Genomic DNA, 44,516 nt, shown 5'->3' on the forward strand with positions numbered 1-44,516 from the left:
GTGTGATAACGGCCTCAATGCCCCACGCGCCTTCCATTATCCCCCTGTTAGCCGCGCGACAGCGCGCCGCCGCATGGCGGGGCGGAGACTTTCAACTTGCAACTCACTTCCTCACAGCGCCTCGCTGGCGTAATCCGCAAGCCGTGAACGCTCGCCGCGCTGCAGGGTCACGTGCCCGGCGTGGGCCCAGGGGCGGAAGCGGTCGGCGACGTAGGTGAGCCCGGAGGTGGTGCCGGTGAGGTAGGGGGTGTCTATCTGGGCGATGTTGCCCAGGCAGACCACCTTGGTGCCGGGGCCGGCGCGGGTGATGAGTGTCTTCATCTGCTTGGCGGTGAGGTTCTGGGCCTCGTCCAGGATCAGGAAGCGGTCCAGGAACGTGCGGCCGCGCATGAAGTTGAGCGAGCGGATGCGGATGCGGCTCTGGAGCACGTCCCGCGTTGCCGCCTGACCCCATCCGCCGGCTTCCGCCGGGGAGGCGAGCACTTCCAGATTATCCATTAGCGCCCCCATCCAGGGCGTCATCTTCTCTTCCTCGGTGCCGGGGAGGTGGCCGATGTCCTCGCCGATGGACACGGTCGCCCGGGTCATCACGATCTCGCGGTAGCGGGCGTCGTCGAAGGTCTGAACCAGGCCGGCGGCGAGGGCGAGGAGTGTCTTGCCGGTGCCGGCGGGGCCGAGGAGGCTGACGAAGTCCACCTCCGGGTCGAGTAGCAGGTTGAGGGCGAAGTTCTGCTCGCGGTTGCGTGCGTGAATGCCCCAGACTGCGTCGCCACCCGGGCGGAAGTCGCGCGCGGGCACGATATCCGCGCGGCCGAGCTCGTCCACGGCAGTGACGATGGCCTCGCGGTCGCCGTGGCAGACACACTCCCGCGGGGCGAGGGCCGGCTCGCCGTCGGGCGCGGTCATGGCCCGGCCCGCTTCCGGCCACTGCGGTAGCTCGCGGATGCCGCGGTAGAGCAGGTCCACGTCATCGAGGACCTGGTCGCTGTGGTAGTCCTCGGCGCGCAGGCCGGCGACGGTGGCCTGGATGCGCAGGTTGATGTCCTTGGTGACCAGAACGACGGTGCGGTCGTCGAGGTGCTCGCGCAGGTGGAGTGCGCCGGCGAGGATCGCCTTGTCGCCGCGGCCGTCACCGTCGCGGAGGAAGAACAGGCGGCCGCTCGGGGCTTCGGCAACCGCCACCGGCGCCAGTGGCAGACCCGCAGTGAGCTCTCCCGGACCCGCACGGGTGAGCAGGGCGTCGAGGAAACGGCTGACCTGGCGGACGTTGCGCGCCTCTTCCGATAGGCCCTGCTTGGCGGCGTCGAGCTCGCGGACCACGGCTACGGGCAGGTAGAGGTCGTGCTCCTGGAACCGGAACAACGCCGTCGGATCGTGCATCAACACCGACGTGTCGAGTACGTACGCGCGGGGCCGGGCGCTGTCAGTCACCGCTTTGCGCCCTGACCGCCTCGAGGGCTTCCTGGGCATGGCCTTTTACCTTGACCTTGCGCCACTCCCGGCGGAGTACGCCGTCGGCATCGATGAGGAACGTGCTGCGCTCCACCCCCATCACCCGGCGGCCGTACATGTTCTTCTCCTTGATGACGCCGAAGAGGTTGCAGACTTCCTCTTCCTTGTCGGAGAGCAGCGGAAAGGGGAAGTCGTACTTCTCCTTGAAGTTCTGCTGGGCACGCACGCCGTCCCGGGAGATGCCGATGACCGCGGTGCCGGCGTCGGAGAACTCGCCGTGGAGGTCGCGGAAGTCCTTGCCTTCCTGGGTGCATCCCGGTGTGTTGGCCTTGGGGTAGAAGAACAGCAGCACCTGCCGGCCGCGGTAATCGGCGAGGCGGAACGTTTCGCCGTCGGTGGCCGGGAGCTCGAAATCCGGTACTGGCTGGTCGATGGCGACCTGTGACATCGGGCTTCCTCCGTTGAATGCGGGTTGCACGCCGCGCTCACGCCTTGGCCGGCTCGATGACGGCGTCCAGGTTGAGCTCGTCGCAGAAATCCAGGAAATCCTCCCGCAGCCGCGCGATCTGCATGCGCGCGGGCACGTCCACGGTCATGTGCACCGAGAACATGGGCGTGCCGGTGTATGCCGCGGAATAGGTGGTGGTGGCGAGATCACGGATGGCGATCTCGCGCAGGCCGAAGAAGTTGGAAAGCTGGTGGACGACCCCGGGCTGGTCGAGACAGACCACCTCCACCGTGTACGGCAGCAGCTCCCCCTCCCGGCGGCTGCGCTCCGTGCGCCGGGTCTCCACCGTCAGCCCCAGGCGACGCTGCAGGCCGGGCAGGGTGGTCTCCAGCTTGGCGAGCTGGTTCCAGCGCCCGGCGACCAGCGCGATGGCGGCGAACTCACCGCCCAGCACGGTCATGCGACTCTCCTCGATGTTGCAGCCGGCCTCGGAGATCAACCGGGTCAGCTCGTCCACGAGCCCGGGGCGGTCTTCGCCGAGCGCGGATATAACGAGAAGATTATTGTGCATGGCCGCTCGTTTCGACTGGCGCTGAAAACCGCGAGTGTATCACGCGCCGTGGCGCCGCTGGCTCGCTTGTCACACCCCGGCACCGCAGCTACTATGCGGCTTTTCCTTGGCCCGGTGGGGAGGTCCTGCGATGTTCCACGGCAGCATGGTCGCGCTGGTCACGCCGATGCACGATGACGGCGCGGTGGACGAGGCCGCCCTGGAGCGGCTGGTGGAGTTCCATGTCGACAATGGAACCGATGCCATCGTTGCCGTGGGGACCACCGGCGAATCCGCGACGCTGGACTACGACGAGCACTGCTATGTGATGCGCCGCGTGGTGGAGATGGTGCGCGGGCGCACGGCGGTCATCGGCGGCACCGGGGCCAATTCCACGTGGGAGGCGATCAAGCTCACGCGGTGCGCGATGGAAGGCGGCTGCGACGCGGCACTGCTGGTCACCCCCTATTACAACAAGCCCACGCAGGAAGGGCTCTATCAGCATTTCAAGGCGGTTTCGGAAGCGGTGCCGATCCCGCAGATCCTCTACAACGTGCCCGGACGCACGGCCTGTGACATCCTGCCCGAGACCGTCGAACGGCTTGCGGGGATCTCCAACATCGTCGGCATCAAGGAGGCCTCCGGCAGCGTCGCCCGCGCCGAGGACATCCTGGAGCGCTGCGGCGATCGCCTGGACGTCTTCTGCGGCGAGGATGCCAAGAATCTTGCCCTGATGCTCGCCGGGGCGAAGGGCTGCATTTCCGTGACCGCGAACGTGGCGCCGTCGCAGATGCACCAGATGTGCACCGCTGCGCTCAGCGGCGATCGCGAAGAGGCCGAACGCATCGATGCGCGCCTCGCAGCGTTGCACAAGGCGTTGTTCGTGGAGACGAACCCCATTCCCGTGAAGTGGGCCGTGCACAAGATGGGGTTCTGCGGCGAGGGAATACGTCTGCCGCTGACGCGGCTTTCCGATCAGCACCATGAAACGGTGCTCCAGGCCATGAAACTTGCGGGTTGTCTCTGATTCGATGCGCTTTTCTCTTGCGTTGACCGTCACCGTGACCGCTGCGGCTCTGCTCGGCGGCTGTAGCTGGTTTACCGGCGAACCGAGCCCGGAGGAGGTGCGTGTCGAGCGGCTGAAGCTGCCACCGGACCTGGTGCGCGATAGCGGTGGTGGCGGCATGGCCATCCCCGGGGTAGCCAGCGCCCGCGAGAGTGCCGGGGGGCAAGGCGGTGGTGAGGCGGTGCTGCCGCAGCCCGATGATGTCCGGGTCTCGCGTGTCGGTGACGACCGCTGGCTGACCGTGAGCGAGTCGCCCGGCCAGGTATGGCGCTGGGTGGAGGATTTCATGGCCCGCCGCGGTCTGACCGTGGCCCGGAAGCGGCCGTCGCTGGGTGTCGCCGAGACCGAGTGGCTGTATACCGAGCATCCGGTGACGGGTGGACCGTTCGCGCCTGCGTTGCCGGGGCCGGAGGGCGCCGACGTCGCTGACCGTTACCTCGTTCGCGTGGAGCCCGGCCGTGACGAGCGAACTGCAGAGGTGTTCGTCGCGCATCGCCGCGCGGTGCGCGATGGCGGCGGCTGGCGTCCCGCGGCAAGCGATCCCTACCTCGAATCCGAGTTCCTCCGGAGCATGCTCGTGTTCCTGGGCTACGAGCGCACCGCGAGCCGCGCGGCGGTGGCACAGGCGAGTGGCAGCGAGCCGGCGGCGCGGCTGGAACGTAGCGACGGCGAGCCCGCGCTGGTGGTGGGGAATGCGTTTTTCGACGCCTGGCGCCGGATCGGCCTGGCACTCGACCGCGCCGGTTTCACCGTCGAGGACCGCAATCGTAGCGAGGGCGTCTACTTCGTGCGCTATGACCCGCAGGCGGACCAGGCGCCCGAGGACGAGGGCGGTCTGCTTTCGTCGCTGGCATTCTGGCGTGACGATTCGCCCTCGGACACCGTCCGCACCTATCGCATCGCGCTGGACGGCGGCGATGGCGTGACGCGCGTGCGTGTGCGCCCGGCCGAGGGCGAGAGTGCTCCGGAGCCTGCAGTAGCGCAGCAGATACTGGGGCTCCTCGCCGAACAACTGCGCTGAGGCGGGTCCAGCGCTCCGCCGCGCCGGCGGGGCGGGTGCCCGTGTCCGCGCGCTCGCCGCGGGCGCCTTGCGCTCCGTGGCGATGACCCTTCCGACCTGCTGACCACCAATGGCCCGAATCATGCTGCGTTTGATCGGTAACCCCGCCTGCTCCCGTTTTCGTCTCGACCGCCTGCTCGCGACGATTCGCGACACCGTGCCCGACGTGTCCGCGATCTCGGCGCGTTTCATCCATTTCGTCGATACCGAGACGACACTGGGTGATGCGCAGCGCGAGATACTGGAGGCGCTACTCGCTTACGGTGAGCCCGACGACACCGAAACCGGCGTCAATGGCGAGACCCTGGTCGTGGTGCCGCGCATCGGCACGATTTCGCCGTGGGCGAGCAAGGCCACCGATATCGCGCACAATTGCGGACTGACGGCCGTGCGCCGTATCGAGCGGGGCGTGATCTGGCAGGTGACGACGGACGATGGCCGCGAGCTCGACGGCCACGAGCGTCGTGCCGTGGCCGCAAAGCTTCACGACCGCATGACCGAATCGGTGCTCGGTGACGTCGAGGAGGCGGTGGCGCTGTTCGCCGCGCGCGAGCCGGCGCCTGTGGGCGTGGTGGATGTCATCGGCGGCGGCCGGGAGGCGCTGGAGCGCGCCGATGCCGAGCTCGGTCTGGCGCTTGCCGTCGACGAGATCGATTACCTGGAAGAGAACTACCGGAGCCTCGGGCGCAACCCGACGGACATGGAGCTCATGATGTTCGCTCAGGCGAACTCGGAGCACTGCCGTCACAAGATTTTCAACGCGGACTGGATCATCGATGGGCAGCGCCAGGAGCACTCCCTGTTCCGGATGATCCGTCACACCCACGAGTGCCGCCCGGCGGGCGTACTGTCGGCTTACAGCGACAACGCCGCCGTGGCCGAAGGCTACGCCGCGCGGCGTTTCTTCGCGGATGGTGATACCGGCGTCTACGCCGCTTGCCCCGAGCCGAGCCACCTGGTGATGAAGGTGGAAACGCACAATCACCCCACCGCGATTGCCCCGGCCGCGGGAGCGGCCACCGGCGTGGGTGGCGAGATCCGCGACGAAGGCGCCACCGGTCGAGGCGCTCATCCGAAGGCGGGGCTTGCCGGGTTTTCGGTCTCCAATCTGCACCTTCCGGGGGCCGCTCGCCCGTGGGAGGTGGATCACGGCCGTCCGGCGCGTATCGCCTCGGCACTCGAGATCATGCTCGACGGTCCCATCGGCGCGGCTTCCTACGCCAATGAGTTCGGTCGGCCACAGCTCGCGGGGTATTTCCGCAGCTTCGAGCTGGACGTGCCGGGGCCCGACGGCGAGGAAACCCGCGGTTTCCACAAGCCGATCATGATCGCCGGCGGCATGGGCAACGTGCGCGACGAGCACGTCGCCAAGGGGCGTGCGCCGGCAGGCGCGCCGGTGGTGGTGCTGGGCGGACCGGCGATGCTCATCGGTCTCGGTGGCGGAGCGGCGTCCTCCATGGCGAGCGGCGAGAGTGACGCCGAGCTGGATTTCGCCTCGGTGCAGCGCAGCAACCCGGAGATGGAGCGTCGCTGCCAGGAGGTGATCGATGCCTGCTGGCGCATGGGCCGGGACAACCCCATCGTCTCCATTCACGACGTGGGGGCGGGCGGATTGTCCAACGCGCTGCCCGAGTTGCTGGACGACTCCGGCCGTGGCGGGTGCATCGAGCTGCGCACGGTGCCCAACGACGAACCGGGCATGTCCCCCATGGAGCTGTGGTGCAACGAGGCCCAGGAGCGATACGTGCTCGCCATCGATCCGGCGCGGATCGATAGCTTCCGGAGGCTGTGCGAGCGTGAGCGCGCGCCTTTCGCCGTGGTGGGGGAGGCCACCGAGGACCAGCAGCTGGTGGTCAGCGACGGTCACTTCGACAATACACCGGTGGATCTGCCCATGGAGCTGCTCCTGGGCAAGCCGCCGAAGATGTTGCGCGATGTCCGCCACCGCCCGTTCCACAAGCCCGAGCTCGACCTCGATGGCGTGACCGTCGCGGCGGCCGCGCGACGCATTCTGCAGCTGCCCACGGTGGCGGCCAAGCATTTCCTCATCACCATCGGCGACCGCAGCGTCTCCGGGCTGGTCGCACGCGACCAGATGGTCGGCCCGTGGCAGGTGCCGGTGGCGGATGTCGCTGTGACGCTCGCCGACTACGACGGCTATACCGGCGAGGCCATGGCCATGGGGGAGCGTTCGCCGGTGGCCGTGCTCGACGCGCCGGCATCGGGAAGGCTCGCCGTGGGCGAGGCGCTGACCAATCTCGCCGCCGCACCGGTGGGCGCCCTGGAACGGGTGAACCTCTCGGCGAACTGGATGGCCGCCACCGGCCACCCCGGCGAGGATGCCCGGCTCTACGATACCGTCCGCGCCGTCGGCCGCGAGCTCTGTCCGGCGCTCGGCATCGCCATCCCCGTGGGCAAGGACTCGCTTTCCATGCGCACGGTCTGGGAGGAGGACGGCGAGGAACGCGCGGTGACCGCGCCGCTTTCGCTGGTGATCTCCGCATTCGCGCCGGTGGCGGACGTGCGAGGCACGCTCACGCCGGAGCTCCAGCGTGAGCATGACGAGACCGAGCTGCTGCTCGTCGACCTCGGCAAGGGCCACAATCGTCTCGGCGGTTCGGCGCTGGCGCAGGTCTACGGCCAGGTCGGCCACGATTGCCCGGATCTGGACGATCCGCGCGCGTTCGCGGCGTTCTTCGCGACCATCCAGCGCCTCGCCGGCGAAGGGGTGTTGCTCGCATACCATGACCGCTCTGACGGCGGTCTATTCGCCACGCTCTCGGAAATGGCGTTCGCCGGGCGTACCGGCATCGAGGTCAATGTCGCCGGGCTTGGGGATGCCCTCGCGGCACTCTACAGCGAGGAGCTCGGCGCCGTCGTTCAGGTCCGCGGAGAGGATGTCGCCGGTGTGGAGGCCGCCTTCCGCGAGGCCGGGCTCGCCCGCCACGTCCACCGTCTCGGCGGCCTGCGCGGCGACCAGCGTGTGGTGGTGCGCGACGGCGAGACCGTGCTTATCGACGAATCCCGCGCCGATCTCCAGCGCACCTGGCAGGAGACGTCCTGGCGTATTCAGCGCCTGCGGGACAACCCGGCCTGCGCCGACGAGGAATACGACGCCGTCGACGACGACGCCGACCCCGGCCTGCACGCGAGCCTGTCGTTCGACCCCGCGGACGACGTCGCCGCTCCGTACATCGGCGCCGGCGCCGGCGCCCGCCCGCGCGTTGCGGTGCTGCGCGAGCAGGGCGTCAACAGCCATGTCGAGATGGCGGCAGCGTTCGATCGCGCCGGCTTCGAGGCGGTGGACGTGCACATGAGCGACGTGATCGCCGGTCGCCAGAGTCTGGCGGCGTTCCGCGGGCTCGCGGTCTGTGGCGGTTTCTCCTACGGCGACGTGCTCGGCGCCGGCGGCGGTTGGGCCAAGTCCGTGCTCTACAATACCCGTGCCCGTGACGATTTCGCCGCTTTCTTCGACCGCCCGGACACGTTCACGCTGGGTGTGTGCAACGGCTGTCAGATGCTTGCGACCCTACGCGAGCTGATTCCGGGCAGCGAGCTGTGGCCGCGGTTCGTGCGCAATCGCTCCGAGCAGTACGAGGCGCGGTTGGCGCTGGTGGAGGTGCTGGAGTCGCCGTCACTGTTCCTCGCCGGCATGACCGGCTCGCGGCTGCCCATCGCCGTTGCACACGGTGAGGGTCGTGCCGTCTACGATGGGGCGTCCGGACCGCGCAAGGTGCTCACAGCCGGGTTGGCCGGTCTGCGCTACGTGGACAATCATGGTGCCGCCACCGAGCGCTATCCGTTCAACCCCAACGGTTCGGCGCTCGGGCTCACCGGCTTTACCACCCGCGACGGGCGCGTGACCATCATGATGCCCCACCCCGAGCGCGTCTTCCGCAGTGTCCAGCATTCCTGGCGGCCAAGTGTCTGGGGTGAGGACGGCCCGTGGATGCGCCTGTTCCGCAACGCGCGGCTTGCCTGCGAAACGTGAATCCGCGCGACGCCGACGCCCGGGTGTAGGGGATATCCCGTATCGCCTTCCGGTCGGTGCTGCTGGCTATACTGCAGGCTCTGATCGAACGTCATGGCGGGAGGCCGCATGTGGATCCGACAAACCCGGGGCTGGTCGCTGCCTGAGTCGCAGGTAACCGATGAGCGCATCTATCGCGGACGACGGCGCTTTCTGCAGGGCGGCGCGGCGCTTGCACTGGGCACCACGCTGGCGCCCCGGGCCGTGTTCGGCAAGCCCATGGCCAGGCTCGACCCCCTGGGGGAACTCGCCGAGAGCCGTTTCAGCACCGACGAGGACCTCAACAGCTACGAGCAGATCACTTCCTACAACAACTTCTACGAATTCGGTACCGGTAAGGAGGATCCCGCGGCCCGCGCACCGGCACTGTTGCAGACCGAGCCGTGGAGCGTGGAGATCTCCGGGGAAGTGGAGAAGCCCGGCAAGGTCGGATTCGAGGATCTGCTCGGCGCACATACCCTCGAGGAGCGCATTTACCGCCTGCGCTGCGTGGAGGCGTGGTCCATGGTGGTGCCCTGGGCCGGTATTCCACTCGCCGAGGTGATCAAGCGCTTTCAGCCCACCTCGCGGGCGAAGTACGTGCGCTTCGAAACGCTCCACGATCCCGAGCAGATGCCGGCGCAGCGCGACGACGGTGGTGGATTCTCCTGGCTCGCGAGCCTGGAGTGGCCGTACGTCGAGGGGCTGCGCATGGACGAGGCCATGAACCCGCTGGCGCTGCTCGCGGTGGGACTCTACGGCAAGGAAATGCCCGCCCAGAACGGTGCGCCGATACGGCTCGTGGTGCCGTGGAAGTACGGTTTCAAAAGCATCAAGTCGATCGTGCGCATTCACTTCCAGGAGGAACAGCCCGTCAACACCTGGAACAAGATCGCGCCCAACGAGTACGGCTTCTACGCCAACGTGAATCCGAAGGTGGATCATCCCCGCTGGAGTCAGGCGCGGGAGCGGCGCATCGGCGACTTCTTCAAGCGGGACACGCTGATGTTCAACGGCTACGGCGAGCAGATTGCCCATCTCTATAAGGGCATGGACCTGAAGAAGCACTTCTGATGGCGATATTGCCCGCGACACTCACGCCAAGGCGGCTCACCGCGGTGAAGGTCGGTGTCTTCACACTGTGCCTGGTGCCGGTGGTGTGGGTGGTGTACGCGCTGTTCACCGGAGGCCTCGGCGCCAATCCGGTGGAGGCGATGATCCGCCATCTCGGCGACTGGGGGCTGCGGCTGTTGCTGGTGACGCTCGCAATCACCCCGTTGCGGCTCGCCACCGGCGGCGCCTGGCTCATCCGTCTGCGCCGCATGCTCGGGCTTTTCGCATTCTTCTACGTGGCCCTGCACTTCAGTGCCTACGTGGTTTTCGAGCAGAGCGGCAGCATCGTGCGCATCGCCGAGGATATCGCCAAGCGGCCCTACATCCTGGTGGGTGCGATGGCGCTCGTGGCGTTGATCCCGCTCGCGGTGACCTCCACCCAGGCGTGGATGCGACGCCTGGGCAAGCGCTGGAAGCAGCTCCACCGCCTGGTTTATCCGGCGGCGGTGCTTGCCGTGTTCCACTTCTTCATGCTGATCAAGGCCGACGCCTGGACCGAACCGCTGCTCTACGCCGGTATCCTCACCGCGCTCCTCGCCTACCGCGCGCAGCACACCGCTCGGGGACGATGGCGGCGGCCGGCCAGGTCCGCGCAGAAGCCCGGCTGGCGAAGTGCGAGTACGTAGCGCCTACTGTCCGCGCTCTGCCGAATCGCGGTTACCGTCGGAGGAACAGGCCGTTGGCGGGCATTGTGGCGGGAGACGCTGTGAATCCTTCCCTGGACGCTCGAGTGCGGCCGTCCATGGCCGCATACGCTCCCGCCGCGATGCCCGCCAACGGCCTCGGCGTCCGTAATGGGCGTCTCCGCGGCGACCGTAAGCCTAACCTTCAAGTCTCTGCCTGCCTGCCCAGTCGCGGGCGAACTGCCACGCGACACGGCCGCTGCGGGAGCCGCGGGCCAGCGCGTACCGCAGGGCGGCGGCGCGGACAGTCTCCCCGTCACTGACATCGGCGCCGAGCTCGGCGAGCCAGGCGAAGCAGATGTCGAGATAGCGTTGCTGGTCGAACGGATAGAACGACAGCCACAGTCCGAAACGCTCCGACAGGGAGATTTTCTCCTCCACCGCCTCGCCGTGGTGAATCTCGCCGCCGACATTGCGCGCCTCCTCGTTCTCGGAGAAGTATTCCGGCAGCAGGTGCCGGCGGTTGGACGTCGCATAGATGAGCAGGTTCTCCGGCGCGGCGGCCAGCGAGCCGTCGAGCACGGCCTTGAGCGCTTTGTAGCTCGGGTCGTCCGCCTCGAAGGAGAGGTCGTCGCAGAAGATCACGAACCGCTCCGGCCGGTCGTGCACCAGGGCGACGATGTCCGGCAGGTCAATGAGGTCGTGGGCCTCCACCTCGATCACGCGCAGCCCCGCCTCGCCGTACTCGGTGAGCAATGCCTTCACCAGCGAGGATTTGCCGGTGCCCCGGGAGCCCCACAGCAGCGCGTTGTTCGCGGGCAGGCCGGCGACGAACTGCCGGGTGTTGCGCTCCAGCTCGTCGCGCTGGCGGTCGATGTTGCGAAGCTGCGCGAGCCGAAACCGCTGGGGATGGGCGATGGGCTCCAGCCAGCCGGAACCGCCACGCCGGCGCCAGCGAAAGGCGCGGGAAGCCTGCCAGTCGGGCTCGTGCCGCTGCGGCGGCAGCACGGTGTCGAGGCGCTCCAGCAGGCGTTCCATCTGGATGGCGAGGCGGTCGATGGGCTCCATGGTGTCTCCCTGTCTGGCTCGAACGTTGGCTGGCCGGCGGCCATGACGAATCTTCTCAGAGGAATTGTCATGCGTCAGCCGGTCCGTGCGCCGATGGGGCAAGGCGCGAGGCGCGCCGTGTAGCCGGGCGAGACAAGCGGCGAGCAACGCAGGACCTTCGGCGCACGGACCGGCCCGAAGGCAGCGCCGCAGCGGCCCGGTGGCGGCATTGCGCTCGCTTGACGTGAGCCCCGCCACGCCGGCGCGAACGCGCCTTGCCCCCGAACTGCCATGGCGCTCTGACACATGACAATACCTCTGCGACGATTAGTATCTGCCAAAATTGAGGTATCACGCACGTAACGCGACGGCGAGGAACGAGCATGAGCGAGCGCGGGACCCGGCTTTACTTCGCGTATGGTTCCAACCTGCATCCGCTGCGCCTGGGGTTGCGCACCCCGGCCTGCGAGCCGCTGGGCACCGCACGTCTCGACGGCTACCGGCTGTGTTTTCACAAGCGCAGCGACGGGGACAGTTCCGCCAAGGCCGATGCCTGGCGATCCGGCGCCGCCGATGATGTGCTCCACGGTGTGGTCTATCGCATGCACGACGACGAGATCCCCGTCCTCGACGGGATAGAAGGTCTGGGCGCGGGCGGATACGAGCTTCGCACCGAGAACGTCCGCCTCGCTGGCGAGCCGGTATGCGTGTTCCTCTACGCGGCGCGGGACTCGCATATCGACACTGCCTTGCGGCCCTATACCTGGTATCGGGATCTCGTCTGGCGGGGGGCGAGCTGGCAAGGCTTTCCCTCCACGTATGTGGACGCCATTCGCACCGTCCCGGCCGTGGTGGATGCCGACGTCCACCGCCACGCGGACAACGAACGGCTGCTCAACGTCATGCCGCACTGGCAACCGCAGCACGGATACCGTCTGCCATGAAGCGTGTTTACACCGACAGCGATCCCATGATCGTGGGGCACCTGGAGCAGGTGCTCACCAGCCGCGGAATCGTCTGCATCGTGCGCAACCGCCACTTGATGGGCGGCGCCGGCGAGCTGCCGCCCACCGAGGTATGGCCGCAGCTCTGGGTCGAGGACGACGAGGATGCCCCCGTCGCCCGGCGGCTCATCGACGAGGTGCTGGCCAACCAGGAGCAGGCGGGACCGGACTGGACCTGTCCGGATTGCGGCGAGCGGATCGAGGGACAGTTCGCCGAGTGCTGGAACTGCGGCCACGCCGCGCCCTGATGTCCCGATCCGGGGTGTTCGTAGCCGCATGGCGGTGGGCTTTGAACTGATCCGCCAGCGCGGGTAAATTGCCCGCCCATGATCAGCCTGCGCGATATAACCCTGCGCCGCGGCGGCGACCCGCTGCTCGAGCATGCCAGCGTCACTATTCACCCCGGCCACAAGATCGGGCTGGTAGGGGCCAACGGCAGCGGCAAGTCCACGCTGTTCGCGCTGTTGCGCGGTGAGCTGGGCGTGGACGCCGGCGAGGTGCATCAGCCGGGCGACTGGGAGGTCGCCCACATGGCGCAGGAAACCCCCGCCATCGAGCGCCCGGCGCTGGAGTTCGTGCTCGACGGGGATCGCGCATTCCGGGCTGCCGAGCGCGCCGTGGCCGACGCGGACGCCTCGGGGGACGGCGAGGCCATCGCCCACGCTCACCTGGCCTACGAGAATGCCGGTGGCTATACCGCCCACGCCCGCGCCGGCGAGCTGCTCGACGGTCTCGGTTTCCCCGCCGAGCAGCACGCCTGGTCGGTGGCGGCGTTCTCCGGCGGCTGGCGGGTGCGGCTCAACCTGGCGCAGGCGCTGATGTGCCGCAGCGATCTGTTGCTGCTCGACGAGCCCACCAACCATCTGGACCTGGAGGCGGTGCTGTGGCTGGAGCAGTGGCTGCGTGCGTATCCGGGAACGCTGCTGCTGATTTCCCACGACCGCGATTTCATCGACGCCGTCGCTGACGAGACGCTGCATATCGAGCATCGCGCCCTGACGCTTTATCGCGGCGGGTACAGTGCTTTCGAGCGCCAGCGTGCCGAACGCCTCGCCCAGCAGCAGGCGCAGTACGAGAAGCAGCAGCGCGAGATCGCCCACCTGCAGAAGTTCATCGACCGCTTCCGTGCCAAGGCCACCAAGGCCCGCGCCGCCCAGAGCCGTGTCAAGGCGCTGGAGCGCATGGAGCGGGTGGCGCCCGCGCACGTGGACTCGCCGTTCAGCTTCGAGTTTCCCACGCCACCGGAGGCGGCCAACCCGCTGCTCAGCCTGGAAGGCGTTGCCCTGGGCTACAGCGCGACCCCCATCCTGCAGGGCGTGAGCATGAGCCTGCGTCCCGGTGCGCGCATCGGGTTGCTCGGCCCCAACGGTGCCGGCAAGTCCACGCTCGTGCGCGCCCTCGCCGGCGAGCTGGCCCCGGCGGCAGGCACGCTCACGGCGGGCCGGAACCTCAGTGTCGGCTACTTCGCCCAGCACCAGCTCGAGCAGCTCGACCCGGCGGCGAGCCCGTTGCTGCATCTGCGACGGCTCGCCCCGGAGGCTCTCGAGCAGAAGCTGCGGGACTTCCTCGGCGGATTCGGCTTCCAGGGGGATCAGGCCACCGAGGCAGTGGCGCCGCTCTCCGGCGGGGAGAAGGCACGGCTGGTGCTCGCGCTGCTGGTCTGGCGTTCGCCCAACCTGCTGCTCCTCGACGAGCCCACCAACCACCTGGACCTGGAGATGCGCCACGCGCTGACTGTCGCGCTGCAGGGTTACGAGGGTGCGGTAGTGACCGTTTCCCACGATCGCCACCTGCTCAACAGCACGGTGGATGAGTATTGGCTCGTCGCGGACGGCGCTGTTTCGCGCTTCCACGGCGACCTGGAGGCCTATCGCGAATGGCTGGCGGAGCGCCGCCGAAGTGGCCGCCGGCTTGCCGAGGAAACCGCCTCCGGCGGTCGCAGCGCCGCCGAGCGCAAAGCCGATCGCCAGCGCGCCGCCGCCGAGCGCCGTCGGACCAAGCCCCTGCGTGACCGCGTCGAGCACCTGGTGCGGGAGATCGAGCGCGTCTCCGCCGCACTTGCCGAGGTGGAAACCGCCCTGGCCGATCCCGCCGTGTACGAGGATGCGCAGAAGCAGCGTCTCAATGACCTCCTGCGCGAGCAGGGCGCGCTGCGCGGCCGTCACGACGACCTCGAGGCCGAGTGGATGGCGGCGGAGGAGGAGTTGGCTCAGGCGGAAGCCTGAGGAGTGGAAAGTGAAAAGTGGCAAGAGCAAAGGTCCGTCGGGGAGCACCGAAGGCCGTGCAGCATCATTGAGGTCTGCCAAGGGGGTGAATTCGGCGTGTCGCTTCTCGGACGCGGTGGCGTTTGCGGGTTTCCGCAACTTGTGACTTTTGTCTTTTGACTTGTGACTCTTAGCTCTCTGCCCATCCTCTACCACGACGACGCGCTGATTGCCGTGCACAAGCCGGCGGGCTTGCTCGTGCATCGCACCGAGCTCGATCGCGAGCGGGACGTGGCGTTGCAGCGGGTGCGCGATCAGATCGGGCGGCGGGTGTATCCGGTGCATCGGCTCGACCGTGCCACCTCCGGTGTACTCGTCTTCGCCCTGCGCCCGGAGGTCGCGAGTGCGCTGGCGGCTGATTTTCGGGGGCGGACGCTGGCGAAGCACTACCTCGCGGTGGTGCGGGGGTGGACGCCGGAGAGCGGGGTCATCGAGCGACCGCTGGCCAAGCACAAGGGTGGCGAGAAGCGTGCCGCCCGCAGCCGCTATGTGCGCCTGGCCACCGTGGAGCTGCCCATTCCCGTGGACAAGTGGCCGGCGGCGCGTTATTCATTGGTGCTCATCGCCCTGGACACCGGTCGCCGGCACCAGATCCGCCGCCATATGGACGGCATCAGCCACCCCCTGATCGGCGATACCACCCATGGTAGCGGTCCCCACAACCGGCTCTTCCGGGAGCACCTGGATTGCCACCGCATGCTGCTGCACGCTTGGCGGTTCGGTCTGCGTCACCCGGTTTCCGGCGAGGCCATGACCATTGCTGCGCCGCCGCCGGCGGACTTTCACCGGGTTTGCGAGCGTTTGGGCTGGGACCGCCACTCAGTCGACCTGGACGGTGCCCTGACCCGGCTGCCGGGTGGTTCCACGCAGGGAAGATCCGCCAACGACGGATGATGACGCCGCAGCGGACTAGCGGGGAGTCCGCGACGCAGCGGATTTTCCAACGCCGTGCGGAAGGCGGTGGGGCCCGGGTGGCCGGGAGACGCTGTGAATACCTCCCTGTACGCTTGGATGCGGCCATCCATGGCCGCATACACTCCCGGCCACCCGGGCCCCACCGCCTCTGGCTGGCACGGGAGGGGGCGGCCGCGCCGGTATGCGGGGGGTGTGCCCCAGTTGGGGCGCGGATGGTCCGATTTCCCCCTACCGCTGGCAGTTGCCGCACACGCCGCGGACCGTGCAGGCTGCGCCAATATCAACAACGCGCGAGCTACCGCATGGCTTACCGAATCCGCCCCCAGCACCGCGCCGACGACGAGATCCGCCGCATCGTGATCGAGCGTGTCGACGAGGCCGACGCGGCCTTGTCCGCCCCCCGGGAGCGGCTGGCGGAAGGCGTGCACGAGGCGCGCAAGCGTTTCAAGGAGATACGGGCGGTGCTGCGCCTCGTGCGCAAGCCGTTGGGCGGAGCTTTTGCCGGGGAGAACACGCGCTACCGCGATCTCGCTCGTCGGCTGGCCGAGTTCCGCGAGGCGACGGCGATGGTCGAAGCCTGGGACGCTCTGGCAGCGGCACAGCCGCGGCGCTTCGGCTCGCCGGCCATGGCCCGGGTGCGCGCGCGCCTGGCCGAACGCGCCGATGCCGCGGCGGAAGGTGGTGGTGCCGGCGATGACGTGCCCGCGGTGCGCGAGGCGCTGGCGGAGGCCCGTACCGCCGTGAGCCGCTGGCCCCTCAAGGGCCGGGGCTTCGGACTGTTGCGCCCGGGGTTGCACCGCAGCTACCGCGACGGTGGCCGGCGGCTGGCAGACGTGAGCGACGCCCTTACCGCCGATCGTTTGCACGAGTGGCGCAAGCGCGTGAAGGATCAGTGGTACCACACGTGTTTGTTCGAGCGCTGCTGGCGCAGCATGCTGGGGGCTCGGCGCAAGGCCCTCAAGCAGCTCTCGGACACCCTCGGCGACGAACACGATCTGGCCGCGATGCAGGAATTGCTCGCCCGCGAGCCGGCGCTGTTCGGTGCGGCGCCCACACGCGCGGCGGTTGCCGATGCACTGGGCGAGCGCCGTGGCGGGCTTCAGCACGACGCCCTGTTGCTTGGCCGACGTCTTTATGCCGAGTCGCCGGAGGCGCTGGTGGTGCGGTGGCGGGCCTACTGGCGTATCGCCCGGGCGGAATGGCGGCGTCCGGTTGTATTCTGAAGGGACCAGCCCAATGCCCCAGAAGTGTGTCGGTTCGATTGCAGGCGGGCACGCGAGGAGGGCCGTGATATGGCGCGCAATGTCGCCCAGAAGCTGATCGCCGACCACCTCGTCTCCGGCGAGATGACACCCGGCTGCGAGATCGGTCTGCGCATCGACCAGACCCTGACCCAGGACGCCACCGGGACGCTGGTGATGCTCGAGTTCGAGGCGATGGGGCTGGAGCGGGTGCGCACCGAGCTCTCCGCGCAGTACGTCGATCACAACCTCATCCAGGAGGATTTCAAGAATCCGGACGATCACGTCTTCCTCGCCAGTGCGGCGAAGAAGTACGGCGTGTGGTTCAGCCCGCCCGGCAACGGCGTGAGCCATCCGGTGCACATGGAGCGTTTCGGTGCTCCCGGTAAAAGCCTGCTCGGCTCCGACAGCCATACCTGTGCGGCCGGCGCTCTGGGCATGCTTGCCATCGGTGCCGGCGGCCTCGAGGTGGCGATGGCCATGGCGGGTGAGCCCTTTTACACGCGAATGCCCGAGGTGATGGGCGTGGAGCTCACCGGCGAGCTCCCGGACTGGGTGAGCGCCAAGGACGTCATCCTGGAGATGCTGCGCCGACACGGTGTCTCCGGCGGCGTCGGGCGAATCATCGAATACCACGGCCCGGGCGTCGCCGGTCTCACGGCCATGGACCGTCACGTGATCGCCAACATGGGTGCAGAGCTCGGCGCGACGGCGACGGTTTTCCCGGCGGACGAGCAGACCCGGGCGTTCCTGCACCAGCAAGGCCGGGAGGAGGCCTGGCGCGCGCTTGCCGCCGATCCCGGCGCCCACTACGACATCACCGACCGGATCGATCTCTCGGCAATGGAGCCGCTGATCGCACTGCCCAGCAGCCCGGAGAACGTCGTGCCCGTGCGTGAGGTCGCCGGCCGGCCCATTTACCAGGCCTACATCGGCTCCTCGGCCAACCCGGGTCTGCGGGATTTCGCCATTGCCGGAAACATCGTCGCTGGCCGACGGATCGCCGACGGTGTGTCCTTCGACGTGAACCCGACCTCCCGGCAGATTCTCGCGAACATGATCGGCCTGGGCGTGCTCGGCAACCTGATCACCGCCGGCGCGCGACTTCACCAGGCCGGCTGTAACGGCTGCATCGGCATGGGGCAGGCGCCGGCCACCGGGCGAATCAGCCTGCGCACCGTGCCGCGCAACTTTCCCGGCCGCTCCGGTACCCGCGAGGATCAGGTCTACCTCTGCAGCCCCGAGGTCGCCGCCGCCTCCGCGCTCACGGGCGTCATCACCGATCCGCGCACACTGGATATGCCATACCCACGCTTCCGCGAGCCTTCATCCGTGGAGGTGGACGTGGATATCCTCTGCCCACCCGCCGACGATGGCCGCGATCTACGCCTGGAGAAGGGGCCCAACATCAAGGCGCTGCCCCGGACCGAGCCATTGCCGGAACGCGTGCGGGCGCCGGTACTGCTGAAAACCGGCGACGACGTTTCCACCGACGAGATCATGCCGGCCGGCGCGAAGGTTCTGCCTTACCGCAGCAATATTCCGGAAATCAGCAAGTTCGCGTTTTCGCGCATCGACGAAAGCTATTACGATCGCGCCATGGCCCAGGGTGACACGGGCTCGCTCGTGGTCGGGGGCGAGAACTACGGTCAGGGCTCGAGCCGCGAGCACGCCGCGCTCGCCCCCGCTTACCTCGGTGTGCGCGCGGTGATCGCCAAATCCTTCGCACGCATTCACTGGCAGAATCTCGTCAATTTCGGGGTGCTGCCGCTGACCTTCGACGATCCCGGCGACTACGAGCGCATACAGCATGACGACGAGCTCGAGCTGGACGCTCTGCGTACGGCGCTGGCACGTGGCGACAGTGTGCTCGCCGCCGTGAACCATAGCCGCGACCAGCGCTATACCTTTCGCCATGCCCTGTCGTCGCGGCAGGTGGACGTACTCCTCGCCGGCGGCCTGATACCATGGGTTCGCGACAAGAAGAACGTCGAGTAAGGAGGCAGCCATCATGCGTCGCATCCCGGCCCTCGCCGTCGCCCTGTGTCTCGCCGTGGTGTCGACGGTCCATGCCGCCGAGGGCATGCGCACGATCGCGAGCGAACACGATGTGGCCACCACCGCCGACCGCCTGGTGAATGCCCTGAAAGACAAGGGCATGACGGTTTTCGCCCGCATCGATCACGCGGCCGGTGCCAAGCGCGCCGGTTTGACGCTCGCCCCTACCGAGTTGGTGATCTTCGGCAACCCCAAGGTGGGGACGCGTCTGATGCAGTGCGCGCGCAGCACGGCCATCGACCTGCCCATGAAAATGCTCGTGTGGAAGAACGACTCCGGCGTGCACATTGGCTACAACACGCCGGAGTATCTTGCCGAGCGCCACGGCATCGAGGGGTGCGATCAGGTGCTCGAGAAGGTCGGCAACGCGCTCGACGCCTTCGCTCGTGCCGGCGCGGGCGAATGAACGTCCTCGCGTTGCACAACGTCAAGGGCGGCGTCGGCAAAACCGCTGCCGCCGTCAATCTCGCCTGGCACGCCGGCCAGGCCGGGCTGCCCACCCTGCTGTGGGATCTGGATGCCCAGGGCGCGGCGAGCTTCTACCTGGGCGCCGACAACGGGCTGGCGCGCAAGCCCAGCAAGTTGCTCGCGGGCAAGTCGCCGCTGGGCAGGGAAGTCCGCGCCACGCCATACGCCAACGTGGACGTGTTGCCCGCGGATGGGGCATGGCGCGAGCTCGACCGGATGTTGCGCAAGACATCCGAATCGCGCAAGCACCTCCAGGGGCTGCTCGAACCATTCAGCGAGCAGTACGCCGTGACGATCCTCGATTGTCCGCCGACGCTCTCGGAGCTTGCCGAGCAGGTGGCACGAGCCGCCGATACGGTGCTGGTGCCGGTGGTTCCCAGCCCCCTGTCATTGCGGGCGTGGTCGCAGATGCAGGCGCACTGGGACGACAAGCGCGGCATACGCCGCCGCCTCCGGCCGTTTTTCAGCCTCGTCGACCGCCGCCGGCGGCTGCATCGGGAGTGGCTGGCGTCGCCGCCGGAGCCCTTCGCCAAGCGTCTTGCGAGCTGGGTGCCGTACGCCAGCGTGGTCGAGCGCATGGGCCTCGAAGAGGCGCCGGTGGGCGTGTATGCCCCGCGCAGCCCGGCTGCGCGTGCCTATGACGCACTGTTGAGCGAGCTGGCCGGGACGCTCGGCTTCGAGCGGGCGATACCGCGGAGCGTGTAGAATGCGCCCCGGCAACACGGAGGCATCTCATGAGCGGGTTAGAGCATCTCATCGAGAACAACCGGCGTTGGTCCGAGCGTATCTCCCGGGACCGGCCGTCCTTCTTTCCCACGCTGGCGGAGCAGCAGAACCCGGACTACCTGTGGATCGGCTGCTCGGACAGCCGCGTTCCGGCGAACGAGATCGTGGATCTGCTTCCCGGGGAGCTCTTCGTCCACCGCAACATCGCCAACGTGGTCGTCCACAGCGACATGAATGCCATGTCGGTGCTGCAGTTCGCCGTCGAGGTGCTGCAGGTGCGCCACGTGATCGTCACCGGGCACTACGGCTGCGGTGGTGTCCGTGCCGCCATGGGCCACCGTCAGCTAGGGCTCATCGACAACTGGCTGCGCCACATCAAGGATGTCTACCGCGTGCACGCGGACGACCTGGACGGCATCGACGACGAGCACCGTCGTGCCGACCGGCTGTGTGAGCTCAATGTGGTCGAGCAGGTACGCAATGTCTGCCACACGACCATCGTGCAGAATGCCTGGGCCCGGGGGCAGCCCTTGGCCGTTCACGGCTGGGTCTATGGTCTCTCCGACGGTCGCGTGAAGGATCTGGACGTCAGTGTGGATGGGCGGCGCAATATCGATCGCCTCTACCATATGAACGCGACGGGCGAGTGAACGCTGCCGTGCCGGCGCACTCTAAACGGTATGATCGGGAGACGCTGGCATGACGCCCGCGGTGCGTGCTGCCGAAGCCGCCGGGGTGCGGTTTCACCTGCACCGCTACGAGCACGATCCGCGGGCGCACAGTTACGGGCTCGAGGCCGCGCAGCGCCTGGGGCAGGATCCGGCGAGGGTGTTCAAGACCCTCGTCGCCGGGCTCCCGCCGGCCCGGTTCGTCGTGGCCGTCGTGCCGGTGGCGCGCGAGCTCGACCTCAAGGCCCTGGCGGCGGCGTGCGGCGCGAAGAAGGCGGCGTTGGCGGCGGCTGACGAGGCCGAGCGCGTAACCGGTTACGTTACCGGCGGTATCAGCCCGCTGGGGCAGAAGCGCGCTCTGACAACGGTGATCGATGTGAGCGCCGACGCGTTCGAGACGGTGTTCGTGAGTGCCGGCCGGCGCGGGCTAGAGATCGAGTTGGCACCGGCCGACCTGGCCGATGTTACCGGCGGCTGCTACGCGGCCATCGCGTAGTGGAGGTGGGACCATGCGAATCATCCTGGCTATCTGTGCGGGGGCCCTGCTCGCCGGTTGCGCGACCGTGCCCGAAGCGCTCCGGGACGCTCCCGCCGACTCCCCGGGCGTGGCCGACGCGCGGGCCGATCCTGCGGCGCACCAGGGCGAGCGGGTACGCTGGGGCGGCACGATCGCGGAGGTGATGAACGAGGCCGACCGTACCCTGGTGGCCGTTGTGGCGCGTCCCCTGGACAGCCGCGCTCGTCCCCGTGACGATAGCCGCAGCGACGGCCGTTTCCTGGCCAGTATCGATTCGTTCCTGGACCCGGCCGTCTACACGACCGGCCGCGAGATCACGGTGGTGGGGACCCTGGTACGCACCCGGACCCGCGCCATCGGCGACTACGCCTACGATTACCCGGTCGTCGACGCCAGTGGCCACGTGCTCTGGCAGGCGCGACAGCGTCGTGATCCGGCGCGGTACGGGCCGTACTACGATCCCTGGTGGGGTTACCCGAGCCCCTGGCATTTCCGGCATTACCCGTATCACTACCCCTACTACTACTGGTGAGCCGATGCGTACCTGGATTGCCGCGTTGATGCTGATGCCGGTACTCGCCGGCTGTGCCGCCGGTGGGCCGCTCGCGGAGGAGACAGCCAGTCGCGAGCCCTCGCCGGCGGCGGTCGCCGAGAGTGGCGCCGTGCCCGAAGGCCGCGAGATGCTCTGGGGCGGGCGCATCGTCCGCGTGAGTAACGAGGCGGAGGCCACGCGTCTCGAAGTGCTGGCGTATCCGCTGGAGCGCGACCAGCGCCCCGATGTGTACGACAGGCCGGCGCAGGGGCGGTTCGTCGTGGTGCATCCCGGCTTTCTCGATCCCGTGGACTATGCGCCCGGCCGCGTCGTGACCGTGCGTGGCCCGGTGACCGACATCGTCCGTGGCCGCGTCGGTGACGCGGAGTACGCATGGCCACAGGTGCAGGCGAAGGATCTCCATCGCTGGCCGCGCGACCCGGATCCGTATCGCAACCCGCCACGCTTCGAAGTGCGTGCGGGTATTCTCTTCTCGAACTAGTGTCCCGGCATACTGGCCTACAGCACCACCAGTGCGACGCATGCGGCGGTCATGGCCCCCATCACGTAGTTGAAGCGCCGGCGGATGGTTGGCTCGTGGAGAAAACGGCCGATCACCGTGCCGAAGCACGCCCACAGGCTCACGGAAGGCAGGTTGACCGCCATGGCCACGACGACGACGGTGGCCGCGGACAGTGCGTAACGCTCTCCCGGCTCGGTGAACAGGCCCACCGCGGAAATGCCCATTATCCAGACTTTCGGGTTCGCGAACTGAAAACCGAAGGCTTCGACGAACCGGATCGGCGCGTGGACCTTGGCACCCGTGGCGGCGTTGTCCGCCGTGGCGATGCGCCATGCGAGGTAGAGCAAGTAGACGCTACCGGCGATTTGCAGTGCCACGTGCATGGCCGGGTAGCGCGTCAACAGGCTGCCGAGGCCCATAGCCACCAACGTGATCAGGGCGCCCAGACCGGTACTGACGCCGAGTAGGTGTGGGACGGTGCGGCGCAGGCCGAAGTTCGCCCCGGCGGCCGTGAGCATGACGTTGTTCGGGCCCGGGGTTGCCGAGAGTGCAAAGACGAACAGCGCGATCGCGAGATATTGATCGGGGGAAAGCACGGCGGGCGCTCCTCATTCTCCGGCGATGCAGAATTGTTACGGTTACAAATCTCTATTTGTGCTAGTAAAATAGCGTTTGTCCTCATGTTACTCAGCATTTTGTCTCTGTAAACTAGAGATTTGTCATGGATACAAATTGGTGTCCCGATCTGACCCGATACGCCGGCCCCCGTTACCGGGCTCTGGCGGAAGCGATCGCAGAGGCCGTGGAGACCGAGGCACTCGTGCCCGGTGACCGGCTGCCCACGCACCGGGCGCTGGCGGACGCCCTGGGCGTGACCGTGGGGACCGTCACCCGGGGATATGCCGAAGCGGAACGGCGTGGGCTGGTGCATGGTCAGGTGGGCAGCGGCACTTACGTGCGGCCCACCGATGGGAACGGGGTCGAGGATTTCGCCCTCAAGCCGGAGGGCGCGGGGGACGGGCATGTGGACTTCGGGCTCGCCTTCCCGGTGCCCGGGCGGCGCGGTCCCACCCTCGCCGACGCGCTTCGCGGCATTGCCGACGATCCCCGTGCACTTCAGGCCTGCCTTTCCTATCAGCCGGAGGCGGGGCTGCCCCGGCACCGCGAGGTCCTGGCTGACTGGCTCCGGGGCTGGGGGGTGGAGCTGGCGGCAGAGGAAACCCTGCTGACGCTGGGTGGGCTCCACGGGGTGTATCTGACGCTGTCCGCTCTCGCACGGGCGGGGGAGACCGTCGCCTCGGCGGGGCTCGTCTATCCCGGGCTCATCGCCGCCGCTCGCGGGCTTGGTTTGCGACACGTGCCGGTGGAGCTCGATGAGCACGGCATCGTCCCCGAGGCGCTCGAGTCCGCGTGCCGGCAGCACGGCGTGCGGCTGGTCTACGTGACGCCGGATCAGAACAACCCGACGACAGTGTGCCTGCCCCGCTCGCGCCGGCATGCGCTGCTCGAGATCGCGCAGCGATACGGCATCACCGTGATCGAAGATGCGGTACATCTGGTCCAGCGTGATGAACGTCCACCGGCTTTGATGGATCTCGCGCCGGAAAACGTGGTCTACGTGACCAGCGTGTCGAAGATTCTCGCTGGCGGATTGCGCGTCGGTGTCGTACGCGCACCCCGTCGTCTCATCGGCCCGCTGTCGCAGGCGTTGCGGGGCCAATGCTGGATGACGCCGCCGCTCAACGCCGAGGTCGCCTGCCGGTGGATCGCCAGTGGTGCGGCCGATGAGCTGGCGCGCTGGCAACGCGAGGAAATCGGTGCGCGCCAGGCCCTGGTCGCGGAGCGGCTGGAGGGACTGGATTTCCGTGCCCGGCCTTATGGGTTCAATGTGTGGCTGACCCTGCCGGAGCCGTGGCGGGCCGCTGAGTTCGTCCATGCCTGCGCGGCGGCCGGGGTCGTGGTCAAGGGCGGGGAGCCGTTCGCCGTCGGGCGCTACCCTGTGCCGCAGGCGGTGCGCCTCGCGATCACAGCGCCGCCTCAGCGTGGCGATGTGCGCCGGGGGCTCGACCTGATCCGGGGTGTGCTCGCTCGCGGGCCGGCAGGCGCCAGCGCGACCCTCTGAGGCACGGGGCGCTACAGTTGACAGGGCGGTGACCGTCTGGAGAATCTCGCACCATACGCACGCGTATGGTCGGCCAATCGTTGGGAGGGAGACCGTGGCAGAGAGCCAAACCAAAGCCGGTGGCAGCACGCGGGGCGGGACGCGGCGTCCCCGCAGCAAGAGCAAGGACAGAGTGGCAGTCGTCGGTGGGCTGCGCACGCCGTTCGCCCGGCAGCTCACCGCTTATCAGGGAATGACCGCCATCGAGCTCGGCACGCTGGTGGTCAACGAGCTGCTCACGCGGCTGGACCTGGACCCGGTGCTGATCGAGCGGGTGGTCTACGGGCAAGTGGTGATACAGCCCGAGGCCCCGAATATCGCCCGTGAGGTGGTGCTCGGCGCCGGCATGGACGCGGCCACCGACGCTTACAGCGTCTCGCGGGCCTGCGCCACGAGTTTCCAGAGTACCGCCGACGTTGCTGCGGCCATCGAGCTCGGCCATATCGACGTGGGCCTCGCCGGCGGCGCGGATTCGGCCTCGGTGTTGCCCATCGGCGTGTCGAAAAAGCTCGCCGAGACGCTGTTGCGCGCGAGCAAGGCGAAGAGCCTCGGCGAGCGCCTGAAGCTCTTCGCGCGACTGCGCCCGCGGGACCTCGCGCCGCGCCCGCCGGCGATCCGGGACTATTCCACCGGCCTGGGCATGGGCGATATCGGCGAGCAGATGGCCAAGAGTCACGGCATCGGCCGCGAGCAGCAGGACGAGTTCGCCGTACGCTCGCACCGCCTCGCCCACGAGGCGTGGGAGGCGGGCCGGCTGGACGACGAGGTGATGCATGCCTTCGTCGGCCGGGAGGCGAGCCACATACACCGTGACAACAACATTCGCGCGGACGCGTCCGTCGAGTCCCTCGGCAAGCTGCGCCCGGCCTTCGACAAGCGCCACGGCACGGTGACCGCGGGCAATGCCACCCCGCTCACCGACGGCGCCAGTGCCCTGGTGCTCATGCGTGAATCCCGCGCACGGGCGCTTGGCTACGAACCGCTCGGGTTCATCCGCTCGTGGGCGTTCCGCGCCGTCGATCCGTTCCACGACGGGCTCATCGGGCCGAGCTACGTGACCCCGGTCGCACTCGACCGCGCCGGACTCAAGCTCACCGACCTCACGCTGGTGGATATTCACGAGGCGTTCGCCTCGCAGACGCTGGCCAACCTGAAGTACTGGCCGGACCGGGAGTTCGCCCGCGAGCGCCTCGGCCGGGACGCGCCCATCGGCGAGGTGGACTGGGACAGGCTCAACGTCAACGGCGGTTCCATTGCCTACGGCCATCCGTTCGCCGCCACCGGCGGGCGCATGATCGTGCAGACGCTCAACGAGCTGCGCCGCCGCGGCGGCGGTACCGGGTTGGCGACGGCCTGCGCGGCGGGCGGTCTGGGCGCGGCCATGGTCCTGGAGGTGGTGTGATGAGCACTGCCGAGACGGTCAATGCGGAGGAGACGATGGACAACCCCATTCGCCTCGAGTGGCACGGCGACGGCATCGCGTTCGCCTGGATCGATGCCCCGGGCCAGAGCCAGAACACGCTCGGCCGGGAGATGATCAACGCGGCAGGGCATCTGCTCGACGAGCTCGAGCGGCACAACGAGCTGCGTGGTCTTGTGTTCATCAGCGCCAAGCGGGGTTCGTTCATAGCCGGTGCCGACATCAACATGATCCGTGACTGCGCCAGTGCAGAGGAAGTGGCTGCGCTCTCGCGGACCGGGCAGCGCATCTTCGCGCGGCTGGCCGATTTCAAGGTGCCGGTCGTGGCGGCGATCGACGGTGTGTGTCTCGGGGGCGGGCTCGAGCTCGCGCTCGCCTGTCATACCCGCGTGTGCACGAGCGACGACGCCACGCGCCTGGGGCTGCCCGAGGTGCAGCTCGGCCTGCTGCCGGGCAGCGGGGGTACCCAGCGTCTGCCACGGCTGATCGGCGTGCCTGCCGCCTTGGACCTGATGCTCACCGGCAAGCAGGTGCGTGCGTCGAAGGCCCGGCGTCTGGGCCTCGTCGAGGATGTCGTGCCACCCTCGATTCTGGCGCAGGCGGCGGTCAAGCGCATCGAGGAGATCCATCGCGCCTGGCAGGTTGGCAGTGATCCGGGGCGGCGGGAACCCGGTGCGTGGCGGCGTATCGGCCGTTGGGCCATCGAGGGCAACCCGGCCGGGCGCGGTGTGGTGTGCTCACGGGCCCGCAAACGCCTGCGGGAGAAGACCCACGGGAACTACCCGGCACCGGAGCGCATCATCGACTGCGTCGAGACCGGCCTTGCAGAGGGGATGCCGCGGGGGCTGGAGGCGGAGGCCGTGAGCTTCGGCGAGCTTGCGATGACCCCGGAGGCCCGCGAGCTCATCGGCATCTATTTCGCCACCACGGCGATGAAGAAGGATTCCGGCGTCGATGATCCGAATGTACAGCCCCGCGAGATCCGGCGCATGGCGGTACTCGGTGCGGGGCTGATGGGCGCGGGCATCAGCTACGTCAGCGCCGACAAGGGCGGGATTCCCGTGCGGCTCAAGGACGTCACCCCCGAAGGGCTTGCCACCGGCCTGCGCTACGTGCGCGAACGCCTCGACGAGCGACGGCGGCGGCGTTCGTTGACGTCGTTCCAGGCCGGTCTGGTCGAGCGCCGGGTGACACCGGCGCTGGACTTCTCCGGTTTCTCCCGGGTGGATCTGGTGATCGAAGCGGTATTCGAGGATCTGGATCTCAAGCACCGCATGGTCGCGGACGTGGAGCGCGAGTGCGGCGAGACCGCCATCTTCGCCACCAACACCTCGTCGATTCCCATCGCGCGCATCGCCGAAGGTGCGCGACGCCCTGAGAACGTGGTGGGCATGCACTATTTCTCGCCGGTAGAGAAAATGCCCCTGCTCGAGGTCATCGCGCACGAGGGCACCGCGCCCGAGGTGATCGCGACGGCGGTTGCGGTGGGTCGGCGTCAGGGGAAAACGCCCATCGTCGTGCGCGACGGTGCCGGTTTCTACGTCAACCGGATTCTCGCGCCGTATATCAATGAAGCGGTCCACCTGCTCGGTGAAGGCGTGGCCATCGACCGCATCGACCGCACGCTTGTGCGCTTCGGTTTCCCCGTGGGACCGTTCAAGCTGCTCGACGAGGTGGGAATCGACATCAGCGCGCACGTGGCCCCGATCCTCCACGAAGCGTTCGGCGAGCGCATGCGGCCCAACGAGACCTCCCGGCGCATGATCGATGACGGCCGTCTGGGCAAAAAGGCCGGGCGTGGTTTCTACCGGTACGACGGCCGACGCCGGGGCAGGGAAGTCGACGAGACCGTCTACGAGCTCCTCGGGGTGGCGCCCGGCAAAGTGGTCAGCGACGACGAGATCATCCAGCGCACCGTCGGCATGATGCTCAACGAGGCCGTGCGCTGCCTCGACGAAGGCATCCTGCGCAACGCCCGTGATGGTGACATCGGTGCGGTATTCGGCATCGGTTTTCCGCCGTTCCGCGGTGGACCGTTCCGCTTCATGGATGCGGTCGGCCCCGGCGGGATCCACTGGTGGCTGGAAGGCTTCCGCGCCCAGCACGGTGAGCGTTTCACCCCGGCGCCCGGCCTGGAGGCGCGTGCCGCAGAGGGACGGCGTTTTCACGATGATGCCCCGGAGACACGCGCCGAGGACATGGCTCCGGCGGTTGCCGAGGGCGCCTGAAGCGAAGGCGCAACACGCAGCCCACGTGCCGCCGGGATCGTCTATGCTGGGTGCAGGCACCTGGCGAGAGACGGTATTCTCGCTGGCAGGCGTTCGGCGGGGCGCGCCGCGGCGCCGGCCCGTCGACGCCGGGTCTCTATGTAACACGAAGAAATGTGCAGAGGGGAGTGAAATCCTATGAGCCTGAAAAGCCGGATTGTCGGTGCTGCCTCCGCGCTGGCGCTCGCCGCCAGCGTTACGGCGAGTGCCGAGCCCTTGAAGATCGGCGCGCTGGTACCGCTCACCGGTGATCTGCAGTCATACGGCGAGCCTTCGCTGAATGGCATTCAGCTTGCCGCTGAGGAGATCAATGCCGCGGGCGGGGTGCTCGGCGAGGACATGGAGGTCAAGGCGGGTGATACCCAGACGCGGCCTCAGGCAGGCGTGGACGCCGCCCAGAAGCTGGCCAATATCGAGGGTGTGAGCGCCTTCGTGGGGGCGCTGTCCAGTGGCGTTACCATCCCTGTGGCGCAGAGCGTGTCGAAGCCGGAGAAGGTCCCGCAAATCAGCGGCGCGTCGACGTCGCCGGTGATCACGACCCTCGACGACGGTGACTTCCTCTTCCGGACCGTGCCCTCGGATGCTTTCCAGGGCGTGGCCCTCGCGGAGGTCACCAGCGAGGCGGGTTACGGTGCTACCGGCGTCATCTACATCAACAACGACTACGGCAAGGGGCTCGCGGACAGCTTCAAGGAGGCGTTCGAGGCCCAGGGTGGCGAGGTCACCAGCATGGTCGCCTACGAGCAGGGTCAGCCTGCCTACCGCGGCGAGCTCCAGCAGGCCGCGAAGGGCGATGCCGATGCGCTGGTCCTGGTGGGCTATCCGCAGAACGGCCAGACGATTCTGCGGCAGTCCCTGGAAGGCGGCTATTTCAACAAGTTCGTCTTCACCGACGGCATGAAGGCCCCGGAGCTGGTGGAGAATCTGGGCGCGCAGGCGGTCGAGGGTGCCGTCGGCACGGCGCCGCAGGCGCGTGAGGACTCCCCGGGGGCGCAGCATTTCACTGCCTCCTATGAGGAGAGCTTCGGCCAGTTGCCGCCCAAACCGTTCATGGATACCGCCTACGACGCCGTCTACGTACTGGCGCTGGCTGCCCAGAAGGCCGGGTCCGTCGACTCCGTGGCGATCCGCGACAACCTCCGTGACGTCGCCAACCCGCCGGGCGAGCAGGTTGGCCCCGGCGAATTCGCCAAGGCCCTCGAGCTTCTCGAGCAGGGTGAGGACATCGACTACCAGGGCGCGTCCGGTTCGGTGAACTTCGACGACAACGGTGACGTGCCCGGCACCTTCGCCCACTGGGCGTTCGAGGGTGGGGAGATCGTCACCAAGAAGGTCTTCGAGCCGAGCAGCTAGGCGCAAGGCGTCAAAGGCTCAAACAAAAAACCCCGGATGGCCGGGGTTTTTTTGTTTGAGTGGAAAGTCCCAATGAGTGGAAAGTCCCAAGTAGCAAGTTCAAAGTATCGGGTCCCGGGGTCCGGGTTCCGAGTGGCCGATATCCGGTCCCTGAAACCCGAAACCCGAAACCCGACCGACTAACGGTCAGCCACGGAGTCCGTCCGCCGCAATCCGCCGCTTGCGACTTTCAACTTTCAGCTTTCTACTCCTGCTCGTTCCCCGCCTTCTCACGCCGCGCGATCAACCGTGGCGCTTTCTCCGGCAGCAGGCCCTCGGGCCGGGTCACCAGGATTACCTGCAGCAGTGCGCCGATGAGCAGCACCCGCAACGCGGCGGCCTGGGTGGAGTAGCCCGATGGCAGCAGGCCGGTGAGCATTTCCGTGCCGGACCACAGGCCCCAGACGATCACCGCACCCAGCAATGCGCCGCGGTTGTTGCCGCTGCCGCCGGCGATGAGCATTACCCACACCAGAAACGTTCCGTAAAGCGGACGGAAAGCCTCGGGGCTGACGAAGCCGAAGAAGTGCACGTACAGCCCGCCGCCCAGGCCCATGATCGCCGAGCCCACCGTGAACGCCTGCAGCCGGAACCGGGCGACGTTCTTGCCGGAGGCCGCCGAGGCGGGCTCGTTCTCGCGGATGGCGCGCAGCACGCGTCCCCAGGGCGACATATAGGCCCGCTCCACGAGGAAATACACCGCCACCACGAACAGCACCACGATCACCAGATAGGTGATCGGAGTGTCCAGTGGCGTGTCCGCGAGGGGCCGCGGAATGGCGGGAATGCCCCTGACACCGTTGGTGAGCCATTCCTCGTTCTTCAGCACCAGCCGGATGATCTCGGCGATGCCGATGGTGGCGATCGCGAGATAGTCGGTGCGCAGCCGTGCCGTAATCAGGCCGATGAGCCAGCCGATCAGTGCCGAGGTGACAATGGCGCCGATGAGGCCGACGAGGAACGGGGCGCCGAAGCCACCGACATAGGCCGGGCTCCCGGGGGTGGTGAGAATCGCGCTGGTGTAGGCGCCCACGGCGAAGAAGCCGGCGATGCCGATGTTGAACTGCCCCGTGAAGCCCCACTGCATGTTCAGCCCCAGAGCGAGCACGGCGTAAATGCCGGCGAACGTGAGGAACGAGACCAGGTAGGCAGCTATGCCGGTGATTTCCATCACAGCGTCCCCTTGAAGATACCCTGAGGGCGTACGATGAGCATGGCGACCATGATGGCGAACGCCACCGCCGGCTTGTAGGCACCGGGGATGATCAGGGTCGACATCTCCATGGCGATGCCGATGATCATGCCGCCGGCAATGGCGCCGTAAGGCCGGCCGATGCCACCAAGAATCGCGGCGGCGAATACCGGCAGCAGCGCCGTCCACCCCATGACGGGATAGAGCCGGGTGTCGATGCCGAGAAACACGCCGGCCGCGGCGGCGAGCGCCCCGCCGATGATCCACGTCCAGGTGATCACCCGTTCGGCCGGGATGCCGGTGACCAGGGCGAGGTCCATGTTGTCCGACATGGCGCGCATCGCCTTGCCGATCTTGGTGCGGGTGAGAAACAGGTGCACGGCGACCACCAGCACCACGGCGATCAGCACGATCCATACGTGATCGGGCTTGATGCGTAGTCCGCCGAGAATGTCCAGCCGCCAGGGAAACTGGATGCCCGTGGCGTAGGACTGGTTCTCCGAGCCCCAGACGAGTTGCACGACGCTTCGCAGCACCAGCGCCATGCCGAACGACGAGATCAGGAGGATCACCGGCTGGGTTCGGCGGATCCGTCGGTAGAGCACCTGGTCGATGGTGACCGCCACGACGGCCATGCCGATCATGGCGGCGGGCAGCGCCCACCAGGGCGACAGCCCGAAAGCGGATATGAACGCGAGTCCGATATAGGCACCCAGCGTCATGAAGTCGCCATGGGCGAAGTGGGCGAAACGGAGGATGCCGAAGATCATCGACACCCCGATTGCCCCCATGGTCAGAACGCTGCCGAGCACGACGCCGTAGATCAATAGCTGTGCGATTTCGTTCATCGGCGTCAGCCCCCCAGGAACATCTCGGCCACTTCCTGGTTCGCCAGGAGGTTGGCCCCGGTATCTTCGAAACGGTTGCGGCCGGTGGCCAGCACGTAGCCGCGGTCGGCGATGGCGAGTGCCTGTTTGGCGTTCTGCTCGACCATGAGCACGCCTATGCCGAGCGAGCGGATCTCCTGGATGCGCTCGAAGGTCTCGTCGATTAGCATCGGCGATAGCCCGGCGGTGGGCTCGTCGAGCATCAGGAGCTTGGGGTCGATCATCAATGCACGGCCCATGGCGACCATCTGCCGCTCGCCGCCGGACATCAGCCCCGCCTGCTGGTGGCGACGCTCCTTGAGCTTCGGAAAGAGCTCGTAGACGTGCTCCATGCGGTCGCTGAGGTCACCGGAGAGGAGGTAGGCGCCCATCTCCAGATTCTCCCGCACGGTCATGGATGGAAAGACGTTGCGCTCCTGGGGCACGTAGGCGATGCCCCGGCGTACCATTTTTTCCGGTTTGGCGTTGGTGATGTCCTCGTCGAGGTAGGTCACCTTGCCTTCGCGCACGTGCAGCAGCCCGAATATCGCCTTCATGGCGGTGGATTTGCCCGCACCGTTGGGGCCGACGATGACCACGATCTCGTCGGATTCCACGCGGATGTTGGTGCCGTTGAGGATGTCGGCGCCCCCGTAGCCGCCGTAAAGTGCCTGTGCCTGCAGCAGTGTGCCCATTACGCCCCCATTTGCCCGCTCATGCCGCCGCCGAGATAGGCGTCGCGGACCTGTTCGTTGCGTCGCAGCTCCTCCATGCTGCCGGAGGCGATGACCTCGCCGTTGGCCATGACGTGCACCGGCTCGCACAGGGTGGAGATGAGGTCCATGTCGTGCTCGATGACGCAGAACGTGTAGCCACGTTCGCTGTTGAGTCGCTGAATGGCCGCCGAGATCCTGCCGAGCAGGGTGCGGTTGACGCCGGCGCCGGGTTCGTCCAGAAGAACCGCCCGGGCATCGGTCATCATGGCGCGCCCCAGGTCGAGGAGTTTCTTCTGCCCGCCGGAGAGGTTGCCCGCGAGCTCACCGGCCAGGTGCGAGATCTCGAGGAAGTCGAGCACGTCCTCGACGCGCTCGAGGATGTCGCCGTCCTCGCGGCGGACCTGCCCCCAGCGCAGCCACGATTTGAACAGATTCTCCCCGGACTGACCGGCGGGTACGACCATGAGGTTCTCGCGTACGGTCATGCGCGAGAATTCGTGTGGAATCTGGAAAGTGCGGACGAGGCCCTTGTGGAAGAGGCGGTGGGGCGGGATGCCGGTGATGTCTTCCTGTTCCAGGAAGATACGGCCGGTGTCGGGCGGGATCAGGCCGGCGATGATGTTGAACAGCGTGCTCTTGCCCGCGCCGTTCGGGCCGATCAGCCCCGTGATGCTGCCCCGGGTCACTTCCAGCGAGACCCCGCGTACCGCCTGGAGACCACCGAAGGCCTTCGAGACGTTGTCTACCCTGATCAAGGCGAATATCCCCTCTGCCAGACCTTATAATGTGAGTTCGCTCCGGCCGTGAATCCGTTCCGCCGGGCGTGCACGACGGCGTTTGGCCGTATCGGTGCACGTGCTCCCCTCCTTTTGCCCCGGTATAGCGTCATGATGACGCATAGCCGGCGACAAAACCCGCGATTCTAAGCAAAGCGTCGCAGATCTCAATCTGCATCGCATCACGGTACCAGTACGGCTGAGCATCGCTGTAGTGCTGACGTAGCGAAAACCTGTGGCGCTGACGCAACGTCATGAAAAAAAAGCGACGAAAGTGGTGTGTTGACCTTGATTTTTTCCGCATCAATTGAACTATACTCAAGCTGACAGCGCCGTTTGCTGTTGCTGGAAAACCACAGACGAATAACCAGGAGGAAGCGTCATGGCGGGAACACGACTGCGCACTACCGCCATCGGTGTCGGCTCCGCTCTGGCCCTGGCGGCCGCGGGGCAGGCCGGCGCGGTGCAGTTTCAGGCGGGCGACACCACCGTGTCCTTGGGCGGCTATCTCAAGGGCGATTTCATTTACAACGTCAATGAGGACCTGGGCGACACGCTGAATACCCGCGCGATCAACGTGGGTGACGCCGAGGACAACGAGATCGAGGGGCACACCCGGGTGCATGCCCGGCAATCGCGGCTGTCCCTGCAGACCACCACCGAGAACCTCGGCGGCAGCGATCTCACGACCCGCCTGGAGGGCGATTTCTTCGGTGGCGGCGGTAACGAGGTATTCTCCAATTCCAACAGCTTCCGTATCCGCCATGCCTACGGCAGCTGGAACGGCATCCTGGCCGGCCAGACCTGGTCGAACTTCATGTACCTGATCGCACTGCCGCCGACGCTGGACTTCGCCGGCCCCGCCGGTCAGTCGTTCATCCGTCAGGGCCAGATGCGGTATACGGTCGGTGGCTTCTCGGTCTCCCTGGAGAATCCGGAGAGCCTCATCGTCGGCAGCGTGAGTGACGGTTCCACCGGCGTGGCGGATCTCAATACCGTCGCGAGCAAGGATCCCCTCCCGGATCTCACCCTTGCCTATCGTGGCAGTGCCGGCTCGTTCAGCTACTCGGTGGCCGGTCTGGCCCGGCAGCTCGAGGTCGACGACGGCAGCGACAGCGAGAGCACGGCGGGCTTCGGTGTCATGGGTGCGGCGCGCTGGACCATGGGCGGCACGACACTCGCCGGTGGTGTGGTCTATGGCGACGGTATCGGCCGCTATGTCTACGAGGGCGTGGAGCGGGCCGCGTTCATCGACAGTGACGGTGACCTCGAGGCCATCGAGCAGCTGGGCACCGTGCTGTGGGCCCAGCAGGAGCTCACGCCGACCACCAGCGTGCTGTTGGCCTGGGGTCACACGGACTCCGACGTGGACGATCTCGTCGATACGTACGGCAACGACTCCGTGCAGGAGACCTCCGATACCATTCACGCGAATATCCAGTATTCGCCCGTCAGCCGCATCACCTATGGTCTGAGCTACCAGTATGCCCAGCGCGAGACCCAGGGTGGGGCGGACGGCGACGCCAGCCGCGTGCAGTTCAGCGGTCAGTACAGCTTCTAACCACCGCGGCGAAACGCGCTACCATGGCCCCGGCTGATGCCGGGGTTTCTTTTTTGCCCCCGCGAACCGCAGAGAGGAGGTGGCGTGGCGAGAGGCAGTGCCTCGCAGCGTGTGGCGGAGCTGGTACGCAAAGGGGTCAGTGCCCATGAGCGCGGTGACCTGACGCGCGCTGCCGAGCGCTATCGACGGGCATTGCGTCAGGTCCCCGACCAGCCCGACGCGTTGCACTTGCTGGGTGTCGTTCATCACCAGCGTGGCCGCCAGCACGACGCCGAGCGCCTCTTGCGCAAAGCTGCCGAACGCCTCCCCCGCCACGCCCCCGTTTTCACGCATCTTGGCGAGGTTCTGCTCGCCCTCCACCGGCCCGCCGAGGCTCTGGACGCTTACGAGCGGGCCGTGGCCATCGCCCCGGGAGACTGGGCGGCACATGCCGGTTGCGGCGACGCGCAGAAGATGCTGGGCCGCGCGGAAGCGGCGGTGACCGCCTATGATCGTGCTCTGGCGGTGCACCCGGGGGCGCGCGACGTCGTCATCGCCCGCGCGGAAGCGCTGACTGCTGCCCGGCGCGAGCACGAGGCCATGCGTGCGCTCGCTCCGATGCTCGACGAAACCGACGGCGATACGATGCGCCAGGCTCGCCTTGCCTATGCGCGGGCGGCCCGGGAGGTGCGTGACTGGGACGCGGCCGTGGCAGCGCTGGAACCGCTTGCCGACGCACGCGATAGGGACGCGCTCGTGATCCTGGTGCGTTGTCTGCGCGCTGCGGGACGGCGCATTGCGGCACTCGCCCGGCTTCGCGAAGCGGATGGCGATGCCACGGTGGCGGATCTGCGGGGGCAGCTTCTCGAGGAGCTCGGTGAGGTCGAGCAGGCGCGGGCCGTATACGTGGCCGCTGCCGACCAGGGCGAGGACCGGGCGGCGGCCGCATGGCGGGTGCGTGCCGGGCAGGCGGCGTTGTTTCTCGGCGAGCGCGATCGTGCCGTCGTGGATTTCCGTGATGCGCTGGAGATGCGCCCTGATATCGCGGCTGCCTGGGACGGACTCGCCGCCGCCCAGTCCCTGAGCGCCGATGATGAGCAAGTGATTCGCCGCTTGCTGGATGCCGGCGAGCTGCCGGCGGGGGAGGCGGCGACGTTGTGGTTCACGCTGGGACGGTACTACGAAGGACTGCACGACTGGGCGGCGGCCTTCACGGCCTATGAGCGGGGTAACGGGATCGCCCGTACGCAGCGGCCTTTCGATCGCCGTGCATTCGCCACCCTGCTCGATGCCGTCGCCGCCGACCTCGAAGCAGGCGAGCCGGCCGCCGAACCCGGCGCCGGTCCGGCGCCGGTGTTCATCGTCGGTCTGCCGCGATCGGGGACGACGCTGGTGGAACGAATCCTGGCCGCGCATCCCGACGTGGTCGCCGGCGGCGAGCGCGATGACCTGCCGGGAGTGATCGCCGATCTGGAGGCACGCGTCGGCACGTCCTACCCGGATGTGCTCGCGCGGATGAACCGCGATCATTGGCGACAGGTGCGGGATGACTACCAGGCACGCCTCGCCGGTGCCGGGCTCGCTACCGTCAGCTGCTTTACCGACAAGCTGCCTTCGAACCTCCTGCGCCTGCCGGTGCTGCGGCGCGTGGCGCCCGGTGCACGCATCGTCCACGTTTCGCGTGACGCCGGCGACGTCGGCGTGTCGTGCTTCGCCACGCACTTCTCCCGGGGGCAGGGGTTCAGCTATGACCTCGGTGACCTCGGGTGGGTGGTCGCCCGCCACGAGCGACTGGCCCGGCGGCTGCGTTCCGCAGCGCCTGCCGGCTGGCACGAGGTGCGATACGAGACGCTTGTCCGGGAGCCGGAGGCCGGCATCCGGGCGTTGCTCGCCGCCTGCGGCTTGTCCTTCGATCCGGCCTGTCTGGCCCCGGAACGGGCCGGCGGGGCGGTTCGCACGGCCAGCCACGCCCAGGTTCGCCGGCCCATCGACGGCGCAGCGGTGGGGCGTTCGCAGTACTATGCCGAGTGGCTGGATCCCTTCTGGGCGGGGTATCGCCAGGGCAGTTGAGGCGGTGGAGCGGGCCGGGGCCGTTCCGGTGTTCGGCATTGCCGTCGTACCATGCCGGGACCAGGTGGAGGAGAGCGGGAATGGAGATGGACGTGGCCTCGGTGCAGGCCTTTCTGGACGAGCATTTCCCCCAGGGCTATGGCCGCGTCGAAGCGGTGGCGCCGCAGACCGCGCGCCTGCGGCTGACCGTCGCCGACGAGCATCTGCGTCCCGGGGGAACCGTTTCCGGGCCGACCATGATGGGCCTTGCCGATACCGCCATATACGTGGCCATCCTCGCCAACGTGGGCCCCGTGGCAGCGGCGGTGACTACCAATCTCAATGCCAACTTCCTGCGCCGCCCGCCGGTGCGGGATCTGCTAGCCGATGCGCGGCTGCTCAAGGTCGGCCGGCGGCTGGCCGTCGGCGAGGTGAGTATCCACACCGACGGTGACGCCGAGCCCGTTGCCCACGTCACCGCGACCTATTCGCTGCCGCCACGGTAGCCGGAGGGGGCGTGCAGACCACGGTGCGCGGGTTTCGCCGCGATCACGAGGGCCACTGGGTGATGGAGCTCGCGTGCGGGCATACGCAGCACGTGCGTCACCAGCCACCGTGGATTCGCCGCGATTGGGTGACAACGGCGCTGGGTCGCCGGGCGATGCTCGGCCGCGTGACGGTCTGCGGCTGGTGCGCCCGGATGGCTACCGCGCGCGATGTATCGGAGGGAGACTGACCATGTTGATGAAATCGGACGAATCCGCCGTACTCGTGGTGGACGTTCAGGAGAAGCTCGTGCCGGCGATCCACGATCACGGCAATGTCCTCGACAGCATCGAATGGCTGCTCGGTGTCGCCGGTGTGCTCTCGGTGCCCATGGTGGCGACGGAGCAGTATCCCCATGGGTTGGGGTACACGGTTGCGCAGCTTGCCACCTATCTGAACGAGGATGCCATCGCCGAGAAGGTGGCGTTCTCCGCCATGGCCGAACCGCAGGCCCGGGAGCTCATTACCGACGTCGACCGGCGTCAGGTCCTGGTGTGCGGTATCGAGGCGCACGTGTGTGTGCTGCAGACCGCTGTGGGGCTCAAGGAGGCCGGCTACGAGGTGTTCGTGGTGGGTGATGCCGTGGGCTCGCGTAATCCCGGCGACCGGGAGATGGCGCTCGCACGGTTACGCGGTATGGGGGTGGAGGTGGTGACCCGCGAGATGGCGGCCTTCGAGTGGCTGCAGCGCGCAGGAACCGATGAGTTCCGGGAGATCAGCCGCGATTTCCTGCGCTGAACCGGCGTCGCCGGCGAGCGGTGTCGCTGCAGGGCCGAGGCACACGGCCCGCCCCCCTGCCAGGGGCGGCGGGCCCGCGCTGAACGCGTACGGGTAGACCTACGCGAGAGCGCCTACTGATGCACGTGGCCGTGCTCGAGCTCCTCGTCGGAAGCCTCGCGCACCTCGCTGACCTTCACCTCGAAGTTCAGGGTCTGGCCGGCGAGCGGGTGGTTGGCGTCCACGGTCACCTTGTCGTCCTCGACGGCAGCCACGGTGACGATCTGGGTGCCGCCCTCGGTCTGCGCCTGGAAGCGCATACCGGGCTCCACCTTGTCGACGCCCTGGAACATTTCCAGCGGGACGTCCTGCTGGAGTCGATCGTCACGCTCGCCGTAAGCCTCTTCCGGCGGCACCGTCACAGACAGGTCGTCGCCCGGCTCCTTGCCCTCGAGCGCGTTCTCCAGCCCCGGAATGATGTTGCCGGCGCCGTGCACATACTGCAGCGGCTCGCCTTCGGGGGAGGTGTCGAGCACTTCACCCTCGCTGTCGCGCAGGGTGTAGTTGATCGCGACGACCTTGTCCTTAGAGATCTGCATATAAACCTCTGGAGAGCGGTTGAGTTGATGCAATAGTGTAGCTGTCCGGCAGCCCGCACCCCAAATACGTCTTCTGCCCGCCCCGATGGGTGGTCAGCGAACCGGGCCGAGGCGGTAGCGGGCGGCGAATTCCTGGAGCAATGTCCGGGTCGCCGGTGACAGGTCCACGAACTCGAACCCCACACGGTGGAACACGGCGTTGCGGTCCTTGCGGTTCCAGACGCAGCGCGCCTGCAGGGTCAGCTCGTCGTTGCCTTCGACGGGTTCCTGCAGCTTGATGCGCATCGGATAGATCGCCGATTCTTCCAGCGGTTCCCGCGCCTCGAGCATGCCGCCGTCGACGTTGATATCCGTGAGGTAGCCGAGCAGCTCGCCGGTCTCTTCGTGGTAGACGGGGAAGAATTGATCGACCACATCACGCGGTCGTCGTCTGGCATCGCGCATTGCGTACCCCCACGATTGAAATCTGTCCCCAGTATCGGAACTATGGGTGGGGTTGGGCGCTTTGTCCACACTGTGAGGGCGGCTGGACGTCATCGGGGACCGCCCCCCACAGGCTTCGGCAGGGATGGAAGCAGGGATGGACGGACGGTTGGGCAACCGTACCCTGGTGCAACGTCGCCACCAGGTCATGGAGCGGGACACGGGACGCACGTTGGGGTGGGTGGTGAACCTCTCCCGGTCGAGCCTGGTGCTGGTCGGCCCTTCGCCAGTCACCGAGCAGGTATGTCTCGAGCTGGTCGTGTGGCTGCCCGGCGCGAGCGGCGATTCGCATGCCGTGCGGCTGACGGCGCGGGCGCGCTGGTGTCGGCCATCGCGTTACAATAACGAATTCGGCGTCGGCCTGGAGATCGAGTCGGTGATGCCGGAGGACGTCCACCTGCTGGATGCCGCCGTGTGCGAGCGCGGTGCCGAGTCTTCCGATGCCTCCGACGGCGATTGAGTAGCTGCCGGGATAGTGGCCGGCGCCGCCGATATATCGATTTGCACCGAGGAGCGAGCCGTGTCAGCCCCCCAAACGCCCCCTGTTGCCTTGCGCCGCCCCCGGGAGAGCACTCACCACGGTCATACGCGCGTCGACGAGTACGCCTGGCTGCGCGACGACAACTGGCGCGAGGCGATGCGCGATCCGAGCCGACTCGACCCGGTCATCCGCGAGCACCTGAATGCGGAGAACGCCTACGCGGAGGCGGTCATGGCGCCGACGCAGGCGCTGCGCACGACGCTGTTCGAGGAGCTGCGCGGGCGCATCCGCGAGGACGACGCGAGCGTACCGTTGCGCGATGGCGACTGGTATTACTATGCCCGCTACCGCCAGGGCGGCGAGCATCCCATTCTCTGCCGCCGTCACGGCGAGAGCGGCACCGAGGTCGTCATGCTCGATGGCGACGCCGAGGCCGAGGGCCATGCCTATTTCCGCATCGGCGGCGTCGAGCACAGCCCCGACCACCGCTATCTCGCCTATGCCCTCGACACGGTGGGGGCGGAGGTCTACGAGATTCGCGTGCGCGACCTGATTACCGGTGAAGACCTCGCCGACCGCCTCGTTGACACCAACGGTGCTTTCGAGTGGGCGGCGGACTCGCGCACACTGCTGTATACATGCCTGGACGGCGAGCATCGCCCCAGGTGGGTGTACCGCCATCGTCTCGGGGCAGGGGAGGGCGATCCGCTGGTCTACGAGGAGCCCGACCCGGGTTTCTTCGTGGGCGTGGACAAGACCGAGAGCGGCCGGTTCCTGCTCATCGACAGCCACGACCACACCACTTCGGAGATTCGGTATCTCCCCGCCGACGCCCCCGATTCGACGCCGGTCGTGTTCGCCGTCCGCGAGCCGGGCGTGGAGTACGACATCTCCGATCACGGCGAGCACTGGCTGATCCGGACCAACGCCGGCGCCGCCGAGGATTTCTGCATCTGCCGCGCGCCCCTCGCCGATCACTCGCCGGCGCGCTGGCAGGCGCTGGTCGAGCATCATTCCGGCCGTCTCGTCCAGGGCATGCTGGTGTTCCGTGACTGGCTGGTGCGCCAGGAGCTGGTGGACGCGTTGCCGCGACTGGTGGTTCGGCACATGGAAACCGGCGAGGAGCACACCATCGCCTTCGAAGAGGCGTGCTACAGCCTCGGCATGGCGGCGGGTTACGAATACGCCACGAACACCCTGCGTTTCGCCTACAGCTCGTTCACCACGCCCGACGAGGTGTACGACTACGATATGGCCCATCGTGAACGGGTCCTGCGCAAGCGCACCGAGGTGCCCTCCGGCCACGAGCCGTCGCGCTACGTCAGCGCCCGGTTGATGGCGACGGCGCCGGACGGTGAGCTGGTGCCCGTGTCGCTTTTCCACCGGCGCGACCTCACGCCTGACGCGGACACACCGGTTCTGCTCTACGGTTACGGCGCCTATGGCATGAGCGACCTGCCCGCGTTCAGCCCCAACCGGCTGTCTCTGGTCGATCGCGGCTTCGTCTACGCCATCGCCCACGTGCGCGGGGGCATGGAGCGGGGGTATCGCTGGTACCGCGAGGGCAAGCTCGCCGGCAAGCCGAATACCTTCAGCGACTACATCGCCGCCGCGGAAGCCCTGATCGACGCCGGCTACACCGGCGCCGGGCGGATCGCCGCCCACGGTGGCAGCGCCGGCGGCATGCTGGTCGGTGCCGCGCTCAATCAGCGTCCCGAGCTCTTCCACGCCGCCGTGGCGGACGTGCCTTTCGTGGACGTGCTCAATACCATGCTCGATGAGACCCTGCCACTGACGCCGCCGGAATGGCCGGAGTGGGGCAATCCCATCGAGGATCCCGAGGCCTATCGCACCATCCTCGGCTATTCGCCGTACGACAATGTGGCCGCGAAGGCATACCCGAACCTGCTCGTCACCGCCGGCGTCTCCGACCCGCGGGTGACCTATTGGGAACCGGCCAAATGGGTGGCGCGGCTGCGAGCGTGCAAGACCGACGACCGGCTGCTCGTGCTGCATACCAACATGAGCGCCGGTCACGGGGGGCCCGGGGGCCGCTTCCAGTACCTGGAGGAGGTGGCCTACCGGTACGCATTCCTGCTCCACGTCTACGCCCTGACCTGAGATGCGCGACCTGCGTGCGCTGACGCGGCAATGGCGGGTGCTGATCGCCGTGGCGGTGCTGTTGGCGGTCGCCGCGGTCGCGGTGTTCGCCGGCAACCAGATACTCGCGCTCAAGGACCGACTCGCCGGAGAGCCGGTATGGCTGCAGTGGCTGGTGGCGGCCGTTGGCGTTGCCGTGCTGGGCGCGATCGCCGTGGGGCTCAAGCGTACGCTTTTCCCGCCCCCTCGTAGGGAGACGTCGGCACATCCATCGGTGCCGGACGAAGCCGAGCTGCGTTCGCGGGTAACGCACTGGCAGGCAAGGGGCGTGGATGTGAAAGGGGCCACCGCCGAGCTCGAGGAGCTGGATCGCCGCCGCGGTGAGACGGCCGTCTACGTCGCCGTCTATGGCGTCATCAGTAGCGGCAAGTCAGCGCTCATTCGCGCTCTGGCGCCGGGGGCGTCCGCGGACTCCGACGTCACGGGCGGCACCACGGAGCGGGTGACGCACCATGAATGGCGTTCCGGCGACGGCGACCGACTGGTGCTCGCCGACGTCCCCGGGTTCGGCCAGGTGGACGGCGGTGGAGAGATCGCCGCCCGAGACGAAGCCGAGCGTGCGGACGTGGTGCTCTTCGTCGCCGAGGGCGATCTTACCCGCCCGGAATTTCGGGCGCTCGAGCGCCTGCGCGGGCTCGGCAAGCCGCTGGTGGTGGCGGTGAACAAGATGGACCGCTATCGCCAGAACGAGCGGACGGCCGTGCTGGAGCGCCTGCGGGAACGCGTCGGATCGATGGTGCCGGTGGTGCCTGTCGTTGCCGGCGGTACCATCGAGTTGATCCGCCGGGACGCGAGCGGCCGCGAGGAACGGGTCGAGCGTGAGCGCCCGCCGGACGTCCGCGGGCTTCGCCGTGCCCTGCAACGTGTGCGTGACGATGCCGCCGGCCTCGGCGAACGCCGCGACCGGGCGGTGTTCCTGCTCACCGCGCGCAAGCTGGAGGGCGCAGTCCGGGCGCACCGGCGCGATGCGGCGGAGGCGCTGGTGGAGCGCTACGCGCGGCGGGCGGTGGTGGGCGCGCTGGCCGCCGTCGCCCCCGGCAGTGACCTCGTCATTCAGGGCGGGCTCGCCACGGCGCTGGTGCGTGAGCTGTGTACGCTCTACGAGATCTCCTGGCGCGAGGTCGCCGTCGAGCGGTTCATCACCGGCCTGCGTGAGCGTACCCGCACCGCCACGCCGCTGCTGCTCGGTGTGGCGGGCAATGCATTGAAGGCTTTTCCCGGGGTGGGCACGCTCGCCGGCGGCGTGGTACACGCCGTTGCCTACGGCCTGCTGTTCCGCACCGTCGGTCGCGCCCTGGTGGACTCCCTGGAGGCGCGCGGCGAGTTGCGTGCCGACGACGCCCTGGAACGATTCGAGGAGGCATTGCGTGAGGATATGGCGAAGCCTGCGCGGGGGCTGGCGCAAGTGGCGCTCGCGGACCGCGGCAGCAGCGCCCGCGACTCCGGCTGAGGCGCAGACGCAGGGCGCGGCCGGCGAGGACACGCCGCTGGTGCAGGTACGCACGAGCCTCGAGGCCCTGCTCGACGACCCGCGCGTGCCCGAGGCGGTGCGTGAGGAGCTTGCAGACGAGTACCGCAGCGTGGCCGACATGCTCGATCGCCTGGAGAACGGTCACGTTTACATCGCCGCGGTGGGTCGGGTCAGCGCGGGCAAATCGTCGCTGTTGAACGCCCTGCTCGGGTGGCCCGCATTCGCCACCAGTGCGCTCCATGGCGAGACGCGGCGTGCCGACCGCGAGGTCTGGCGCGAGAGCGATGACGGCCACGTGTTCCTCTACGACACGCCGGGCATCGACGAGGTCGCCGGTGAAGGGCGCGAGGCGCTTGCTTTGCGTACCGCCGCGTCCGCCGATCTGGTGCTGTTCGTCGCCGACGGTGATCTGACTCGCGGCGAGTACCAGGCATTGCAGGCGGTCTCTGCGGAACGGCGCCCCGTGATCCTGGCGCTCAACAAGGCGGATCGCTATACCGAGGACGAGCGCGAGCGATTGCTCGCTCGCCTGCGCGAGCACGCGGCCGGGCTGGTCGGTGCGGCGAATGTGCTCGCTTGTGCCGCCGATCCCGCACCGCGACGGGTCATTCTCGTGGACGCCGACGGCAGCGAGCGGGAGCGTGAGGAGCAACCGCCGCCGGCGATGACGGATCTCGTCGAGCGTCTCTGGGGCGTGATCGAGCAGGAGGGCAAGGCACTTGCCGCCCTCAACGCCGGCCTTTTCGCCAGCCGGCTCAGCGACCGGGTAAGCGAGCGTATCACCGTCCTGCGGCGGGATATCGCCCGGCGGCTGACTGACGCCTATGCCCTGGGCAAGGGGGTAGCGGTGGCGGTCAATCCGGTGCCCGTGGCCGATTTGGCCGGTGCAGCGGCCCTGGACGTCACCCTGATCCTGCATCTCAGCCGCGTTTACGGCCTGCCGGTGACCCGTCGCGAAGCAGGGCGTCTGGTGGCGGTGATCGTCGCGCAGCTCTCGGCCCTGCTGGGAGCGGTGTGGAGCGTGAATCTGTTCGCCTCCCTGGCGAAGCTCGGCACCGGCGGCGCCGCGACCGCGCTCACCGCTTCCGCTCAAGGGGCGGTGGGGTACGCCAGCACCTGGATACTCGGGCGTGTCGCCGAGGACTACTTCCGCCGCGGCGGCAGTTGGGGCGAGCGCGGTCCCAAGCGCGCGGTGGAGGCGGTGCTCGAAGAGCTCGACACCGAGGCCCTGCTCGCCCAGGCCCGCGCGGATATCCGGCGCGCACTGCGCAAGGCGACGTAGAGCGGTGTCTAGCGGAAGGTTTCACGCTTTAAGAGCAAAGAGCAAAGAGCAAAGAGCAAAGAGCAAAGAGCAAAGAGCAAAGAGCAAAGAGCAAAGAGCAAAGAGCAAAGAGCA

At 67.8% G+C, this 44,516-nt stretch carries 41 protein-coding genes; 30 read left to right on the forward strand and 11 right to left on the reverse strand.

All coding sequences use genetic code 11. The annotated features are described in order from the left end of the window. Nucleotides 1-111: 111 nt before the first annotated feature. The 3 genes from ACPEES_RS17435 to ACPEES_RS17445 are packed head-to-tail and all read right to left on the reverse strand — an operon-like array spanning nt 112 to nt 2,471. Nucleotides 112-1,470 (reverse strand): PhoH family protein, encoded by a 1,359-nt coding sequence (locus ACPEES_RS17435; protein ID WP_435104855.1) that lies wholly within the window; start codon nt 1,468-1,470, stop codon nt 112-114. After that, nucleotides 1,424-1,900, reverse strand: coding sequence for a peroxiredoxin (locus tag ACPEES_RS17440; RefSeq protein WP_435104856.1), 477 nt, complete (start codon nt 1,898-1,900; stop codon nt 1,424-1,426). Before ACPEES_RS17440 ends, ACPEES_RS17435 begins: the two co-directional genes overlap by 47 nt. A 37-nt stretch (nt 1,901-1,937) precedes the next feature. Continuing rightward, complete coding sequence (locus ACPEES_RS17445; protein ID WP_435104857.1) at nt 1,938-2,471, reverse strand: glycine cleavage system protein R; 534 nt, start codon at nt 2,469-2,471, stop codon at nt 1,938-1,940. 130 nt (nt 2,472-2,601) lie between these two features. On the opposite strand from ACPEES_RS17445, the gene dapA reads away from it, so the two are divergent. The 5 genes from dapA to ACPEES_RS17470 all read left to right on the forward strand — a co-directional run bounded on the left by dapA (nt 2,602) and on the right by ACPEES_RS17470 (nt 10,324). After that, entirely contained in the window at nt 2,602-3,477 is an 876-nt protein-coding gene (gene dapA / locus ACPEES_RS17450) for a 4-hydroxy-tetrahydrodipicolinate synthase (protein WP_435104858.1), read from the forward strand. A 4-nt stretch (nt 3,478-3,481) separates the two neighbouring features. Next, complete coding sequence (bamC, locus tag ACPEES_RS17455; protein WP_435104859.1) at nt 3,482-4,537, forward strand: outer membrane protein assembly factor BamC; 1,056 nt, start codon at nt 3,482-3,484, stop codon at nt 4,535-4,537. A 121-nt stretch (nt 4,538-4,658) separates the two neighbouring features. Further along, on the forward strand, nt 4,659-8,567 hold the full coding sequence (gene purL / locus ACPEES_RS17460) for a phosphoribosylformylglycinamidine synthase (protein WP_435104895.1): 3,909 nt from the start codon (nt 4,659-4,661) through the stop codon (nt 8,565-8,567). Between the two features lie 108 nt (nt 8,568-8,675). Then, nucleotides 8,676-9,659, forward strand: a complete 984-nt coding sequence (gene msrP, locus ACPEES_RS17465) for a protein-methionine-sulfoxide reductase catalytic subunit MsrP (protein ID WP_435104860.1) — start codon at nt 8,676-8,678, stop codon at nt 9,657-9,659. After that, nucleotides 9,659-10,324, forward strand: coding sequence for a sulfite oxidase heme-binding subunit YedZ (locus ACPEES_RS17470; protein WP_435104861.1), 666 nt, complete (start codon nt 9,659-9,661; stop codon nt 10,322-10,324). Before msrP ends, ACPEES_RS17470 begins: the two co-directional genes overlap by 1 nt. 195 nt (nt 10,325-10,519) lie before the next feature. Here ACPEES_RS17470 and ACPEES_RS17475 read toward each other — a convergent pair whose 3' ends face one another. Continuing rightward, the gene (locus ACPEES_RS17475; protein ID WP_435104862.1) at nt 10,520-11,389 is read right to left on the reverse strand and encodes an ATP-binding protein; all 870 of its coding nucleotides are present in this window, start codon (nt 11,387-11,389) and stop codon (nt 10,520-10,522) included. 362 nt (nt 11,390-11,751) lie between these two features. Here ACPEES_RS17475 and ACPEES_RS17480 point away from each other — a divergent pair, with 362 nt between their 5' ends. The 12 genes from ACPEES_RS17480 (at nt 11,752) to ACPEES_RS17535 (ending at nt 22,263) form a co-directional block, all read left to right on the forward strand. Continuing rightward, nucleotides 11,752-12,312, forward strand: coding sequence for a gamma-glutamylcyclotransferase family protein (locus ACPEES_RS17480; RefSeq protein WP_435104863.1), 561 nt, complete (start codon nt 11,752-11,754; stop codon nt 12,310-12,312). Beyond that, nucleotides 12,309-12,620 (forward strand): DUF2007 domain-containing protein, encoded by a 312-nt coding sequence (locus tag ACPEES_RS17485; RefSeq protein ID WP_435104864.1) that lies wholly within the window; start codon nt 12,309-12,311, stop codon nt 12,618-12,620. The genes ACPEES_RS17480 and ACPEES_RS17485 overlap by 4 nt, the downstream gene beginning before the upstream one ends. 78 nt (nt 12,621-12,698) lie before the next feature. Beyond that, nucleotides 12,699-14,597, forward strand: a complete 1,899-nt coding sequence (locus tag ACPEES_RS17490) for an ATP-binding cassette domain-containing protein (RefSeq protein WP_435104865.1) — start codon at nt 12,699-12,701, stop codon at nt 14,595-14,597. 162 nt (nt 14,598-14,759) lie between these two features. Then, a complete protein-coding gene (locus ACPEES_RS17495) occupies nt 14,760-15,530 on the forward strand; it encodes a pseudouridine synthase (protein WP_435104866.1) in 771 nt (256 codons plus the stop codon). 323 nt (nt 15,531-15,853) lie between these two features. Next, nucleotides 15,854-16,774, forward strand: coding sequence for a CHAD domain-containing protein (locus tag ACPEES_RS17500; protein WP_435104867.1), 921 nt, complete (start codon nt 15,854-15,856; stop codon nt 16,772-16,774). 69 nt (nt 16,775-16,843) lie between these two features. Beyond that, the gene (locus ACPEES_RS17505; RefSeq protein WP_435104868.1) at nt 16,844-18,790 is read left to right on the forward strand and encodes an aconitate hydratase; all 1,947 of its coding nucleotides are present in this window, start codon (nt 16,844-16,846) and stop codon (nt 18,788-18,790) included. Between the two features lie 13 nt (nt 18,791-18,803). After that, the gene (locus ACPEES_RS17510) at nt 18,804-19,256 is read left to right on the forward strand and encodes a DUF302 domain-containing protein (protein ID WP_435104869.1); all 453 of its coding nucleotides are present in this window, start codon (nt 18,804-18,806) and stop codon (nt 19,254-19,256) included. Further along, entirely contained in the window at nt 19,253-20,023 is a 771-nt protein-coding gene (locus tag ACPEES_RS17515) for a ParA family protein (protein WP_435104870.1), read from the forward strand. The genes ACPEES_RS17510 and ACPEES_RS17515 overlap by 4 nt, the downstream gene beginning before the upstream one ends. Nucleotides 20,024-20,052: 29 nt before the next feature. Continuing rightward, nucleotides 20,053-20,694: a carbonate dehydratase gene (can, locus tag ACPEES_RS17520; protein ID WP_435104871.1), complete on the forward strand. Its 642-nt coding sequence runs from the start codon at nt 20,053-20,055 to the stop codon at nt 20,692-20,694. 49 nt (nt 20,695-20,743) lie between these two features. Beyond that, nucleotides 20,744-21,208, forward strand: coding sequence for a Cys-tRNA(Pro) deacylase (ybaK, locus tag ACPEES_RS17525; RefSeq protein WP_435104872.1), 465 nt, complete (start codon nt 20,744-20,746; stop codon nt 21,206-21,208). 13 nt (nt 21,209-21,221) lie between these two features. Continuing rightward, nucleotides 21,222-21,761, forward strand: coding sequence for a Slp family lipoprotein (locus ACPEES_RS17530; RefSeq protein WP_435104873.1), 540 nt, complete (start codon nt 21,222-21,224; stop codon nt 21,759-21,761). A gap of 4 nt (nt 21,762-21,765) precedes the next feature. After that, nucleotides 21,766-22,263: a Slp family lipoprotein gene (locus tag ACPEES_RS17535; RefSeq protein WP_435104874.1), complete on the forward strand. Its 498-nt coding sequence runs from the start codon at nt 21,766-21,768 to the stop codon at nt 22,261-22,263. Nucleotides 22,264-22,280: 17 nt separating this feature from the next. Here the strand turns inward: ACPEES_RS17535 and ACPEES_RS17540 are convergent, their stop codons facing one another. Next, nucleotides 22,281-22,880 (reverse strand): LysE family translocator, encoded by a 600-nt coding sequence (locus ACPEES_RS17540; protein ID WP_435104875.1) that lies wholly within the window; start codon nt 22,878-22,880, stop codon nt 22,281-22,283. A gap of 125 nt (nt 22,881-23,005) precedes the next feature. Here ACPEES_RS17540 and ACPEES_RS17545 point away from each other — a divergent pair, with 125 nt between their 5' ends. The 4 genes from ACPEES_RS17545 (at nt 23,006) to ACPEES_RS17560 (ending at nt 29,485) form a co-directional block, all read left to right on the forward strand. After that, on the forward strand, nt 23,006-24,406 hold the full coding sequence (locus ACPEES_RS17545; protein WP_435104876.1) for a PLP-dependent aminotransferase family protein: 1,401 nt from the start codon (nt 23,006-23,008) through the stop codon (nt 24,404-24,406). Nucleotides 24,407-24,500: 94 nt separating this feature from the next. Continuing rightward, on the forward strand, nt 24,501-25,847 hold the full coding sequence (gene fadI / locus ACPEES_RS17550; protein WP_435104877.1) for an acetyl-CoA C-acyltransferase FadI: 1,347 nt from the start codon (nt 24,501-24,503) through the stop codon (nt 25,845-25,847). Continuing rightward, nucleotides 25,847-28,093 (forward strand): fatty acid oxidation complex subunit alpha FadJ, encoded by a 2,247-nt coding sequence (fadJ, locus tag ACPEES_RS17555; RefSeq protein ID WP_435104878.1) that lies wholly within the window; start codon nt 25,847-25,849, stop codon nt 28,091-28,093. The genes fadI and fadJ overlap by 1 nt, the downstream gene beginning before the upstream one ends. A gap of 177 nt (nt 28,094-28,270) precedes the next feature. Next, entirely contained in the window at nt 28,271-29,485 is a 1,215-nt protein-coding gene (locus ACPEES_RS17560) for an ABC transporter substrate-binding protein (protein WP_435104879.1), read from the forward strand. A 244-nt stretch (nt 29,486-29,729) separates the two neighbouring features. Here ACPEES_RS17560 and ACPEES_RS17565 read toward each other — a convergent pair whose 3' ends face one another. The 4 genes from ACPEES_RS17565 to ACPEES_RS17580 are packed head-to-tail and all read right to left on the reverse strand — an operon-like array spanning nt 29,730 to nt 33,053. Further along, nucleotides 29,730-30,695 carry a branched-chain amino acid ABC transporter permease gene (locus tag ACPEES_RS17565; protein WP_435104880.1) on the reverse strand — a complete coding sequence of 322 codons (966 nt, stop codon included), beginning with the start codon at nt 30,693-30,695 and terminating at the stop codon, nt 29,730-29,732. Next, nucleotides 30,695-31,564: a branched-chain amino acid ABC transporter permease gene (locus ACPEES_RS17570; protein WP_435104881.1), complete on the reverse strand. Its 870-nt coding sequence runs from the start codon at nt 31,562-31,564 to the stop codon at nt 30,695-30,697. The genes ACPEES_RS17565 and ACPEES_RS17570 overlap by 1 nt, the downstream gene beginning before the upstream one ends. 5 nt (nt 31,565-31,569) lie before the next feature. Further along, nucleotides 31,570-32,277: an ABC transporter ATP-binding protein gene (locus ACPEES_RS17575; RefSeq protein WP_435104882.1), complete on the reverse strand. Its 708-nt coding sequence runs from the start codon at nt 32,275-32,277 to the stop codon at nt 31,570-31,572. Beyond that, nucleotides 32,277-33,053 (reverse strand): ABC transporter ATP-binding protein, encoded by a 777-nt coding sequence (locus ACPEES_RS17580; protein ID WP_435104883.1) that lies wholly within the window; start codon nt 33,051-33,053, stop codon nt 32,277-32,279. Before ACPEES_RS17580 ends, ACPEES_RS17575 begins: the two co-directional genes overlap by 1 nt. A gap of 403 nt (nt 33,054-33,456) precedes the next feature. Here ACPEES_RS17580 and ACPEES_RS17585 point away from each other — a divergent pair, with 403 nt between their 5' ends. The 5 genes from ACPEES_RS17585 (at nt 33,457) to ACPEES_RS17605 (ending at nt 37,947) form a co-directional block, all read left to right on the forward strand. Continuing rightward, on the forward strand, nt 33,457-34,635 hold the full coding sequence (locus ACPEES_RS17585) for a DcaP family trimeric outer membrane transporter (RefSeq protein WP_435104884.1): 1,179 nt from the start codon (nt 33,457-33,459) through the stop codon (nt 34,633-34,635). An 84-nt stretch (nt 34,636-34,719) separates the two neighbouring features. Beyond that, nucleotides 34,720-36,684, forward strand: coding sequence for a sulfotransferase (locus ACPEES_RS17590; RefSeq protein WP_435104885.1), 1,965 nt, complete (start codon nt 34,720-34,722; stop codon nt 36,682-36,684). A gap of 80 nt (nt 36,685-36,764) precedes the next feature. Continuing rightward, entirely contained in the window at nt 36,765-37,169 is a 405-nt protein-coding gene (locus ACPEES_RS17595) for a PaaI family thioesterase (RefSeq protein WP_435104886.1), read from the forward strand. A gap of 11 nt (nt 37,170-37,180) precedes the next feature. After that, nucleotides 37,181-37,399: a DUF3565 domain-containing protein gene (locus ACPEES_RS17600; RefSeq protein ID WP_435104887.1), complete on the forward strand. Its 219-nt coding sequence runs from the start codon at nt 37,181-37,183 to the stop codon at nt 37,397-37,399. Between the two features lie 2 nt (nt 37,400-37,401). Further along, a complete protein-coding gene (locus tag ACPEES_RS17605) occupies nt 37,402-37,947 on the forward strand; it encodes a hydrolase (RefSeq protein WP_435104888.1) in 546 nt (181 codons plus the stop codon). Between the two features lie 113 nt (nt 37,948-38,060). On the opposite strand, the gene ACPEES_RS17610 is transcribed toward ACPEES_RS17605, so the two are convergent. Next, nucleotides 38,061-38,525: an FKBP-type peptidyl-prolyl cis-trans isomerase gene (locus ACPEES_RS17610; RefSeq protein ID WP_435104889.1), complete on the reverse strand. Its 465-nt coding sequence runs from the start codon at nt 38,523-38,525 to the stop codon at nt 38,061-38,063. A 93-nt stretch (nt 38,526-38,618) separates the two neighbouring features. Beyond that, nucleotides 38,619-38,969 (reverse strand): PilZ domain-containing protein, encoded by a 351-nt coding sequence (locus ACPEES_RS17615; protein WP_435104890.1) that lies wholly within the window; start codon nt 38,967-38,969, stop codon nt 38,619-38,621. 136 nt (nt 38,970-39,105) lie between these two features. Between ACPEES_RS17615 and ACPEES_RS17620 the strand changes: the two genes are divergently transcribed. Genes ACPEES_RS17620 through ACPEES_RS17635 form a run of 4 tightly spaced genes read left to right on the forward strand, consistent with a single transcriptional unit; the run spans nt 39,106 to nt 44,402 of the window. Next, nucleotides 39,106-39,468, forward strand: coding sequence for a hypothetical protein (locus ACPEES_RS17620; RefSeq protein WP_435104891.1), 363 nt, complete (start codon nt 39,106-39,108; stop codon nt 39,466-39,468). 60 nt (nt 39,469-39,528) lie between these two features. After that, nucleotides 39,529-41,610 carry a S9 family peptidase gene (locus ACPEES_RS17625; protein ID WP_435104892.1) on the forward strand — a complete coding sequence of 694 codons (2,082 nt, stop codon included), beginning with the start codon at nt 39,529-39,531 and terminating at the stop codon, nt 41,608-41,610. Nucleotide 41,611: 1 nt separating this feature from the next. Continuing rightward, nucleotides 41,612-43,099 carry a GTPase gene (locus ACPEES_RS17630; RefSeq protein WP_435104893.1) on the forward strand — a complete coding sequence of 496 codons (1,488 nt, stop codon included), beginning with the start codon at nt 41,612-41,614 and terminating at the stop codon, nt 43,097-43,099. Further along, on the forward strand, nt 43,017-44,402 hold the full coding sequence (locus tag ACPEES_RS17635; protein WP_435104894.1) for a DUF697 domain-containing protein: 1,386 nt from the start codon (nt 43,017-43,019) through the stop codon (nt 44,400-44,402). Before ACPEES_RS17630 ends, ACPEES_RS17635 begins: the two co-directional genes overlap by 83 nt. Nucleotides 44,403-44,516: the final 114 nt, after the last annotated feature.

The organism is Arhodomonas sp. AD133 (assembly GCF_051195215.1).
Lineage (GTDB): Bacteria > Pseudomonadota > Gammaproteobacteria > Nitrococcales > Nitrococcaceae > Arhodomonas.

Excerpts from the sequence above, each read along its gene's own strand:
- ACPEES_RS17510 (WP_435104869.1), top strand. The coding sequence starts at position 18,804 with ATGCGTCGCATCCCGGCCCTCGCCGTCGCCCTGTGTCTCGCCGTGGTG.
- ACPEES_RS17615 (WP_435104890.1), bottom strand. The coding sequence starts at position 38,969 with ATGCGCGATGCCAGACGACGACCGCGTGATGTGGTCGATCAATTCTTC.
- ACPEES_RS17585 (WP_435104884.1), top strand. The coding sequence starts at position 33,457 with ATGGCGGGAACACGACTGCGCACTACCGCCATCGGTGTCGGCTCCGCT.
- ACPEES_RS17530 (WP_435104873.1), top strand. The coding sequence starts at position 21,222 with ATGCGAATCATCCTGGCTATCTGTGCGGGGGCCCTGCTCGCCGGTTGC.
- ACPEES_RS17605 (WP_435104888.1), top strand. The coding sequence starts at position 37,402 with ATGTTGATGAAATCGGACGAATCCGCCGTACTCGTGGTGGACGTTCAG.
- ACPEES_RS17480 (WP_435104863.1), top strand. The coding sequence starts at position 11,752 with ATGAGCGAGCGCGGGACCCGGCTTTACTTCGCGTATGGTTCCAACCTG.
- ACPEES_RS17620 (WP_435104891.1), top strand. The coding sequence starts at position 39,106 with ATGGACGGACGGTTGGGCAACCGTACCCTGGTGCAACGTCGCCACCAG.
- ACPEES_RS17490 (WP_435104865.1), top strand. The coding sequence starts at position 12,699 with ATGATCAGCCTGCGCGATATAACCCTGCGCCGCGGCGGCGACCCGCTG.
- ACPEES_RS17515 (WP_435104870.1), top strand. The coding sequence starts at position 19,253 with ATGAACGTCCTCGCGTTGCACAACGTCAAGGGCGGCGTCGGCAAAACC.
- ACPEES_RS17575 (WP_435104882.1), bottom strand. The coding sequence starts at position 32,277 with ATGGGCACACTGCTGCAGGCACAGGCACTTTACGGCGGCTACGGGGGC.
- ACPEES_RS17470 (WP_435104861.1), top strand. The coding sequence starts at position 9,659 with ATGGCGATATTGCCCGCGACACTCACGCCAAGGCGGCTCACCGCGGTG.
- ACPEES_RS17435 (WP_435104855.1), bottom strand. The coding sequence starts at position 1,470 with ATGCCCAGGAAGCCCTCGAGGCGGTCAGGGCGCAAAGCGGTGACTGAC.
- ACPEES_RS17535 (WP_435104874.1), top strand. The coding sequence starts at position 21,766 with ATGCGTACCTGGATTGCCGCGTTGATGCTGATGCCGGTACTCGCCGGC.
- fadJ (WP_435104878.1), top strand. The coding sequence starts at position 25,847 with ATGAGCACTGCCGAGACGGTCAATGCGGAGGAGACGATGGACAACCCC.
- bamC (WP_435104859.1), top strand. The coding sequence starts at position 3,482 with ATGCGCTTTTCTCTTGCGTTGACCGTCACCGTGACCGCTGCGGCTCTG.
- ACPEES_RS17440 (WP_435104856.1), bottom strand. The coding sequence starts at position 1,900 with ATGTCACAGGTCGCCATCGACCAGCCAGTACCGGATTTCGAGCTCCCG.
- ACPEES_RS17565 (WP_435104880.1), bottom strand. The coding sequence starts at position 30,695 with ATGGAAATCACCGGCATAGCTGCCTACCTGGTCTCGTTCCTCACGTTC.
- ACPEES_RS17500 (WP_435104867.1), top strand. The coding sequence starts at position 15,854 with ATGGCTTACCGAATCCGCCCCCAGCACCGCGCCGACGACGAGATCCGC.
- ACPEES_RS17485 (WP_435104864.1), top strand. The coding sequence starts at position 12,309 with ATGAAGCGTGTTTACACCGACAGCGATCCCATGATCGTGGGGCACCTG.
- dapA (WP_435104858.1), top strand. The coding sequence starts at position 2,602 with ATGTTCCACGGCAGCATGGTCGCGCTGGTCACGCCGATGCACGATGAC.
- ACPEES_RS17595 (WP_435104886.1), top strand. The coding sequence starts at position 36,765 with ATGGAGATGGACGTGGCCTCGGTGCAGGCCTTTCTGGACGAGCATTTC.
- ACPEES_RS17570 (WP_435104881.1), bottom strand. The coding sequence starts at position 31,564 with ATGAACGAAATCGCACAGCTATTGATCTACGGCGTCGTGCTCGGCAGC.
- ACPEES_RS17560 (WP_435104879.1), top strand. The coding sequence starts at position 28,271 with ATGAGCCTGAAAAGCCGGATTGTCGGTGCTGCCTCCGCGCTGGCGCTC.
- ACPEES_RS17505 (WP_435104868.1), top strand. The coding sequence starts at position 16,844 with ATGGCGCGCAATGTCGCCCAGAAGCTGATCGCCGACCACCTCGTCTCC.
- msrP (WP_435104860.1), top strand. The coding sequence starts at position 8,676 with ATGTGGATCCGACAAACCCGGGGCTGGTCGCTGCCTGAGTCGCAGGTA.
- purL (WP_435104895.1), top strand. The coding sequence starts at position 4,659 with ATGCTGCGTTTGATCGGTAACCCCGCCTGCTCCCGTTTTCGTCTCGAC.
- ACPEES_RS17545 (WP_435104876.1), top strand. The coding sequence starts at position 23,006 with ATGGATACAAATTGGTGTCCCGATCTGACCCGATACGCCGGCCCCCGT.
- can (WP_435104871.1), top strand. The coding sequence starts at position 20,053 with ATGAGCGGGTTAGAGCATCTCATCGAGAACAACCGGCGTTGGTCCGAG.
- ybaK (WP_435104872.1), top strand. The coding sequence starts at position 20,744 with ATGACGCCCGCGGTGCGTGCTGCCGAAGCCGCCGGGGTGCGGTTTCAC.
- ACPEES_RS17630 (WP_435104893.1), top strand. The coding sequence starts at position 41,612 with ATGCGCGACCTGCGTGCGCTGACGCGGCAATGGCGGGTGCTGATCGCC.
- ACPEES_RS17475 (WP_435104862.1), bottom strand. The coding sequence starts at position 11,389 with ATGGAGCCCATCGACCGCCTCGCCATCCAGATGGAACGCCTGCTGGAG.
- ACPEES_RS17610 (WP_435104889.1), bottom strand. The coding sequence starts at position 38,525 with ATGCAGATCTCTAAGGACAAGGTCGTCGCGATCAACTACACCCTGCGC.
- ACPEES_RS17445 (WP_435104857.1), bottom strand. The coding sequence starts at position 2,471 with ATGCACAATAATCTTCTCGTTATATCCGCGCTCGGCGAAGACCGCCCC.